Origin of the sequence: Herbaspirillum sp. C9C3 (assembly GCF_013359625.1) — a bacterium.
Lineage (GTDB): Bacteria > Pseudomonadota > Gammaproteobacteria > Burkholderiales > Burkholderiaceae_D > Herbaspirillum.
In genome coordinates, this window is record NZ_JABFMQ010000029.1 from 1 (window position 1) to 46,656 (window position 46,656).

General features: G+C 63.4%; 43 protein-coding genes and 1 riboswitch. Of the genes, 23 read left to right on the forward strand and 20 right to left on the reverse strand.

Features of this window, described 5'->3' with window-relative positions; all coding sequences use genetic code 11:
• Positions 1-50: 50 nt before the first annotated feature.
• Entirely contained in the window at positions 51-329 is a 279-nt protein-coding gene (locus tag HNO82_RS19630; protein WP_175344827.1) for a type II toxin-antitoxin system RelE/ParE family toxin, read from the reverse strand.
• A gap of 240 nt (positions 330-569) precedes the next feature.
• Between HNO82_RS19630 and minC the strand changes: the two genes are divergently transcribed.
• The 8 genes from minC to prmC all read left to right on the forward strand — a co-directional run bounded on the left by minC (position 570) and on the right by prmC (position 7,590).
• A complete protein-coding gene (minC, locus tag HNO82_RS19635) occupies positions 570-1,346 on the forward strand; it encodes a septum site-determining protein MinC (RefSeq protein WP_175344828.1) in 777 nt (258 codons plus the stop codon).
• A gap of 72 nt (positions 1,347-1,418) precedes the next feature.
• The gene (minD, locus tag HNO82_RS19640) at positions 1,419-2,234 is read left to right on the forward strand and encodes a septum site-determining protein MinD (RefSeq protein WP_008332778.1); all 816 of its coding nucleotides are present in this window, start codon (positions 1,419-1,421) and stop codon (positions 2,232-2,234) included.
• Position 2,235: 1 nt separating this feature from the next.
• Complete coding sequence (gene minE / locus HNO82_RS19645; RefSeq protein ID WP_008332780.1) at positions 2,236-2,505, forward strand: cell division topological specificity factor MinE; 270 nt, start codon at positions 2,236-2,238, stop codon at positions 2,503-2,505.
• A 122-nt stretch (positions 2,506-2,627) separates the two neighbouring features.
• Positions 2,628-3,356, forward strand: coding sequence for a response regulator transcription factor (locus HNO82_RS19650; RefSeq protein WP_008332783.1), 729 nt, complete (start codon positions 2,628-2,630; stop codon positions 3,354-3,356).
• A gap of 269 nt (positions 3,357-3,625) precedes the next feature.
• Positions 3,626-4,918 carry a glutamyl-tRNA reductase gene (hemA, locus tag HNO82_RS19655; RefSeq protein ID WP_175344829.1) on the forward strand — a complete coding sequence of 431 codons (1,293 nt, stop codon included), beginning with the start codon at positions 3,626-3,628 and terminating at the stop codon, positions 4,916-4,918.
• Between the two features lie 105 nt (positions 4,919-5,023).
• A complete protein-coding gene (prfA, locus tag HNO82_RS19660) occupies positions 5,024-6,103 on the forward strand; it encodes a peptide chain release factor 1 (RefSeq protein ID WP_175344830.1) in 1,080 nt (359 codons plus the stop codon).
• 159 nt (positions 6,104-6,262) lie between these two features.
• The gene (locus HNO82_RS19665) at positions 6,263-6,757 is read left to right on the forward strand and encodes a disulfide bond formation protein B (protein WP_175344831.1); all 495 of its coding nucleotides are present in this window, start codon (positions 6,263-6,265) and stop codon (positions 6,755-6,757) included.
• Positions 6,757-7,590, forward strand: coding sequence for a peptide chain release factor N(5)-glutamine methyltransferase (prmC, locus tag HNO82_RS19670; protein ID WP_175344832.1), 834 nt, complete (start codon positions 6,757-6,759; stop codon positions 7,588-7,590). The genes HNO82_RS19665 and prmC overlap by 1 nt, the downstream gene beginning before the upstream one ends.
• A gap of 34 nt (positions 7,591-7,624) precedes the next feature.
• Here the strand turns inward: prmC and HNO82_RS19675 are convergent, their stop codons facing one another.
• The 7 genes from HNO82_RS19675 to HNO82_RS19705 form a co-directional block, all read right to left on the reverse strand.
• Positions 7,625-11,218 (reverse strand): indolepyruvate ferredoxin oxidoreductase family protein, encoded by a 3,594-nt coding sequence (locus HNO82_RS19675; RefSeq protein WP_175344833.1) that lies wholly within the window; start codon positions 11,216-11,218, stop codon positions 7,625-7,627.
• A 594-nt stretch (positions 11,219-11,812) separates the two neighbouring features.
• Positions 11,813-12,694 carry a phenylalanine 4-monooxygenase gene (phhA, locus tag HNO82_RS19680; RefSeq protein ID WP_008332802.1) on the reverse strand — a complete coding sequence of 294 codons (882 nt, stop codon included), beginning with the start codon at positions 12,692-12,694 and terminating at the stop codon, positions 11,813-11,815.
• A gap of 80 nt (positions 12,695-12,774) precedes the next feature.
• Positions 12,775-13,512, reverse strand: coding sequence for a GNAT family N-acetyltransferase (locus tag HNO82_RS19685; RefSeq protein ID WP_175344834.1), 738 nt, complete (start codon positions 13,510-13,512; stop codon positions 12,775-12,777).
• A 13-nt stretch (positions 13,513-13,525) separates the two neighbouring features.
• Positions 13,526-14,758, reverse strand: a complete 1,233-nt coding sequence (locus tag HNO82_RS19690) for a multifunctional CCA addition/repair protein (RefSeq protein WP_175344835.1) — start codon at positions 14,756-14,758, stop codon at positions 13,526-13,528.
• A gap of 10 nt (positions 14,759-14,768) precedes the next feature.
• Entirely contained in the window at positions 14,769-15,470 is a 702-nt protein-coding gene (locus HNO82_RS19695; protein WP_008332809.1) for a glutathione S-transferase family protein, read from the reverse strand.
• Between the two features lie 44 nt (positions 15,471-15,514).
• Entirely contained in the window at positions 15,515-16,483 is a 969-nt protein-coding gene (locus HNO82_RS19700; protein WP_175344836.1) for a complex I NDUFA9 subunit family protein, read from the reverse strand.
• A 70-nt stretch (positions 16,484-16,553) separates the two neighbouring features.
• Complete coding sequence (locus HNO82_RS19705; RefSeq protein ID WP_175344837.1) at positions 16,554-18,554, reverse strand: lytic transglycosylase domain-containing protein; 2,001 nt, start codon at positions 18,552-18,554, stop codon at positions 16,554-16,556.
• A gap of 34 nt (positions 18,555-18,588) precedes the next feature.
• Between HNO82_RS19705 and HNO82_RS19710 the strand changes: the two genes are divergently transcribed.
• Positions 18,589-19,206, forward strand: a complete 618-nt coding sequence (locus HNO82_RS19710; RefSeq protein WP_249777052.1) for a 5-formyltetrahydrofolate cyclo-ligase — start codon at positions 18,589-18,591, stop codon at positions 19,204-19,206.
• Positions 19,207-19,755: 549 nt separating this feature from the next.
• Positions 19,756-20,925: a porin gene (locus HNO82_RS19715; protein WP_175344839.1), complete on the forward strand. Its 1,170-nt coding sequence runs from the start codon at positions 19,756-19,758 to the stop codon at positions 20,923-20,925.
• 83 nt (positions 20,926-21,008) lie between these two features.
• Here HNO82_RS19715 and metF read toward each other — a convergent pair whose 3' ends face one another.
• From metF to metK, 4 genes are all read right to left on the reverse strand, one after another.
• A complete protein-coding gene (metF, locus tag HNO82_RS19720) occupies positions 21,009-21,851 on the reverse strand; it encodes a methylenetetrahydrofolate reductase [NAD(P)H] (protein WP_175344840.1) in 843 nt (280 codons plus the stop codon).
• Entirely contained in the window at positions 21,848-22,201 is a 354-nt protein-coding gene (locus tag HNO82_RS19725) for a phage holin family protein (RefSeq protein WP_008332818.1), read from the reverse strand. Before HNO82_RS19725 ends, metF begins: the two co-directional genes overlap by 4 nt.
• Positions 22,202-22,345: 144 nt before the next feature.
• A complete protein-coding gene (gene ahcY, locus HNO82_RS19730) occupies positions 22,346-23,755 on the reverse strand; it encodes an adenosylhomocysteinase (protein ID WP_217509980.1) in 1,410 nt (469 codons plus the stop codon).
• Positions 23,756-23,804: 49 nt separating this feature from the next.
• Positions 23,805-23,894: riboswitch (S-adenosyl-L-homocysteine riboswitch) on the reverse strand.
• A 198-nt stretch (positions 23,895-24,092) separates the two neighbouring features.
• Complete coding sequence (gene metK / locus HNO82_RS19735; RefSeq protein ID WP_008332820.1) at positions 24,093-25,256, reverse strand: methionine adenosyltransferase; 1,164 nt, start codon at positions 25,254-25,256, stop codon at positions 24,093-24,095.
• A 189-nt stretch (positions 25,257-25,445) separates the two neighbouring features.
• Here metK and HNO82_RS19740 point away from each other — a divergent pair, with 189 nt between their 5' ends.
• The 3 genes from HNO82_RS19740 to dapF are packed head-to-tail and all read left to right on the forward strand — an operon-like array spanning position 25,446 to position 28,090.
• Positions 25,446-26,291, forward strand: a complete 846-nt coding sequence (locus HNO82_RS19740; RefSeq protein WP_175344841.1) for a lysophospholipid acyltransferase family protein — start codon at positions 25,446-25,448, stop codon at positions 26,289-26,291.
• A complete protein-coding gene (locus HNO82_RS19745) occupies positions 26,288-27,172 on the forward strand; it encodes an LpxL/LpxP family acyltransferase (protein WP_008332822.1) in 885 nt (294 codons plus the stop codon). Before HNO82_RS19740 ends, HNO82_RS19745 begins: the two co-directional genes overlap by 4 nt.
• A gap of 54 nt (positions 27,173-27,226) precedes the next feature.
• The gene (gene dapF / locus HNO82_RS19750; RefSeq protein ID WP_175344842.1) at positions 27,227-28,090 is read left to right on the forward strand and encodes a diaminopimelate epimerase; all 864 of its coding nucleotides are present in this window, start codon (positions 27,227-27,229) and stop codon (positions 28,088-28,090) included.
• A gap of 84 nt (positions 28,091-28,174) precedes the next feature.
• Here dapF and HNO82_RS19755 read toward each other — a convergent pair whose 3' ends face one another.
• Complete coding sequence (locus HNO82_RS19755) at positions 28,175-29,755, reverse strand: tetratricopeptide repeat protein (protein ID WP_175344843.1); 1,581 nt, start codon at positions 29,753-29,755, stop codon at positions 28,175-28,177.
• Between the two features lie 367 nt (positions 29,756-30,122).
• Here HNO82_RS19755 and HNO82_RS19760 point away from each other — a divergent pair, with 367 nt between their 5' ends.
• The 4 genes from HNO82_RS19760 to HNO82_RS19775 all read left to right on the forward strand — a co-directional run bounded on the left by HNO82_RS19760 (position 30,123) and on the right by HNO82_RS19775 (position 33,918).
• On the forward strand, positions 30,123-31,283 hold the full coding sequence (locus HNO82_RS19760; protein ID WP_175344844.1) for a porin: 1,161 nt from the start codon (positions 30,123-30,125) through the stop codon (positions 31,281-31,283).
• A gap of 251 nt (positions 31,284-31,534) precedes the next feature.
• The gene (locus HNO82_RS19765; protein WP_008332829.1) at positions 31,535-32,203 is read left to right on the forward strand and encodes a DUF484 family protein; all 669 of its coding nucleotides are present in this window, start codon (positions 31,535-31,537) and stop codon (positions 32,201-32,203) included.
• A 27-nt stretch (positions 32,204-32,230) separates the two neighbouring features.
• Positions 32,231-33,226: a tyrosine recombinase XerC gene (locus HNO82_RS19770; protein WP_175344845.1), complete on the forward strand. Its 996-nt coding sequence runs from the start codon at positions 32,231-32,233 to the stop codon at positions 33,224-33,226.
• A gap of 119 nt (positions 33,227-33,345) precedes the next feature.
• Positions 33,346-33,918: a Fur family transcriptional regulator gene (locus tag HNO82_RS19775; RefSeq protein ID WP_175344846.1), complete on the forward strand. Its 573-nt coding sequence runs from the start codon at positions 33,346-33,348 to the stop codon at positions 33,916-33,918.
• Positions 33,919-33,939: 21 nt separating this feature from the next.
• On the opposite strand, the gene HNO82_RS19780 is transcribed toward HNO82_RS19775, so the two are convergent.
• Positions 33,940-34,677 (reverse strand): HAD-IA family hydrolase, encoded by a 738-nt coding sequence (locus tag HNO82_RS19780; protein WP_008332836.1) that lies wholly within the window; start codon positions 34,675-34,677, stop codon positions 33,940-33,942.
• A gap of 95 nt (positions 34,678-34,772) precedes the next feature.
• Between HNO82_RS19780 and HNO82_RS19785 the strand changes: the two genes are divergently transcribed.
• The gene (locus HNO82_RS19785) at positions 34,773-35,675 is read left to right on the forward strand and encodes a TraB/GumN family protein (protein WP_241821256.1); all 903 of its coding nucleotides are present in this window, start codon (positions 34,773-34,775) and stop codon (positions 35,673-35,675) included.
• A 91-nt stretch (positions 35,676-35,766) separates the two neighbouring features.
• On the opposite strand, the gene argB is transcribed toward HNO82_RS19785, so the two are convergent.
• From argB to HNO82_RS19805, 4 genes are all read right to left on the reverse strand, one after another.
• Positions 35,767-36,660 carry an acetylglutamate kinase gene (gene argB / locus HNO82_RS19790; protein ID WP_008332843.1) on the reverse strand — a complete coding sequence of 298 codons (894 nt, stop codon included), beginning with the start codon at positions 36,658-36,660 and terminating at the stop codon, positions 35,767-35,769.
• A gap of 138 nt (positions 36,661-36,798) precedes the next feature.
• Complete coding sequence (locus HNO82_RS19795) at positions 36,799-37,620, reverse strand: BRCT domain-containing protein (protein ID WP_175344848.1); 822 nt, start codon at positions 37,618-37,620, stop codon at positions 36,799-36,801.
• Positions 37,621-37,674: 54 nt separating this feature from the next.
• Complete coding sequence (locus HNO82_RS19800; protein WP_175344849.1) at positions 37,675-38,478, reverse strand: type III pantothenate kinase; 804 nt, start codon at positions 38,476-38,478, stop codon at positions 37,675-37,677.
• Positions 38,475-39,317 carry a biotin--[acetyl-CoA-carboxylase] ligase gene (locus HNO82_RS19805; protein ID WP_175344850.1) on the reverse strand — a complete coding sequence of 281 codons (843 nt, stop codon included), beginning with the start codon at positions 39,315-39,317 and terminating at the stop codon, positions 38,475-38,477. Before HNO82_RS19805 ends, HNO82_RS19800 begins: the two co-directional genes overlap by 4 nt.
• A 117-nt stretch (positions 39,318-39,434) precedes the next feature.
• Here HNO82_RS19805 and HNO82_RS19810 point away from each other — a divergent pair, with 117 nt between their 5' ends.
• The 4 genes from HNO82_RS19810 (at position 39,435) to HNO82_RS19825 (ending at position 43,164) form a co-directional block, all read left to right on the forward strand.
• Complete coding sequence (locus HNO82_RS19810; protein ID WP_175344851.1) at positions 39,435-40,586, forward strand: VanZ family protein; 1,152 nt, start codon at positions 39,435-39,437, stop codon at positions 40,584-40,586.
• A gap of 67 nt (positions 40,587-40,653) precedes the next feature.
• A complete protein-coding gene (locus HNO82_RS19815) occupies positions 40,654-40,980 on the forward strand; it encodes a (2Fe-2S) ferredoxin domain-containing protein (protein ID WP_175344852.1) in 327 nt (108 codons plus the stop codon).
• A gap of 77 nt (positions 40,981-41,057) precedes the next feature.
• Positions 41,058-41,720, forward strand: coding sequence for an alpha/beta hydrolase (locus tag HNO82_RS19820; RefSeq protein ID WP_175344853.1), 663 nt, complete (start codon positions 41,058-41,060; stop codon positions 41,718-41,720).
• Positions 41,721-42,009: 289 nt separating this feature from the next.
• Positions 42,010-43,164 (forward strand): D-alanyl-D-alanine carboxypeptidase family protein, encoded by a 1,155-nt coding sequence (locus tag HNO82_RS19825; RefSeq protein WP_175344854.1) that lies wholly within the window; start codon positions 42,010-42,012, stop codon positions 43,162-43,164.
• Between the two features lie 149 nt (positions 43,165-43,313).
• Here HNO82_RS19825 and ahpF read toward each other — a convergent pair whose 3' ends face one another.
• Together ahpF and ahpC are read right to left on the reverse strand one after the other, a co-directional pair.
• Positions 43,314-44,915 carry an alkyl hydroperoxide reductase subunit F gene (gene ahpF, locus HNO82_RS19830; protein ID WP_175344855.1) on the reverse strand — a complete coding sequence of 534 codons (1,602 nt, stop codon included), beginning with the start codon at positions 44,913-44,915 and terminating at the stop codon, positions 43,314-43,316.
• A 171-nt stretch (positions 44,916-45,086) separates the two neighbouring features.
• Positions 45,087-45,650, reverse strand: a complete 564-nt coding sequence (ahpC, locus tag HNO82_RS19835; protein WP_008332872.1) for an alkyl hydroperoxide reductase subunit C — start codon at positions 45,648-45,650, stop codon at positions 45,087-45,089.
• A gap of 357 nt (positions 45,651-46,007) precedes the next feature.
• On the opposite strand from ahpC, the gene HNO82_RS19840 reads away from it, so the two are divergent.
• Positions 46,008-46,460: an acyl-CoA thioesterase gene (locus HNO82_RS19840; RefSeq protein WP_175344856.1), complete on the forward strand. Its 453-nt coding sequence runs from the start codon at positions 46,008-46,010 to the stop codon at positions 46,458-46,460.
• Positions 46,461-46,656 lie beyond the last annotated feature (196 nt).

Consider the following 46,656-nt stretch of genomic DNA (forward strand, 5'->3'; position numbering starts at 1 on the left):
ACCACGCCTTCTGGGGGCAACGCATCTCACAGATTGAATGTGAACAGGCCCTAGTGATAGTCGCAGTAATCCACCAGCACCGCGTCCTTCCCCTCGAAAGCGAAAATCAACCGCCAATTGCCATTGACGGTGATCGCCCATTGCCCCTTCAGAGCCCCTTTGAGTGGATGCAGCGCCCATGCAGGCGCTGAGAAATCTTCCGGCCGGATGGCCTGTTCCAGCGCAGCCAGCTGCAACCGCAGCCTGCCCGCATGGGCGGCCTGAATGCCTGCCTTGCTGCCCGTCTCAAAGAAACGTTGCAGCCCTTTGTGTCGGGAACTCTTGATCATGGCGATCGATGTATCTTGTAGCGATACAACTTACAAGACTGGCGTTGCGTGTTCCGGGGCACTGGCTTTTTGCCACAAATATTTGGCAAATCGTCGACACCCACTGCGCCCCATCCTTGCCTGCCGAAAAGCCCCGCTCCACCGCTATCGCAGCCGCATCCAGCCTGTATAATGCACAGCCATCCCGGCTGGGAGGTCTGTATTTTTCTTCACTTTCCGCTGCATTGAACTACTGGATTTATGCAAAAAGCGCGCAAACCGATCGAAATCAAAATTTCCACTGTAGTTGCTATTTCAGCAATCCTGCATGAAACCGATCCGACTTCGCTGGAAAAAGCCCTGAAGGAGATGACTGGCGGCGTCGCCGATTTCTTCGAAGACGAATTCGCGGTGCTCGATATCGGCACCCTGGAGGCGACCGCCGCGGCGGCCATTGACTGGACTGCCGTGGTGGCGCTGTTCAAGCGCTTCCGCTTGAATACGGTGGCCGTGCGCAACGCGCCGGAAGAGTTGCACGGCGGCATCGTTGCCCATGGCCTGGCCATCGACAACTCAGCCGTGGCCGGTGCCGGTGCAGCCAACGCCCGTGCCCATGAAGCGGCCGCGCAGGAAGCCGCGCCGCCGCCCGCACCGGTGACCGCTGCCGCGCCGGCTGCGCCCTCTCAGCCCGCTGCGGTGGCCAACACCATCGTCATCGATACCCCGGTACGCGCCGGCCAGCGCATCTACGCGCGCGGAGCCGACCTGGTGGTGCTGGCCGTGGTCAACAATGGCGCCGAGCTCATCGCCGATGGCTGCATCCACGTCTACGCGCCGCTGCGCGGGCGGGCGCTGGCCGGTGCGTCGGGCAATACGGCTGCGCGCATCTTCGCCGCTTCACTGGAAGCGGAACTGGTTTCCATTGCGGGGGTCTATCGAACCTTCGAGAACGGTCATGCACCGGAGCTGGCCGGCAAGCAGGTGCAGGTGCGCCTGCAGGGCGAACGGATCGACGTGCTGCCGATGTCGGCCGCGTAAGGCGACGGTGTAAATCATATAAACGAATCCAGCCGGAACCGCCGGCGTACTGTTCTTCTTAAGGAGTTTTTCGTGGCAAAAATCATCGTTGTGACTTCGGGTAAGGGCGGCGTCGGCAAAACGACGTCCAGCGCCAGTTTCGCATCGGGCCTGGCCATGCGCGGCCACAAGACGGCCGTGATCGACTTCGACGTCGGTCTGCGCAACCTGGACCTGATCATGGGCTGCGAACGCCGGGTGGTCTACGACCTGATCAACGTGATCAACAAGGAAGCCACGCTGAACCAGGCCCTGATCAAGGACAAGCACTGCGACAACCTGTTCATCCTGCCGGCCTCGCAGACCCGCGACAAGGACGCCCTGACCGAAGAAGGCGTGGAGCGCGTGCTGACCGACCTGGCCAAGATGGACTTCGACTACATCATCTGCGACTCCCCCGCCGGGATCGAGCACGGTGCGGTGATGGCGCTGACCTTCGCCGACGAAGCCATCGTGGTCTCCAACCCGGAAGTGTCCTCGGTGCGCGACTCGGACCGCATCCTCGGCATCATCCAGGCCAAGTCGCGCCGCGCCTCCTCGGGCGGCGAGCCGGTCAAGGAGCACCTGCTCATCACCCGCTACGCGCCCAAGCGCGTGGAAGACGGCGAGATGCTGTCCTATACCGACGTGCAGGAAATCCTGCGCATCCCCTTGATCGGTATCATCCCCGAATCGGAAACCGTGCTGCAGGCTTCCAACCAGGGCTCCCCGGCCATCCACATGAAGGATAGCGACGTAGCCCAGGCCTATCAGGACGTGGTGTCGCGCTTCCTCGGCGAGACCGTCGAGCTGCGTTTCACCAACTATGAAAAGCCGGGCCTCCTGCAGCGCATCTTCGGAGGTAAGTGACATGTCCCTGCTTTCTTTCCTGTTCCCCAGCAAGCCCAAAAGTGCGGTGGCGGCGAAGGAGCGGCTGCAGATCATCATCGCCCGCGAACGTTCCAACGGTCGCCAGGGTCCAGACTTCCTGCCGGCGCTGCACAAGGAACTCATCGAGGTGATTTCCAAGTACACCAAGGTCGACGCCGACGACATCAAGATCTCGCTGGACCGCCAGGGCAACCTGGAAGTGCTGGACGTGAACGTGGTGCTGCCCGACAGCGACGTACCGGCTGCCTGAGCAGGCAGGTGCGCCATCCATGCTGGAAAAGGGCAGCCGCGGCTGCCCTTTTTGCCAATGCGGTCCACCCATCCGGGGCGCTGCGCGTTGACTGCCTTTGACTGCTGCCCCGAACTGATGCGATGAAAATCGGAATTCTTTCCAGAGACGCCGATACCGTGACCCTGGTCACGCAACTGGCCGATCGCCATGACTGCCAGGTCTACAGCGGCGTGGAGGGCTTCGCAGCCGCCTGTGCCGAGCGCGCCAATCTGGTCGTGCTGGACCTGGACGACCTGCAGCGCCATCAACATGCGGTGACCATGCTGGTCCAGCAGCACCGCCCTCCGGCGGCGTCCAAGGCGCGGCCGGTGGTGTTGCTGCTGTGTACGCCGGCCCACCAGCACTGGCTGCGCAATCTGCGCATGGCCGGAGCCGACGACTTCCTGGTCAAGCCGGTGGAGCGCCAGGAACTGGCCCTGCGGCTGGATCTGCTGTTGCTGGCTGCGCAACCCTATGAAGCCCCGCCCAGCGTGGTCGAAGCCGGTGGCTTCATGGTCGACCTGGCGCGCCTGCGCATCACCCATCCCGAGCGCCCCGGCCTGGACGCCACGCTCACCCGCAAGGAAGTCGAACTGGCACTGCTGTTCATGCAGCACCTGGGCCGCCCGCTGTCGCGCGCCTTCCTGCGCGAACGCATCTGGGGCGCCGAGCCGGATACGCCGACCCGCACCATCGATACCCACGTCTCGCGCATCCGCACCAAACTCAAGCTGCATCCCGGCAACGGCTACCAGCTGGCTACCGTCTATGGCTACGGCTACCAACTGGAACGCCTGGAAGGGATGGAAGAACCGCACCCGTCGGCATAGGCCCCGGCAGGAAAAGCTCGGCCCAAGCTGTTGCCGCCGTGCACAGCCATCTGTGCCAAGCCTGATCCATGTCAGGGACATATACCGATTATCAGGACACGCCCCAACCCCTCAATGGGCAAAGAGTATAATTATTCCCAAAACCGGGGCCGAATCTGTCTGATTGTGTACGAATTGCATGACATCCTACGTTTTTCATTCAGTTTCGCAGCCATAGAAGTGTATTTTCCCAGCTCATCGGCACTGCTGCCTTACTAGTCGATTCTTTCATGAATTTGCTCGCCGTCGGACTCAACCACACTACCGCGCCGGTCTCGCTGCGCGAAAAAGTGGCTTTCCCTGCTGACCAGATCGGTCAGGCAGTGGCGTCCGCACGCGCATGGTTTGGCGGGCATGACAAGATCGTGGCCTCGGGCGAGGCGGCCATCCTTTCCACCTGCAACCGTACCGAGCTCTATGCCGCAGCGGCTGCCGGCCCGGATGGTGTGGAATTCGCCATCGACCGTACCGCGCAGTTCCTGGCCGAGTACCACCAGATTGCCTACGCCGACCTGCGTCCGTATCTCTACTCGCTGCCGCAGGACAATGCCGTGCGCCATGCCTTCCGCGTCGCCTCCGGGCTGGATTCGATGGTGCTGGGCGAACCGCAGATCCTGGGCCAGATGAAAGATGCGGTGCGCCAGGCTGACGCCGCCGGTGGTCTGGGCACTTACCTGCATCAGCTGTTCCAGCGTACCTTCGCGGTAGCCAAGGAAGTGCGCAGTACCACCGAGATCGGCGCACATAGCGTCTCCATGGCGGCAGCGGCGGTGCGCCTGTCGCAACGCATCTTCGACTCGATCTCCGGCCAGAACGTGCTCTTCATCGGCGCGGGCGAGATGATCGAGCTGTGCGCCACGCACTTTGCGGCCCAGAATCCCAAGACCCTGACGGTGGCCAACCGCACCATGGAGCGCGGTGAAACTCTGGCCCATCGGTTCAGCGGCCGCGCCATCCGCCTGGCCGACCTGCCGGCACAACTGGCCAGCTTCGACATCGTGGTCTCCTGTACCGCCTCGCAGCTGCCCATCATCGGCCTGGGCCTGGTGGAACGGGCCGTCAAGGCACGCCGCCACAAGCCCATCTTCATGGTCGACCTGGCCGTGCCGCGCGATATCGAGGCCGAAGTCGGCCGCCTGGATGACGTCTTCCTCTACACGGTGGACGACCTGGCCTCGGTGGTCCAGAGCGGCGTGGAAAACCGCCAGGCGGCGGTGGCCCAGGCCGAAGCCATCATCGAAACCCGGGTGCAATCCTTCATGCACTGGATCGACAGCCGCGCCATGGTGCCGCTGATCCAGGACCTGCACGAAACCGGCGAGGCCCTGCGCCTGGCCGAACTGGAGCGCGCACGCCGCATGCTGGCCAAGGGCGAGGATGTGGAAGCGGTGCTCGACGCCCTCTCCAAGGGCCTGACCGCCAAGTTCCTGCACGGCCCGCAACAGGCCCTGCATCACGCCCAGGGCGAACAGCGCAGCCAGCTGGTCTCGCTGCTGCCGCAACTGTTCCGCTCCAAGCGTTAGCGCCTTCCGCCCGGCTGGCCGCTGTCTGCGGCTGGCACCCTCGCGCCGTCGCCGACGGCTGCCGTCGTCCCCCTCATTGCTGACCGATACTGACTTCCCGACCTCATGAAACCCTCAATGCTCGCCAAACTCGACCAGCTCGCCGAACGGCTGGAAGAGCTCAACAGCCTGCTGGCCCAGGAAGATGCCACGTCCAGCATGGACAACTTCCGCAAGATGACCCGCGAACACGCCGAACTGGGCCCGCTGGTGGCGCTGTACCACGACTATGTGCAGGCCAGTGAAGATATCCGCACCGCTGGCGAGCTGCTGTCGGACCCCGATATGAAGGCTTTCGCGCAGGAAGAAATCGATGCCGCCAAGGCGCGCATGGAGGCGCTGGAGCTGGATCTGCAGAAGATGCTGCTGCCCAAGGATCCCAATGATGAACGAAACATCTTCCTGGAAATCCGCGCCGGAACGGGAGGTGACGAATCTGCCCTGTTTGCCGGCGACCTGCTGCGCATGTACACCCGCTATGCCGAACGCCAGCGCTGGCAGGTGGAAATCGTCTCGGCCTCCGAATCGGAACTGGGCGGTTACAAGGAAGTGATTGCCCGCATCGCCGGCTTCGGGGCCTATTCACGCCTGAAGTTCGAATCCGGCGGCCACCGCGTGCAGCGCGTGCCGGCCACCGAGACCCAGGGTCGCATCCACACCTCCGCCTGCACGGTGGCGGTCATGCCCGAGGCCGACGAAGTCGAAGATGTGGACATCAACCCGGCCGACCTGCGCATCGATACCTATCGTGCCTCCGGTGCCGGCGGGCAACACATCAACAAGACCGATTCGGCCGTACGCATCACCCACTTGCCTACCGGCATCGTGGTGGAATGCCAGGACGACCGCAGCCAGCACAAGAACAAGGCGCAGGCCATGAAGGTGCTGGCCGCCCGGATCAAGGATGTGCAATTGCGCGAGCAGCAATCCAAGGAGGCCGCCACCCGCAAGTCGCTGATCGGCTCGGGCGACCGCAGCGAGCGCATCCGCACCTACAACTTCCCGCAGGGGCGCATGACCGACCACCGCATCAACCTGACGCTCTACAAGCTCGATTTCATCATGGATGGCGATCTGGATGAGCTGACCAACGCCCTCATCACCGAGCATCAGGCCGAACTGCTGGCGCAACTCGGCGACGACTAGGGCCTGCGCTCAAAATTGCCTGCGCGGGTAGCATGCACGCAGGCAAGGACTTCTCTACAATCGCGTCATGGCGAAAAAGCCGGTCAGGTTTCCGCCTGGCTTTGCGCTCCGAAGGTCCCGATGCCGTATCCCCATTAATGAATCACTGAATCCTCAACCATGAAATCATCCAAAGCGGTTTTCCTGCTGGTAGCGCTGGTCTGCGCCGCCCTGCTGGGCGTTGCCATGTACCTGCAGATCGTCGAAGAAATGCAGCCCTGCCCGCTGTGCGTGATCCAGCGCTACATGTTCGTGCTGGTGGGCGCCTTCGCCCTGCTCGGTGCCCTGATGCCGGAAGCGGCCCGCCGCGGCAGCGCCGGTCTGGGCCTGCTGGCCGCACTGGGCGGCGCCGGCACGGCGATCTGGCATCTGTACGTGAAGGCGCATCCGGGAGTCTCCTGCACCACCGATCCGCTGGAAACGGCACTCAACCAGTTGCCCACCGTCAAGCTGTGGCCGCAGATGTTCACCGCCGACGGCTTCTGCTCGGCGCCCTGGCCACCGGTGTGGGGCTTGCAGATTCCGACCTGGTCGCTGATCTGGTTCGGCGTGCTGGCGCTGGTGCTGGCCGTGCAACTGTTCAAGCGCGCACCGCGCACCACGATCTGGAAGTGATGGAGCCGCTCTCCAGCTATGCCGGCTGCACCCTGGCCACCGTACTGAAGACGGCGCCGCTGGATCCGCTGGAGAACCGCATCCTGCTGTGCCACGCGCTGCGCATGACGCGTGTGCAGCTGATCACCCAATCCGAGCGCCGTCTCACCGCCGACGAGTCGGTGCTGCTCACGGCCCTCTACACCCGCCGCCTGCGCGGCGAGCCGATTGCCTACATTGTCGGCCAACGTGAATTCTATGGACTGGATTTGCGCGTCACGCCAGATGTGCTGATCCCCCGCCCCGATACCGAGCTGCTGGTGGAACTGGCGATGGAACGATTGCCGCAGGATGGCGCGCTGCTGGACATGGGCACCGGTTCGGGCGCGATTGCCATCGCCATCGCCCATACGCGGCCCGATGCGGTGGTGACGGCACTGGACGCGAGTGCCGCCGCCCTGGCCATCGCGCGCGAGAACGCCACGGCCAACCAAGTCCGCGTGACGTTGCTGGAAAGCGACTGGTACGCCGCGCTGCCCCGCGATCAGCGCTTTGCGGTGATTGCCTCCAACCCGCCGTATATTGTCGCAGGCGATGTTCATCTCTCGCGCGGTGACCTGCGTTTTGAACCGGTTGATGCGCTGACCGACCACGGCGATGGCTTGAGCGATCTGCGCAGCATCATCGATGGCGCGCCGACGCATCTGCTGCCCGGTGGCTGGCTGCTGATGGAGCATGGCTATGATCAGGCTGCCGCAGTGCGCGGACTGCTCTGCGGCACCGGCTTCGCCGAAGTGCAGAGCTGGCGGGATCTGGCCGGTATCGAACGGGTCAGCGGTGGCCGCCTGGCCTGATCCGCTGACCGTTCCCGACCTCACCACAACTTTCTCAAGCGGCCCGCTTGCCGCCTCCTTGCGGCGAATGCGGCTGCTCAGACGATCCCTCTTCCAGCTGTGCCAGCAAGGCGGCCTGTTTCTGCAGGGCCGCTTTCAGATGGCGTTCCTTGACGTGACCGTAGCCGCGAATGTCTTCCGGAATCCGGGCCACGGCAATCACCTGCTCCAGGTTCTCGGGCGTGAGCCGCGCCAGCAGGCGTGAGAGCGTGGCACGATAGTCGGTGATCAGGGCCCGCTCCTGCTTGCGTTCGTCGGTGTAGCCGAAGGGATCGAAGGCCGTGCCGCGCAAGAAGCGTAATTTCGCCAGTACGCCAAAGGCCGGCATCATCCAGCTGCCGAAAGCCTGCTTGCGCAGATGCCCCTTGTCATCGCGCCTGGCCAGCAGCGGCGGCGCAAGATGGAAGCGCAGCTTGTAATCGCCCTCGAACATGCCGGCGATCTTGGCGCGGAAGGCGGGCTCGCTGTAGAGGCGCGCAACTTCGTACTCATCCTTGTAGGCCATGAGCTTGAAGAGACCGGTCGCTACTGCGCGGCTCAGTTTGAGGCCGCGTCCGGCCTCACCCAGCGCGGCCTCGCGTGCACGCACTTCTTCCACGGCATCACGATAGCTGCGCGCATAGGCGGCATTCTGGTAGTCGGTCAGGAAGGCCACGCGACGTTCCACCAGTTCCTCCAGACTCGGCGTGCGCTTGAATTCGATCACCTGCGCCGTCATGCCGTTGCGGCCCGCAGCGGCCAGCACGAAGTCGACGTCGTGCGCGGCCACGCGGCCCCAGGCGAAGGCCTGCTGGTTGAACTCCACCTGCAACGCATTGAGCTCGATGGCGCGCAACAGCGCCGCTTCGGACAAGGGCACCCAGCCCTTTTGCCAGGCATAGCCGAGCATGAACATGTTGGTCGCGATGGCATCGCCCATGAGCGCCGTGGCGATGCGGCCCGCATCGATCAGGGACAGATTGTCACGACCACAGGCTCTGGCGATCTCGCCTTCGCTGGAGGCGGTGGGGAATTGCCAGTCCGGATTGCGCACGAAGGCAGCAGTCGGCATCTGCGTCGAATTGACCGCTGCATGGGTACGTCCCTCACCCATCCGAGAGAGCGCATCGCGCCCGGCGGTGACGATGACGTCGCAGCCAATCACCAGATCGGCCATGCCGGTGCCCACGCGGGTGGACTGGATGTGGTCCGGGTCTTCGGCCACGCGCACGTGCGACATCACCGGCCCGCCCTTCTGGGCCAGTCCGCTCATGTCCAGCACGGAACAGGCACGGCCTTCGACATGGGCGGCCATGGCGATGATCTGGCCGATGGTGATCACGCCCGTGCCGCCCACGCCGGTGACCACAATGCCGTAAGGCTGGGCCAGACCCGGCAGCACCGGCTCGGGCAGCGTCGGCAAGGCCGGACCGGATTGTGCCTTGGCGCGCGCGGGCTTCTTCAACTGGCCGCCTTCCACCGTCACGAAGCTGGGGCAGAAACCGTTTACGCAGGAATAGTCCTTGTTGCAGGACGACTGATTGATCTGGCGCTTGCGGCCGAACTCGGTTTCCAGCGGCTCCACTGAAAGGCAGTTGGACTGCACGCTGCAATCGCCGCAACCTTCGCACACTGCCTCATTGATGACGGCACGCCTGGCCGGGTCGGGATAGGCATTGCGTTTGCGACGACGGCGCTTCTCCGATGCGCAGGTCTGGTCATAGATCATGGCCGACACACCCGGCTGCTCGCGCAGTTCGCGCTGTACCGCATCGAGTTCGCTACGGTGACGGATGGTCACGCCCTCGGCCCATTGGGTGCCGGCCGGATACTTGTCGGGCTCGTCGGTGACCACGATGATGGGCCGAACGTTTTCGGCCGCCAGCTGGCGCGAGATCATGGCCGGATCGAGCGGACCATCGAACTCCTGGCCACCGGTCATGGCCACCGCATCGTTATAGAGGATCTTGTAGGTGATGTTGACCTTGGCCGCAACCGAGGCGCGCACCGCCAGCAGACCGGAATGGAAATAGGTGCCATCCCCCAGGTTGGCGAAGACGTGTTTCTCCGTCGTGAACGGCGCCTGCCCGACCCAGGTCACGCCCTCGCCGCCCATGTGGGTGAAAAGCTGAGTCTCGCGGTCCATCCAGGTGACCATGTAGTGGCATCCGATACCGGCCAGGCCACGGCTGCCCTCGGGCAGTTTGGTGGAGGTATTGTGCGGGCAGCCCGAGCAGAAATGCGGTATGCGGTCCTTGTCGGGATCGGGCTTGCTGCTGATATTGAGGGCGGCTTCCTTGGCTTCGAGATAGGCCACGCGGGTGCGCACGCGCTGCTCCACCGGATGACCGGCGAAATAGCGCGAGATGCGCGTGGCAATCGCGCGTGCGATCTGCGCCGGATTGAGTTCATAGGTGGCCGGCAGCAGCCAGTTGCCATGGCCCTCGCGCTGCGAACCGCTCCACTCGCCGGTGTCATCGAATTTGCCGACCACACGCGGACGGACATCGTCGCGCCAGTTGTAGAGTTCTTCCTTTAACTGGTATTCAAGAATCTGACGCTTCTCCTCGACCACCAAAATCTCATCCAGACCCTGCGCGAATTCACGCACACCTTCGGCTTCCAGCGGCCAGGTCATGCCGACCTTGTAGAGGCGAATACCGATGTCGGCCGCGACCTGTTCATCGATGCCCAGATCTTCCAGCGCCTGTCGCGTATCGAGATAGGACTTGCCGGCGGTGATGATGCCGATGCGCGCACGCGGGCTGTCCCAGATGATGCGGTTCAACTTGTTCACGCGCGCATAGGCCAGCGCGGCATACCACTTGTAGTTGATCATCCGCGCTTCCTGGCCCAGCACGGTGTCGGGCACGCGGATATTGAGGCCATCGGGCGGAAGTTCGAAGTCCGGTAACTGGATCTTCACGCGCTCCGGATCGATCATCACCGACATGCCCGATTCGACCAGGTCGGTCACGCATTTCATCGCCACCCACAAGCCGGTATAGCGGCTCATGGCCCAGCCATGCAGGCCGTAGTCGAGATACTCCTGCACCGAGGACGGATAGAGCACCGGAATGCCGCAAGCCTTGAGGATATGCTCGCTCTGATGTGCAGCGGTGGAGGACTTGGCGGCGTGGTCATCGCCGGCAATCACCAGCACACCACCATGCTTTGACGTGCCGGCCATGTTGGCGTGCTTGAAGACGTCACCGCAGCGATCCACCCCCGGGCCCTTGCCATACCACAGCGAGAACACGCCATCGTATTGCGCACCCTTGAAGAGATTGACCTGCTGCGTGCCCCACACGCTGGTGGCGGCCAGGTCTTCGTTCATGCCGGGATGGAACCTGATCTGCCTGGCTTGCAGGTATTTGCGCGCCTTCTCGGCGGTCTGGTCCACCGAACCCAAGGGGGAACCGCGATAGCCGGTGATGAAGCCGGCGGTATTCAGTCCGGCGCGTTCATCGTATTGCCGCTGCAGCATCGGCAGGCGGATCAGCGCCTGGATACCGGTCATGAAGACGCGGCCGCGCTCCAGCGCATATTTGTCATCCAGGGATACATCGTCCAGCAGCAGGCGTTGCCCGGCGGGTAGGGGTGCGTTCATGTGGTCTCCGTGCCAAAAATCTTGTTTTTGCCTTGCACATGCCCCCGTCAGTGACGCGCCATGCAGTGTCGCCGCAGGACTACGCCGGTCTGTCGGGAATCGGGAACACCTCGGTCTTGTGGATCGGGTGTCTTCAAGTTGTAGTGTCAAGTTAGCACAAGGGTGACCGGCCCGCTACGCGCGCCGCAGCAGGGTTTCCGGGCCGTTTTGGCATGCAGGAAACACTTTCCGCAAGTCCTGCGGCGTTTGGCAGGATGCAGAGAAGAAAATGCCGGAAAGCTGAAAACAACAATATTTCCGGCTGAAAAAAAAGGGCGGCAAGCGGCCCAAGTGTTACAAGCAAGACGCGAATGTAACAGCCCGTAAAAGCCATTGGAACGGCCCGGTGGCTGGCGTTTAATAGACCTCACTTGAACAGCGATTGATTGGTATCCGTTACTGTGCAAGGTTCCTCCCCTCTAGTGTTGAAAGCACCACTAGCTCGCGGATCCGGCCTCCCCTGTCGGATCCGCTTTTTTTATGTGTGATTGTTCCGGCCACGAAAAAGCCGGGCGCATGGCCCGGCTGTGCTGGAGGTGTGCTGCACTGTCGTCGTCAGCGGTTGGGGGCGAAGCTGGTCTCGCCCGGCAACAGCGTATTGGCCGGCAAAGCTTCCTGCTGCTTGAGCCTTTCATAGAGCGGCGTGAAGTCCGGCGCGGTATCGTTGAAGAGCTGCTCGAAATCCTTGATGACGAAATAGGTCTCCTGATAGGTATCGATCTTGTAGAGCGTGCGCATGATGCGCTCCACTTCAAACGGCACGCGGCGCGGCTGGTCGCTGGAGAGGCAATACTCGACCTCGCCCCCCGAGGACAGGATGCCGGCGCCATAGATGCGCAAACCCTCCTTGCTCTGGATCAGACCGAACTCGATGGTGTACCAGTACAGGCGCGCCAGGTAGGCCAGGCCGTCGAGCTTGAGGGCCTTCAAGCCGCCCTTGCCGTATTCCTGCAGGTGATTGGCGAAGACGGGATTGAACAGCAGCGGCACGTGACCGAAGAAATCATGAAACAGGTCGGGCTCGACGATGTAATCGAACTCGTGCTCTTCACGCAGCCACACCGTGACCGGGAAGCGGCGATTGGCCAGGTGCTCGAAGAAGGTGTGATCCGGCACCAGACCGGGCACAGCCACCAGTTGCCAGCCAGTGGCCTTGTAGAGCGCTTCGGTAGTGCGATCAAAGCGCGGGATGCCTTGCGAGACATCGAGGGCCTTGAGGCTGTCGATGAAGACATCACAGGCGCGGCCGGGAATGAGCCGGGCCTGGCGTTCATAGAGACGACGCCACAGCGCATGCTGGGCCGGCGTGTAGCTGTCCCAGTTCTGGGCCACGACGTAGTTGGCGTCGGCCTGGCTGTAGTCGCCGCGCAAGGCGCCGCTATCGGACTTGGTGGCGACGGTGGCGAAGAAATCATCGGTGTTGGGATTGGTGCTCATGGCATACCCGTTATCAAAGTGAGGCGCATATTATGCGCTCCCTGCACGGGATGGTCATGTGCGCTTGCGCAAGAAGCGCGTCAGGCAGAAGGCGGTGGCGCGCCGTCGCCTTTCTTCTTCGCGCCGATACCGGTAACGCGCGCCCCCCATTTCAACAGGGCCTTGAAGTTGGCCTTGACGATGTAGTCCAGCATGGCGACCTGCTCTTCCAGCGCTTCCTGAAACACGGTGGCCGAATTGGCGGGCTTGATCTTGAGATAGGCATCGGCCTCGCCATAGTCGCGGTGGATTTCCATGCCGGCCTTCTTGGCGATGTGCATCATCACCTTGTTCGACGAGAGACAGTGCATGTACAGCGTATCGACGTCGGCATTGCGACAGTGCATCGACGCCCGCATGAACAGGCGCGTGCCCACACCGAGCCCGCGCGCGGCCGCCGTTACCGACACCCCGAACTCGGCCACCACCGGCTTGATGGTGGCACCGCTGATGCGCGTACTCTCCTTGGGCGCAAAGGCCAGGTGGCCCACACCCAGAAGACGCAGGCGGCGATCATACACACCGAAGACGGTATCGCGTTCGAAGTTGATGCCTTCCACGTAGCGCGTGACCATCTCGTCGGAAAGCTTGGAACCGAAACGCAGCAGGCGGTCCTTCTCTTCCAGCGCGAGGAAGTGGCGCAGCAAGTGGCGACGCGCGCGCGGCGAGAGTTCCTTGACGAAGACATTGGGCTTGTCCGGCTTCTCCTCATGCGCTTGCGGTGGCGCCCCATGCCGGCCACGCAGGCGCTGCAGAAACCGGGACAGGGGATGGCTCATGGTGCAGTCTCCCTCAAGGCTGTGCCGGACGATGCTGCTCGACATAAGCCGCCACCTGCGCCGTACGCGCCGCCAGGATGGCATCGGCAATGCGCTGCGGCTGGGTCTGCTGCTGCGCGATGGCACCGGCATCGATGGTGCTGGCGGCTTGCAACGCGCCTTCCAGATAGGCCGCCTGCGGGAAGGGCTGCAACTCAAGTCCGGTGCGGCCACGATGATCGCATTCCGACGCGCGCAGCATGTCGAGGAAGCGCTGCGGTTTGCGGAAGGCGTCACAGCGGGCGAAGAACTTGACCAGGGTATCGGGACGCATCTCGAAGCAGCGTCCCACATTGCCATGTTCGCGTGCGGTCATGAGTGCCAGATCGCGGCACTCGCCGGGGACTTTCAGGCGCGCACAGACCTGCTCGACAAGCCGCTCGCTGCGCGCTTCATGACCATGATGGCGCGGCCAGATCTCGGGCGGCGTGGTGCCTTTGCCGAGGTCGTGCAACAGCGCGGCAAAACGGATCGGCAATGAAAAATCCTGCGCGGCGGCCCAGTCGACCACCAGCATCACATGCACACCGGTATCGATTTCCGGATGCCACTTCTCCGGTTGCGGCACACCCCACAAGGCATCGAGTTCGGGCAGGATGCGCTGCAAGGCACCGCAGACGCGCAAGACCTCGAACATGCGCGACGGCTTGTGCTCCATCAATCCACGCGACAGTTCCTGCCAGACGCGTTCCGGCACCAGCGCATCGACTTCGCCCTCATCGACCATGCGCTGCATGAGCGCATTGGTTTGCGGCGCCACCGTGAAATCGGCGAAGCGCGCCGCAAAGCGCGCCACACGCAGGATGCGCACCGGGTCTTCGACGAAGGCGTCAGAGACATGGCGAAATACGCGCGCCTCAAGGTCGGCACGACCGTGATACGGATCGACCAGGGTACCATCCTCATCCTGCGCAATCGCATTGATGGTGAGGTCACGGCGCGCAAGATCATCTTCCAGCGTCACATCGGGCGCGGCGTGGAAATCAAAGCCCTTGTAACCGGGCGCGGTCTTGCGCTCGGTGCGGGCCAGGGCATATTCCTCGTGGGTCTCGGGATGGAGGAACACCGGGAAGTCCTTGCCCACCGGGCGGAAACCCAGTGCAAGCAACTGCTGCGGCGTGGCGCCCACGACCACGTGGTCGCGGTCCTTCACCGGCAGGCCCAGCAAGCCGTCGCGCACTGCGCCGCCGACGGTGTAGGTCTTCATCGGCTGCGCCTCACTGGTGATCCGGAAGAATTTCCTTCTCGGCCAGCGCCTCGGCGATCCAGCGCGCCACCGCCGGGTGCTCGCGCACGCGGTCGGCATAGGCTTGCAGGGCCGGTGCCAGCGGCACCTGGTAGCTGACGAAGCGCATCACCACCGGCGCATAGAAGGCGTCGGCAATGGAGAAGTCACCGAAGAGGAATTGATGATGACCGAATTGCGAGAGGCACTCTTCCCAGATCTCGCATACCCGCGCGATATCAGCCTGCGCCTCGGCGGTACGTCCCTTGCCCGGATGGCGGCCACGAATATCCATGCTCATGGCAGTACGCAGGCCGGTGAAACCGGAGTGCATCTCGGCACAGATGCTGCGCGCGATGGCGCGCGCGTCGGTGCGCGCCGGCCACAGGTGGCGGTCGGGGAATTGCTCGGCCAGGTATTCGCAGATCGAGAGCGAATCCCAGATCGCGATGTCGCCATCGAGCAGCACCGGCACGCGGCCCGAGCCGGTGTAGCGGGCGATTTCGTTGGCGGTCTCGGGCTGGTCCAGCAGCACGCGCACTTCCTTGAAGGGGATGTCGAAGGCCACGGCAGCAACCCAGGGGCGCATCGACCAGGACGAATAATTCTTGTTGGCGATCACCAACGTGGGCATGTGGCGTCCGGCTTTTTGCAGCGTTTCGGACAGGACAGGATCCAGTTCTGTATCTTGCATGAGGGCTCGTTTCTCGAAGATCAAAGGCGCAGCGACTGAACCATTCAGCGCCGCGCGGTGCTACGGAAGAAGTCGAATTGCTGTTGCGGGCTGCGCGGCAGGAGATAGCCGGGGACGATATCTTCCAGCGCGCGTGGCGTGAGCTGCAGTTCGGGGGCAACAGGTCCGTGCAGGACGTTGTCCACCTTCATCGAGGCCACATTGTCGCGGCTCATCAGTTTGCCCGGCAGGTGTTCCAGCGCGAAGGCCTGCAGCCAGCCGGCCGCATCGGGCAAGCCGATCACCGGGCGCGGATGACCGCTGTACCAGCCCGACAGGCGCACCAGCTCGCGCAGCGTATATTGCTTGGGTCCGCCCAGTTCAAACACCTTGCCGCCCAGCCGCGGCAGCGCCAGCGCATTGACGAAGGCCTGTGCCACATCGCCCACGTAGACCGGCTGGAAGCGCGCATCAGGACTGCCCAGCGGGATCACCGGGAACATGCGGTTCAACCTGGCGAACATGTTGATGAAATTGTCGCCCTCGCCAAACACCACCGAGGGACGGAAGATCGCCACGTCCAGCGCGGGCGAGGCCAGGGCCTCCTGCTCGCCGGCCGCCTTGGAACGCAGATACATCGACGGCGCTTGGGCATCGGCGCACAGTGCGCTCATGTGCAGGTAGCGCGCCACGCCCTGCTGCGCGCAAGCGGCGACGATACGGCGTGGCAGCACCACGTGCTGGCGCTCGAAATCCGGACCGTAGGACGCACCGCCCCGGGCCGGGCGCGACTGCAGGATGCCGACCAGGTTGATGACCACATCGGCCTCGGCCACCAGGCGCGCCAGCACGGCATCGTCATGGATATCGGCCTGGACCACGCTGACCACGGGCGAGACCAGCAGATGCTTGGCGCGCTCGTAGCGGCGCGTGGGTACCATGACGCGATAGCCGGTGGTGCTGCCCAGCAGTTCGATCAAGCGGGTGCCGATGAAGCCGGAACCACCGATGACGAGGATCTTCTTGACTGCCATTTATCACTCTCCGATTTCCAGGAACCGCTGGCGGCCACCTCCGCCGGGGACGTCGGCCGGCGCGATGGGATCAGGGCAGGTCGGTGGCGACGTTGGCATTGGGTGCCACCGTTCCCAGGCGCTGCTTCAGGGATTGCGGGCGGTTCTCGAACATGGCCGCATAGTAGGTCGCATTGGACATCACGTTCTTGACATAGCCCCGGGTTTCATTGAAAGGAATGATCTCGGCAAAGATGGCCCCTTCCACCGGACGCGGCAAGGTCGCGCGCCAGCTGCGCGGACGACCGGGGCCGGCATTGTAGCCGGCGGTGGCCAGGATCTCCGAACCTTCCAGGTTGTTGAGCACCATGTCCAGATAGCTGGTGCCCAGCAGCAGGTTGGTGTTGATGTCGTTGACCTGATCGGCGGTGAACTCGGTCATGCCGATCTTCTTGGCGACGAACCTGGCGGTGGCGGGCATGAGCTGCATGAGGCCGGAGGCCCCCACGTGCGAACGGGCCGACTTGATGAAGCGCGACTCCTGTCGGATCAGTCCATAGACCCAGGCGTTTTCCATCCCCAACGGGCGCGTGGCCGCATTCATCTCGGGCAGGTGCGGGGCCGGGAAACGCTGGGTGAAATCGAACTCGCTCCTGGTGCGATCGGACGTATTGACCATGCGGTCCAGCACGTCGTTCTGGCGCGCGTATTCGGCCGCGGCCAGCAACTGGCGGTCATTCATGTTGCGCAGTTCCCAGTTCCATTCGCGGATGGCTTCGAAACGCAGGTTCAACTGATAGAACTTGAGCGAACGCTTGAAGCCGGCATTCTGCGAATACAGCGCCACCTCGCCCGCGCCCGGCGGCGTCGGGCCCGGCGGGATGGTAATCTGCTGGCCCAGTTCCTCCTGCGCCAGCTGACCATAGAAACTGAAGTTGGGCGCGATCGATTCGAACAGGCGGCGGGCTGCCTCGTTCTGGCCTTCGGCCTTGAGCGCCCGGCCCAGCCAGTAGACCCAGGTGGTATCGCTGCGCAGCGGGGCCGGCATGGCTTCGATGGTCTTGCGCACGGTCTTCCAGTCGCCGTCGCGCAGGGCCATGCGCACCTTCCATTGCATCGCGTCCTGGGTCAGGGGCGCATCCTTGGCTTTGCGCCAGTACTCCGAGGCTTCCGGCGCCAGCTTGTAGGAGGCCGACAGGGCGATCTGCGCCCAGCCCTGCGCGACTTCCTGCGGGCTCAGGGTGCGCGCGGCATCGCTGAGGTAGGTGGCAGCCTGGGACGGATTGCTCCTGGCGATGCGGCCCAGGGCAATGATGTAGAGCTGGTGGTTGGCGGCGCCCCGGCCAGGCCCCTTGGCCAGCATCAGTGCCGGGCGTTCCATCACCCGGGTCACGCTGACATCGCCATTGTCGACCAGCACGGCCGCGCGGCGGGCCACGGTGGCATTGCCATTCTCGGCGGCCTGGCGGATCTGGAACCAGACGTCGGCATCGCTGAACTGGCCATTCTGCGCCAGCGTGGCGATGAGGTCGCTGCAACCCTGGCCGTAGTCCTTGGGATTGGTCAGCAGAGCCCGCGCCTCCTCGGCGACGTTGGCACCCTTGAGCGCGCGCGAGTTCAGGGCGAAGCACTTGACCTGGGTATCGTCGTTGAGCACGAACAGGGGATACTGCTCATCGAAAACGGTCCAGTTGCCGGTCTTGCCCAGGGCCAGCAACCAGTCGTTGCGCAGGCGATCGACGATGGCCTGGCCATCCCAGCGAGCCAGGAAATCGCGGATCTCCTGTTCGCTGGCGCTGTAGTCGCGCACACGGGGCTTGAGGCGATAGTAGTCGACATAGGATGCCAGCTCGTAGCCCGAGAGCCGTGAGGCCAGGTCTTGCGCCAGCGCGGCATTGTCGCTGGCGGCGGCCTGGCGCAGGGCCAGGAAGAGATCGTCAGGGGAGGCGTCCGGCGCCACACGCTTCTGGGCGTGGGCATCAGGCGCAACACCAAGCATGGCAGCGCTGGCCAGCGCCAGGGGGAGCGCCAGGGAGGCGGCCAGCGCACGCAGGCGCTGGTTGAACGGATGATTCTTCGGACGCATACTCATGCAGGCTTCTTCTTGCAGATTGGTGAAACAGAAAATGAACCCAAGCATAGCACGCGACACGCCGCCTCCACAGACGCAAGAGGAGGCTACCGCCCTTCACAAACAACGGCTGCGCGCCGAACTGCTGGCGCGCCGCAAGGCACTGCCCGAGGAGGACAAGGCCGCCGCCGATGCGCTCATCGGGCAGCGCGTGCTGCACTGGTGCGCCGCACAGGCGATCCACAGCCTGGCGGTCTACCAACCGATCCGGCGTGAACCGGATCTGTCTGCGGCCTATAACGCACTGGCCGCGCGCGGCGTGCACCTGTGCCTGCCGGTGGTGGTGGACAAGCAGGCGGCGCTGGAATTTCGTGCCTGGCAGCCAGGCGACATGCTGGAAAAGGACGGAATGGGCACGCTTGTGCCGCCGCCCGGGACCGCGGTCGTGCGGCCGCAGGCCTTGCTGATTCCTTGCGTGGGATTCAATGAAAAGAATTACCGGCTAGGCTACGGCGGCGGTTTCTATGACCGCACCCTGGCGGGCGAGTCGCCGCCACTGTCCGTGGGCGTCTGCTATCACTTCGGGCGGGCGGACTTTGCCGCACAAGCGCATGACATGCCGCTGGATGCCTTGCTCACCGACGGCGCGGTCGATGCCAAGTCACTCCCATGAACGCGTCCTTGATCAACTTGACGTAAGACATCACACCTCGCCTGCACATTCGACCCGGTCAAGCGCCTTTCCGGCTGCTTGACTGAATTTCCTTTCATATCGCCTTTTTACCACGGCTTAACCGCATCGCAACACGGAAGCTGCTTGACAGTGGGCAGTCCGAATGAGAGCATTTTGATGTTAGACGTCTGATGACCAACAACTTGACCGCAAGTCAGACTACCTGAGACGTCCAACGACCGCATTTGCCGCCAGAGCAAAGCCCATTCGATCCGGAGACCCGCCATGCCCATTTCATCCCGCCTCACTCAGCGGCCTGCCGCGCTGCGCCGTCCGCGTCCTTGTCCGAGACGATGGCCGTGATCCGCGCCTGAGCATCACCCACAGACTCACTACAGACTCACCAGCATTTCCCGCCACGTCCGCTGCGGACGCGGTGGCAAGCCGAGGTGCGCCCTGCCCTGCGGGTGCGGCCCACCAAACGGGGCGGCGACGCCGCCCTTCACCGCGCCCGGTCAGCCGGGCGCATGACAGTCCAACGAGGAACCCATGAAAAGAAACACTTCCCGGATCGCCGCTACCCTGCTGCTGGCCGCCACGCCGCTGGCTGCGCTGGCCCAGAGCAGCGTGACCATTTACGGTGTGGTCGACAACGCCCTGGTCTACAGCAGCAGCCAGAACGGCGCGCACAACGTCTACATGCGCTCGGGCAATCTCTCGGCCAGCAAGATCGGTTTCAAGGGCAGCGAAGACCTGGGTGGCGGCCTGCAAGCCTTCTTCCAGCTGGAGAACGGTTTTGATGCCGATACCGGAGCCATGAGCTCGGCCAATACCCTGTTCAATCGCCAGTCCTTCGTGGGCCTCTCCAGCAAGAGCGCCGGCGCGCTGACCATCGGCCGCCAGTACACGCCCTATTACCTCTATGTCGGCGCCATCGGGTCGACCACCGTGCTGACCGGGGCCACAGGCGCGCATCCGGGGGACGTCGATGCGTTGGACACCTCGGTACGCAGCAGCAATGCCATCAGCTACAGCTCGCCGGTCATCGGTGGTGCGCAGGTGAGTGCCCTCTACGGCATGGGCGAGACCGCAGGATCCACCGCCACCGGCAATGCCTGGAGCATGGCGCTGAAATACAACGTCAATGCCTGGAATTTCGCCGTGGGCTTCCAGCACCTGAACCGCGGCACCGGCAGCGCCACCTGGGGCTCCTCCACGGCCACCGCCAACATTCCCAACTCGGCCATCAACGCTGGTTACCAGACCGCCAACAGCGCGCAGATGGTCGCCGCCGCCGCGCGCTACACCATCGACAAGCTGATGCTGGGGGCCGGCTACAGCGTGGCGCAATACAAACCCGGCAGCGGCTCCCTGTTCACGCAGGCCGTGAAGTTCCAGACGGCGGGGGCCTTCTCGACCTATCAATTGAGCCCGGCCCTGACCCTGGCGGCTGGCTACAGCTATACCTTTGCCAACAAGGGCAATGGCATCAGCACCGCCGCCAACTATCATCAGCTGGCCCTGCAGGAGACCTATGCGTTCTCGCCGCGCACTGCCCTGTACTTCCTGCAGGCCTATCAGCTGGCCGGCGGCAGCACTTTGGCGTCCAACGGCAGCATCATCCACGCCCTGGCAGCCGTGGGCGATTCGCAGAACAGCACGGCGTCTTCCGGCAAGAGCCAGACGGTGGTGATGGCAGGCATTCGCCACTCGTTCTGAGCGCGACCCGCCCTCGGAAAATGGCGATATGAACGAAAAAACCGGACTTGGCGTCCGGTTTTTTCATAGGGGCGTGCAGTTGCTTATTTCACCAACGTTTTCCAGATGGCCTCGGTCGGCCCCGCCTGGTTCAGTGAATAGAAATGCAAACCGGGCGCACCGCCTGCCAGCAAACGCTGGCACAGCTGCGTCACCACATCTTGGCCGAAGGCGCGGATCGATTCGGTATCGTCGCCATAGCTGGCCAGCTTGAGTCGGATCCAGCGTGGAATCTCGGTGCCGCACATGTCCGAGAAACGCATCAGCTGGGTGTAGTTGGTGATGGGCATGATGCCCGCGATCACCGGCACGCTCGCACCCAGTTTGGCGGCCTCGTCCACGAAGCGGAAATAGGCATCGGCATTGTAGAAATACTGGGTGATGGCCGAATTGGCGCCGGCCTTGACCTTGCGCACGAAATTCTGCACGTCGTCCTGCGGCGAGCGCGCCTGCGGGTGCATCTCCGGGTAGGCGGCCACCTCGATGTGGAACCAGTCGCCGGTCTCGGCGCGGACGAACTCGACCAGTTCGTTGGCATGGCGGAACTCGCTGGAGGCCTGGTCCATGGCGCCATAGCCGCTGGGCAGGTCGCCGCGCAGGGCGACCAGGCGCTTGATGCCGTGGGCGCGATAGTCCTCCAGGATGGCGCGCAGGCTGGCGCGCGAGCTGCCGATGCAGGACAGGTGCGGCGCGGCGTCATGGCCTTCAGCGATGATTTCCAGCACGGTGTCGCGCGTGCCTTGTTGCGTCGAACCGCCCGCACCGAAGGTCACCGAGAAATACTTCGGTGCCAGCGCGGCCAGCCGGGCGCGGGTGGCGCGCAGCTTTTCGGTGCCTTCGGCGGTCTTGGGCGGGAAAAATTCGATACTGAAATTATGTGTACTCATTGATTCGAACCCGATTTCAGCAACAGTGTGGACAGGGCCCAGGACACGATGCTGTAGAGCAGTGCGCCGCCCACGGCGGACCAGAAGCCGGCCACGTGGAAGCCACCGACCAGTTGCGCCACGACCCAGAACATGAGGCCATTGATGACCAGGATGAACAGGCCCAGGGTGAGCATGGTCACCGGCAGGGTCAGCACGACCAGCACCGGACGCACGATGGTATTGACGAACCCAAGGATGAGCGCGGCCAGCAGGGCCGAGCCGAAGCTGTCGACCTGCACCGAGTGCATCAGGTAAGGAACGGCCAGCAAGGCCAGGGCATTGATGAGCCAGGTCAGCAGCAGGCGCATGGATAAACCTTTCGACCCCGTCAGGGAGTCATGAAGATACCCGTGAAGCTTGCATCACCGACAGCAGCGATGCAAGGGTCCGCAGGCGGGAGACGATGCTGGCACTGCCAGGCCGGCCCGCGATGGAGCCAGCCCGGGCAGGGATCAGTAGCGGTAGTGCTCGGGCTTGTAGGGGCCGTCGACCTTCACGCCGATGTAGGCAGCCTGTTCGGCAGTGAGCTCGCTCAGTTGCGCATTGAGCTTCTTCAACTGCAGGCGGGCGACCTTCTCGTCCAGATGCTTGGGCAGCGTGTAGACGCCGACCGGGTAGTCCTTGGTGTTGACGAACAGTTCGATCTGGGCAATGGTCTGGTTGGCGAAGGACGAGCTCATCACGTAGGACGGGTGACCGGTGGCGCAACCCAGGTTGACCAGGCGGCCTTCGGCCAGCAGGATGAGGCGCTTGCCGTCCGGGAAGATCACGTGGTCGACCTGCGGCTTGATGTTTTCCCAGGTGTACTGCTTCAGGGCGGCGACCTCGATTTCATTGTCGAAGTGGCCGATGTTGCAGACGATGGCCTGGTCCTTCATCTTCTTCATGTGCTCATGGGTGATCACATGGTAGTTGCCGGTGGCGGTCACGAAGATGTCGCCGTGTTCGGCGGCGTAGTCCATGGTGACCACGCGGTAGCCTTCCATGGCGGCCTGCAGGGCGCAGATCGGGTCGATCTCGGTGACCCACACCTGGGCCGACAGGGCACGCAGCGCCTGGGCCGAGCCCTTGCCGACGTCACCGTAACCGGCCACGATGGCGACCTTGCCGGCGATCATCACGTCGGTGGCACGCTTGATGCCGTCCACCAGCGATTCGCGGCAACCGTAGAGGTTGTCGAACTTGGACTTGGTGACCGAGTCGTTGACGTTGATGGCCGGGAAGGCCAGCTTGCCTTCCTTGAACATCTGATACAGACGGTGCACGCCGGTGGTGGTCTCTTCGGTGACGCCCTTGATTTCCTTGATGCGCTTGGAATACCACTGCGGGTCCTTGGCCAGGGTGCGCTTGATGGCGTTGAACAGGCACACGGCTTCTTCCGAATCCGGCTTGTCCAGCACCGAGATGTCGGCTTCGGCACGGGTGCCCAGGTGCAGCAGCACGGTGGCGTCGCCGCCGTCGTCGAGGATCATGTTGGAATAGCCACCGTCGGCCCATTCGAAGATGCGGTGGGTGTATTCCCAGTATTCATCCAGGGTTTCGCCCTTGACGGCGAACACCGGGGTGCCGTTGGCGGCGATGGCGGCGGCAGCGTGATCCTGGGTCGAGTAGATGTTGCAGGAAGCCCAACGCACCTTGGCGCCCAGTGCCTCCAGGGTCTGGATCAGCACGGCGGTCTGGATGGTCATGTGCAGCGAACCGGTGATGCGTGCGCCCTTCAGGGGCTGGGATGCGGCGAATTCCTCGCGGATTGCCATCAGGCCCGGCATTTCGGTTTCGGCGATCTTGATTTCCTTGTGACCCCAGTCGGCCAGCTTGATGTCGGCGACGATGTAGTCTTGCTGATTGGTTTGAGTAGTCATGGCAATGGCGCTGTTCACGCCCTCCTTTCATGAAAAAGCCAGAAAAAAAGTAACGTGAGCGCGGTTGCCAGGCGACATGCGCCTGTTCATCGCTTCAAGCCTGGCAGGGGATGTCCCTGTCGCAACGCTCCTTGCAGCGGTGAGGCATTGTGAGATTTGACTTTCCAGACGCAATGCCGACATCGGAAAAATGGCGCGAATCTTCATTCGCGAGGAACAGCATTGTAGCGCGGGGCCGCCGTTAGTCAATCCTTGGAACAGGCGGGTGAATTGATCTTCACCCGCCCGTTTTCCGGCTTCATTCGCGCCTCACCCGGCCCGCGCCGGGTAGGCTTTCTTACAGACCAGCCGAAGCGCGCAGGGCAGCCACCTTGTCGGTGCGCTCCCAGGTGAATTCCGGCTCTTCACGGCCGAAGTGGCCGTAGGCGGCAGTCTTGGCGTAGATCGGACGCAGCAGGTCCAGCATCTGCACGATGCCCTTGGGGCGCAGGTCGAAGTGTTCCTGCACCAGTTGCGCCAGCTTTTCATCGCTGATCTTGCCGGTACCGAAGGTGGTCACCATCACCGAGGTCGGTTTGGCGATGCCGATGGCATAGGACACCTGGATCTGGCAACGCTCGGCCAGGCCGGCGGCGACGATGTTCTTGGCCACGTAGCGGCCGGCGTAGGCGGCCGAACGGTCGACCTTGGACGGGTCCTTGCCGGAGAAGGCGCCACCACCATGGGGTGCGGCACCGCCGTAGGTATCGACGATGATCTTGCGGCCGGTCAGGCCGCAGTCGCCTTGCGGGCCACCGATGACGAAGCGGCCGGTCGGGTTGATCAGGTAGCGGGTGTTCTTGAGCCACTCGGCCGGGAGTACCGGCTTGATGATTTCCTCGATGGCGGCTTCGTGAATGTCCTTCTGCTCCATCTCGGGCGCATGCTGGGTCGACAGCACGACGGTGTCGATGGCCACCGGCTTGCCATCCACGTACTTCAGCGTGACCTGCGACTTGGCGTCCGGACGCAGCCAGGGCAGGCGGCCATCCTTGCGCAGCTGCGACTGGCGCTCGACGATGCGGTGCGCATAATAGATCGCCGCCGGCATCAGTTCCGGGGTTTCGTTGCAGGCGTAGCCGAACATCAGGCCCTGGTCGCCGGCACCTTGCTCCAGGTCAACGCCGCGACCTTCGTCGACGCCCTGGGCGATGTCGGGGGATTGCTTGTCGTAGGCGACCAGCACGGCGCAGCTCTTGTAGTCAATGCCAAAGTCGGCGTTGTCGTAGCCGATGCGCTTGATGGTTTCGCGGGCCACATCGATGTAGTCGACGTTGGCGCGAGTGGTGATTTCACCGGCCAGCACCACCAGACCGGTGTTGCACAGGGTCTCGGCGGCAACGCGGGAATATGGGTCCTGGGTGAAGATCGCGTCCAGGATGGCATCCGAGATCTGGTCGGCGACCTTGTCGGGATGGCCTTCAGAAACGGATTCGGAAGTGAAGAGATATTCTGTGGTCATGCAAGCCTCTGACTGAAAACGATTTACCAATGTCGCGGCCCATCGTTAGTCGTGCCTGCGACGCTTTAGCGAAATTTGTACCCCGTCTCGCAAGTTGTCATTAACTCGACGGCATGTGCTATTTTACGCCTCTTGCATTTTTCTGCAATGTAACGGCGGAGCAACTCCGCCTTTCTGTTATCGGCAAGTATGCTCGTTTCTTTATTCCGCCTGCTCTCTTTCCTGCCGTTACCGGCCTTGCATGCCCTCGGCGTGGGGGTGGGATGGCTGGTGTTCCTGCTCTCGCCGTCCTATCGCCGCCGCCTGACCGACAACATCACCCTGGCAGGTCATCGCGGCAGTCTCTGGAAATCCGTCGGCGAAGCCGGCAAGGGCATGTTCGAGCTGCCCTTCATCTGGTGCGCGAGCCCCAAGCGGGTACTGCGTACGGCGCGCATCGTCAACTGGGAGCTGGTCCAGCAAGCGCTGGATGCCAAGGCCGGCGCCGTCTTCCTGACCCCGCACCTGGGCTGTTTCGAGATTTCGGCGCAGTCGGTAGCGCGCCATGACAGCCTGAGCGTACTGTACCGCCCGCCGCGCAAGGCCGCGCTCAAGCCGCTCATCGAAGGTGCCCGTGCCCGCGCCAACCTGCATCTGGCGCCGGCCAACCTGTCCGGCGTGCGTATCCTGCTCAAGGCCTTGAAGAATGGCCAGGCCATCGGCCTGCTGCCGGACCAGGTGCCGCAGAACGGCGAAGGCGTGTGGGCCGACTTCTTCGGCAAGCCGGCCTACACCATGACCCTGCCGGCCAAGCTGCAGCAGATGAGCGGTGCCCCCATCATCCTGGCCTATGCCGAGCGTTTGTCCTGGGGACGGGGTTATGCCATCCACTTCGTGCCCTTCGAGGGTGAACTGGGCCAGACACCCGAACAGCAAGCCCGCGCCATCAACGCGGCCATGGAAAAGCTGATCGCCCGCTGCCCGGCGCAATACATCTGGAGCTACAACCGCTACAAGACGCCCCCTGGCGTCAACCCGCCGGGAGCTGCGCAATGAGGCTCCTGATCGGGCTGATGTGGCTGCTGCACTGGTTGCCGCTGCCCATCCTCGGGCGGCTGGGCGAGGCGCTGGGCTGGCTGCTCTATCTCTATATGCGACCGCGCCGCCGTATCACGCTCATCAACCTGCGCCTGTGCTTCCCCGAGAAGACCGAGCAGGAGCGTCGCCTGATCGCCCGCCGCCACTTCCAGGCCTACGCCCGCAGCGCCCTGGAACGCGGCATCCTGTGGTGGGCGCCAGAGTCACGCTTGAAGCGCCTCATCCAGGTCGAGCCCGGCATTCCTTTCGAGACGCTGAACAAGGGTCCCACCATCCTGCTGTGTCCGCACTTCGTCTGCCTGGAAATTCCCGGTATCGCGCTGGTGCTCAATTCGGATTATTCGGTCTGCACCATCTACGCCCGCCAGCAGAACGAGGTGGTGGATCAGGCCCTGTTAAAGGGCCGCTCGCGCTTTCGACCAGTCACGCTGCTGGCGCGCGAGAAGGGGGTCAAGCCCATCATTAGGGCCATGCGCGAAGGGCTGCCCTTCATCATGCTGCCCGACATGGATTTCGGCACCCGTGATGCCGAATTCGTCCCCTTCTTCGGTGTGCCCGCCGCCACCCTGACGGCCACTGCCCGCATCGCCGCAGCCACCGGGGCCTCGGTGGTACCGGTGATCACGACTTTCCTGCCCGGCTATCGCGGCTGGAAGACCACCTTCCATCCGGCCTGGGAAAACTATCCGGGCGACGATATCGTGGCCGCCACGCGGCGCATGAATGCCTTCATCGAAGAACGCGTATTGGAAGCCCCGGCTGAATATTTCTGGGCGCACAAGCGTTTCAAGAACCGCCCGCCGGGTGAACCAGACCTCTACCGCAAGGGCCAGCACTGACACCGGCCATCCTGCAGCCCTTTGAAAAGGGCTGCACGTACTTATAATGATGTGATGAAAATCAAATTTACCAAGATGCACGGTGCCGGCAACGATTTCGTCGTGCTTGATGCCGTGAACCAGGCCATTTCGCTCACGCCCGCCCAGTGGCAGTTCATCGCCGACCGTCGCTTCGGCATCGGTGCCGACCAGATGCTGGTGGTGGAAAAGGCGCAAGGCGCCGGTGTGGATTTCCGTTATCGTATCTACAACGCTGATGGCGGCGAGGTCGAGCAATGCGGCAATGGTGCGCGGGCTTTCGTGCGCTTCGTCACCGAAAAGGGGCTCACCGACAAGCGCGCCATCCGCGTGGAAACCATGTCCGGCGTGATTGAGCCGCGCCTGGAAGAAGATGGCCAGATTACCGTGGACATGGGCGCCCCCATCCTCACGCCCGCTGACGTGCCCTTCGACAGCCGCAACCTGCAGTACCGGACTGAAGCCGACGATACGCTGTGGCCACTGGAAGTGGCCGGCAAGACGACGTGGATCTCGGTGGTATCGATGGGCAATCCGCACGCCGTGCAAGTGGTGGAAGACAGCGAAGCCGCCCCGGTGCTGCTGGACGGCCCGCTGATCGAACACCATGAACGCTTCCCCAAGCGCGTCAATGCCGGCTTCATGCAGGTCGTGGACCGCCACCACATCAACCTGCGCGTCTACGAACGCGGCGCGGGCGAAACCCTGGCCTGCGGCACCGGTGCCTGTGCGGCGGTGGTGGCGGGTGTGCGCCGTGGCCTGCTGGATTCGCCGGTGGCGGTCCAGACGCATGGCGGCGTGCTCAACATCGCCTGGGCCGGCCCGGGCGAACCGGTGATGATGACCGGGCCGGCGGTGACCGTCTTTGAAGGCGAGATCGAACTGCCCGATTCGCTCTGATCCTGCAGCGACCGCAGGGTGCGGCCATGAGAAAACGGCTTGCCGAGCGGCAAGCCGTTTTTCGTTGACCGGGCAGCATCGGATTCAGGCAGCCAGATCCTGCGCCTCGGTTTCCTCGTCTTCCTGCGACTGAGGCAAGAGGGTCTTGAGGCGATACAGCCGCTGGCGGTAGTTGCCTTCAGGGCCGCTAGGCCCGCAGTCCATGTCTTCGAAGAGTCGTCCGATACGGTTGAGCGCACCGCGCTGCTCGCCGGTCTCCACCATGATGAGCCGCCGCTTGCTGCGTGCGTACTGGCTGCGGATGTCGATCATCAGACAGTGGCCGCAATCGGCCTGTTTCAGGTCGACCAGCAGAGCTTCCGGGCGGGTCAGGCCGAACAGCATGGCCAACTCGATGCGCGCGGCCAGGAAAGGATGGGCGTTGACCTGCTCGCGGCTCATCTGCGCGCGCGCCTGTACGGCCCAGCCGGCGGCCTGCGGGCGATCGGCCACCTTGTCCAGCAGGACCTGGGCTTCTTGCGCGCCTTGGGTGGCGGCCTTTTGCAGCCAGTACAAGGCGCGTACATCGTTGGCAGGATCATCGCGCCGGTTGCGCCAGGCGCCCACGCCACATTCCAGCTGGGCGTCCACATGGCCCATCTCGGCGGCGCGCTCCAGGTAATGCTGCACGTCGGCAAGATTGCGCTGCGAAAATTCGGGCTTCAGATAAATACGCGAGAGCACATACCATGCCGCAGCCATCCCCTGCTCCCCTGCCAGGGTCAGCCAGCGGATCGCCTTCTTGTAATTGGCCGAACCCTGCCCGGCGAAACGCCGCGCGCCGGATTCGTCGACCCGGCCATACAGCAGGCCCAGGGCCAGCTGCGCATCGCGATCACAGGCCAGCGCAGCCAGTTCCAGCAATTGCTGCGCCCGCGGCAGGTCGGGACGCTTGTCCTCCAGATGAACCTGCGCCAGGCGACGCAGCAGAAGGATGTTCTGCTGGCCCAAGGCAGCGGCCAGCGCCTCGGACGGTGCATTGAGCTGGGCCATGCCGGATTCGTGTTGACGCAACAAGGCATCGGCCAGCGGTTGGGCGCGCTGCTGGAAGGCGGCCGCGTCAGACTGACGCCAGGCACTGTCAGCCAGCGCATGCTGGGCCTGCTCGATGCCGGCATCGGCGGCCTTTTGCGTCCACTGCTGCAATTGTTCAGGTTTGAGCGCGACGGCTGCCGCCTCCGGGGCCGGCATGCGCTCGCCCTGGCGCGCCAGCAGCCACTGGGCATCGGCATTGCCCTCGCCGGCCACCACTTCCAGCGCACGCAGGGCATGCGCCTTCTGTTCGGCGCTGGCAGCGGCCGTGCCGGACGGATGCTCCAGCACCAGTCGGGCCAGCACCAGGCCGGCCCGGGTGAAACCATCGTCGAACGCACGTTCATACCACTGTGCCGCTTCGTGCGGCCGGGCAAGCTGGAGCACCACTTCATACGGAATATGTTGGGCTATGAGCATCCAGGCATCGGCCTGCCCCTGCCGTGCGGCCCGCTCCAGCCAGTGGTACGCAGTCCCGGGACTTTGCGGCAAACCATTGCCGCCAAACAGATAACGCTTGCCCAGGGTCAGTTGCGCCGCTGCCTCTCCGGCACGTGCTGCGCGGATGATTGCAAGGTCCTCGCGGTTGGCCATCCACCCTCCACATCAGGTCAGAAAGCCAAAATTATGACCCACAATCGACATTTTTTTAAAATTCCCTCGAAAAGTATCTAAATGAATCGTTTTAACAACAGATCGATTGACGAGACGGGACGGATCAAGTTCTCCCCTGCCATGCCGTTAATGAGTGACAAGGTGCAAGCCAAAATTTGCCTGTCCGGCATTGACGGGCAGGAAAGCGTTTGAAAAAAACAACACTCCTCCAGTGGATTGACGCTTTCAACCAAAATTCCGCCCTCCACGTGACCAATCTGCGGCCACGCCAAATGAGAACCCTTAATGTCTCACCATCCGACCAGAAGTACGGATCCTCAAGACTATTTTTATAGAAGGATGTCAAATGAAAAAATCTCTGCTGGCACTGGCCGTCCTCGGCGCGTTCGCAGGTGCTGCTCAAGCACAAAGCTCCGTTACTATCTACGGTATCGTTGATACCGGTCTCGCTTACACCAGCAAGGCTGTCAACACTGCCGGCACCGGCAGCACCGGCAGCAAGTTCGGCGTGAACTCCGGCGTCATCCAAGGTTCGCGTATCGGCTTCAAGGGCGTGGAAGATCTGGGCGGCGGTCTGTCGGCCCTGTTCCAACTGGAAACCGGCTTCAACAATGACAACGGCGCTCTGAACGGTCAAGATGGCACCACCGGTACCACCAACCTGTTCCGCCGCAAGTCGATCGTCGGTCTGTCGGGTGGCTTCGGCTCCGTGACCCTGGGCCGTCAAACCGACTTCGCTGACACCATCTCCGCTTACACCTCCGTGAACGACTTCGGTAGCGTGGTTGGCGCCGTCGGCCACAACTTGGATCGCCTGGAAGGCACCCGTACCAACAACTCGATTGCCTACACCACCGCCAACCTGAGCGGCTTCACCGGCAACCTGATCTACGGCTTCGGCGAAACCGCTGGCAAGACCACCGCTGGTCAGTCCTTCGGCATCGGCGGCAAGTACGACAATGGTCCCCTGGGTCTGGGCATCAACTACTACCAGTCCAAGCAAGGTGCAACTCCTTCGGATACCTCCCTGCTGTCGACCGCTAGCGCCACTCAAGCTGGCAACAGCGCCCTGAAGGCCCTGAACGTCGTGGCTTCCTACCAGTTCGGCCCGGCCCGCGTGTACGGTAACTACTCGCGCGTCAAGCAAGACCTGAACACCACTTCGCCGACCGCTCTGGCTTCGAAGACCCTGGGCGTGGCCAGCAAGGCCGATATCTATGAACTGGGTACCGCCTACTCCCTGAGCCCGTCGCTGAAGCTGCTGGGCGCAGTGACCCACACCCGTGCTGACTTCAACTCGTCCTCCAAGGGCAAGCTGACCCAAGTTAGCCTGGGCGCTGACTACTGGCTGTCCAAGCGTACCGACCTGTACGCATTCGTCGCCAACATCCACGCCAAGGACATGGCCAACACCGGCGTGTTCGGTGATGCAACTGGCACTGCCACCATCGGCAGCGCCGACAACAGCCAAACCGCTGTTGCCGTTGGTATCCGTCACAAGTTCTAATTCATGGAGCTGAGACCGGTGTGAATACATCGGTTTCAACCTGATCTGAACCTGAGTCGTACCGGAAGAGGCCTGCATGAGCAATCATGCAGGCCTCTTTCTTTTTGCTCCCATCCGGCACGATCGCCCCGTGCTTCTGCGGAGAACGGCGCCGATGATTGTCAGTGTGTCCGATAGCGAGGATAATCTCGCGATATTTCCGGCGCACCCTCCCCGCGCGCAGCCGGCACCCCAACACAGACCCCGCGAAGATGACCACCGAACTGGATTCCAGCCTGATTGCCGACTACCTGCTCGACCACCCGCACTTCTTCGAGGAGCATGCGGAACTGCTTTCGACGGTCAAGCTGACCAGCCCGGTCATGGGCCGTGCCGTCTCGCTGCAGGAACGCCAGATGGAAATCCTGCGCGAAAAGATCCGGGTACAGGAACTGCGCATGGCCGACCTGATGCGCATCGCCCAGGAAAACGACGAGATCACCAGCAAGTTCCAGGCATGGAGCCGCGCACTGCTGTTGACGCGCGATGCCGCCGACCTGCCGCGCGTGCTGGTGGACCGGCTGCAGGAAATCTTCCACGTGCCGCAAGTGACGGTACGCCTGTGGAACCTGGGCCCCACCCACGCCGACAACTGGGCCACACAGGAAGTCTCGGAGGACGCGCGCATCTTCGCCAATGGCCTGGCTGCGCCCTTCTGCGGCCCCAACAAGGATTTCGAAGCCGCCACCTGGCTGGACGATGCGAGCTCCGTCAAATCGCTCGCCATGCTGCCCCTGCGCGTGGGCGCGGCCCCCGAAGCCTTCGGCCTGCTGGTCCTGGGCTCGCCCGATCCGAATCGCTTCACGGCCGACATGGGGACCGACTTCCTGACCCGCATCGGCGAAACCGGCAGCGCCGCCCTGGCCTGCCTGCTGCGCTGAGCGCTCTCACCCAGGGGGAGTCACGGCATGGATGGCGGCACTTCCCCGGCTTCTTCCCTGATCACACAGTATCTTTCTTTCCTGCGCAGCCAGCGCAAGCTGTCGCCGCATACGCTGGATGGCTATGCGCGCGACCTGCAGGAGTTGCGCGCCCTGCTGGCGCCTGCGGATGCGCCTCCGGATGCCCCTGAACCTGCGCTGCAGCGCGTGACCCAGGTCCAGATCCGCAAATGCGCCGCGCGCCTGCATGCGCGCGGACTCAATGCGCGCTCCATCTCGCGCAAGCTGTCGGCATGGCGTGGCCTGTTCGCCTGGCTGGCGCTGCAACAGGCGATGCCGGCCAACCCGGTCGATGGCGTCAAGCCTCCCAAGAAAAGCAAACCCCTACCCAAGGCCCTGCCGGCCGATGACGCCATCCGCCTGGTATCGCAGGCCGATCCGGCGCGCGATCCCGATTCCACCCTGGCCGCCTGCAACCGGGCCATGTTCGAGTTGCTCTATTCGAGCGGATTGCGTGTCTCGGAGCTGGTCGGCATCGATGTGGCCGACCTCCGCGAAGGCAGCTATGAATCCGCTGGCTGGATCGACCTGGACGAGGCCGAGGTCACGGTCACAGGCAAGGGCGGCAAGAAGCGCAAGGTCCCGGTGGGCCAGGCTGCCCTGCAGGCAATCCGCGACTGGCTGCCCTTGCGCGCCGCTCTGGTCAAGGCCGATGGCGGCACGGATGTGCATGCGTTATTTATCAATGAACGCGGCGCCCGCATGTCGCCCCGAGTCACGCAGCTGCGCCTGAAGGCCCATGGCAAAGGGGTGGACATGCCTGCCGACGTGCATCCGCACATGCTGCGCCACTCCTTCGCCTCGCACGTCCTGCAAAGTTCGGGCGACCTGCGGGCGGTGCAGGAAATGCTGGGCCACGCCTCCATCACCGCGACCCAGGTCTATACCGCACTGGACTTCCAGCGCCTGGCCCAGGTCTATGACCAGGCCCATCCGCGTGCCCGCAAAGGCGGCGGGAAATAGCCACCGACCGATACCGAACGAGCGCCGGGCCGGCATCGGCTAGAATGGAGGCTTGCGCGTGTCGCGCGCCTCGTTTCTTTAGCTTCTTTCGCCAGTCCCCTGGCCCAGCCCAACCGACCATGCCGACCATGAAAGCCAAAGCCGCCGTTTCCGCTCCCGCCAGCACCGCCATCCAGGCCGCGACGGTGACTGCGCTCGCCGAGGCACAGTTGCGCGAGGCCGGGGTGCGCGTGACGCAAGCCCGCGTCAACGTGCTGGGCGCCCTGCTGGAAACCCGCAGCGCTGCCTCTCATCAAGATATCCAGGATCGCTTCGCCGACATGGACCGGGTCACGCTCTACCGTGCCCTCGATTGCCTGACCGAAGCCGGTCTGGCGCACAAGATCTCCAGCGACGACCGCATCTTCCGCTACAGCGCCGGCGCCGATCATCCTGAGCACGGCCTGCACGACCATCCGCAAGGCAAGCAGCACCAGCACGGCCATTTCAAATGCACCCGCTGCAATCGCGTGTTCTGCCTGGATGCCAGCGATGGCACCGACTTCCTGGCCACCGTCCTGCCCGACGCCGACCGCCACCGCTCCACCGCCGCGCAACTGCAATCGGCCTTGCGCAAGACCCTGGGCAAAGGCTTCCAGAGTCACGAAGTGGAACTGACCATCAAGGGTTGGTGCGCCGATTGCGCTGACTGACTTTTGACAAATCCCTTCACGTCAGCGAGCAGCCCCCAGCGCCGCCAGCCGTCGCGGCAACTGCCGCACTGAACGAACCTTCACATCGACAAAACCCGGCAAGCGACTCAGCGCGCGCTGCCCGCCCATGTGCCCCAGCAGGGCCTGACTGCCGCGCAGATACTGGGTCACCCACGCCGTGCGCACACCCAGCTCGCGGGCGCTCTTCAGGTTATCTACCGTATCTTCCACCAGGATGCAGCGATGCGGGGCCACCTTGTGGCGCGCCAGCAGCTTGCGCAGCATGATGCGCGAGGGCTTGGGCCGCAGCTGGCGATGCACGTGCATGGATTCGATGGAGATGTGATGCGAGAAATGCCGGTGCAGTCCCAAATGGCGCACCAGCTCCCGAGAATAACGGCGCGGTGCATTGGTCAGCAGGATCTTCTGCCCCGGCAACTGCGCGAGCCAGCGCCCGATGCCACGCTCGGCACGGACCATGCCGGGCAGGTCATCGAAGAGATGGGCTTCGTGCAGAAACTCATCCACGCCCAGGCCATGGTGGCGCACCAGACCCAGGAGGGTAGCGCCGTAGAGCTTCCAGTAATGCCGCCGCAGGTAATTGACCGCCGCCTCGTCGCTGGGCTGCCCATCGTTGTCCAGCACGCGCTTGATGATGCGGTTCATGTTGGTATTGATGGCGGGGAAGATCGCGTGCGAGGCGTTGTGCAGGGTGTTGTCGAGATCGAACAACCAGAGCGGTGTAGTATTGGACGCCATAAAAAGACCGGCGCGCCGCCATGACGGGGGCGCACCTTCAGCAAGCTAGGAAAGAAAGGCCAGCAGTGACCGGATTGATGCAACGCTTGATTATAGTGAGTTTGACCTGGCTGTCCTGCCTGAACTTGCTCTGCCCTGCCCGCGCGGCCACGCCTGCGGAGACCTCCCCACCCGCCCCGCCGCGCGGCGCGCTCTACCAGGTCTCGGATGGCCGCCACACGCTGCTGCTGTTTGGCACCATCCACGTCGGCGCCCCTGATTTCTACCCGCTCGAACCGACGCTGCAACAGGCTTTGACCACCACCCCCGTGCTGGCGCTGGAGCTGGACCCGCAGAACGCCGCTGCCATGCAGAGCGCGGTGCAGCGTCATGCGCTCTATCCCGCCGGACAGCACCTGCTGGATCAGCTCGACCCGGCGCTGCGTCAGCGCACCGAGACCACGCTGCAGCGTTTCGGTCTATCCCCCGAGAGCGTACAGCAGATGCGCCCATGGATGCTGGCCATGGCCCTGACGGTGCAGGAATATGTGCGCCATGGCTATCGTACCGACCTGGCTGTGGACAGCCACCTGGCCGCGACCGTGCGCGCCCATGGTGGCAAGATCGTGGAACTGGAAAGCGCCGAGCGCCAGATGAGTCTGTTGAGCCAGTTGACCCCGGCCCAGCAGGGGCAATTCCTGGCCGACACCCTGCAGGAACTGGACGATGCCGACCTCACCCGCAAGCTGGACCGCCTGGTCGGCGCCTGGCGTCGCGCCGACAGTGCCGGCTTTGCTGCCGCCTTGCAGGAGATGCAGCAGGATGACAGCTTCACCAGCCGCTTTGCGGTGGACACGCTGCTGCGCAAACGCAATCCGGGCCTGGCCGCAGGCATTGCCGAACTGCTCAGTGAGCACGATCATGCGGTCGCGGCCATCGGTATCCTGCATCTGGTCGGACCTGACAGCGTGCCGGCCTTGCTCGCCAAGAAGGGATTGCAGGTAACACAACTCTATTAACTCTATTGAAAGCGCTGTGGATAAATAAAAAGGGATGAGCGCAAACTCATCCCTTTTTCGTCACCTCTGCGCTGCAGGGCGATCGATGCGATCAGTGCGAACGGATCATGGTCCCGAAAGCCTGTTCGGTCAGCACTTCCAGCAGCAGCGAGTGTTCGATGCGGCCGTCGATGATGTGCACCGTGTTCACGCCCGACTTGGCCGCATCCAGGGCCGAGGAAATCTTGGGCAGCATGCCGCCGGAGATGGTGCCGTCGGCAAACATCTCGTCGATCTCGCGCGCCGACAGGTCGGTCAGCAGGTTGCCGGCCTTGTCTTGCACGCCGGCGATGTTGGTCATCATGATCAGCTTTTCGGCATGCAGGATCTCGGCGATCTTGCCGGCCACCACATCGGCATTGATGTTGTAGGCCTGGCCATCGTCACCAAACCCGATGGGCGAGATGATGGGGATGAAGGCATCATCCTGCAGCGCCTTGACCACCGCCGGGTTGATCGCCTCGATCTCGCCCACGTAGCCGATGTCCAGGAAGGCACCGGGATGCTCCTTGTCCGGCATCTGCATCTTGCGCGCGCGGATCAGGCCGCCATCCTTGCCGGTCAGGCCCACCGCCTGGCCGCCGTAGTGATTGATCAGCATCACGATGTCCTGCTGCACTTCACCGCCCAGCACCCACTCCACCACTTCCATGGTTTCTTCATCGGTAATGCGCATGCCCTGCACGAAAGTACCCTGCTTGCCGATCTTCTTGAGCGCTGCATCGATCTGCGGGCCACCGCCGTGGACCACCACCGGGTTCATGCCCACCAGCTTCAACAGGATCACGTCGCGGGCGAAGCCGTGCTTCAGGCTTTCTTCCGTCATCGCATTGCCGCCGTACTTGACCACGATGGTCTTGCCGTGGAATTTGCGGATATACGGCAGCGCCTCGGCCAGGATTTCGGCTTTGATCTGGGGTGCTACGTGGGTGAGGTCGGTGGTCATGGCAATGTCCTGTCGATGCGATGAGGAAAAAGTGATGGGTGATGGGGTGATGCGGTTAGGGACGCGATTTTACATGGAAAGCCGCCCGGCTTCGCACTGCAACACGGGACGTGTGCGATCCAGACAACGCCGCCGCGCTCAGGCGCCGCAGGCGCGGATTTCCTGATCCGGGAAGGCGCTCTTGATATTGTCCAGCGCGGTGCGGGCTTCCGGGCTCAGATCACGCAGCTGGAACACCTGTTTGCCGGCCCCCGAACGACGCGCGATGATGCGCGCGCTGCGCACGCCGCGCGAGATCAGCTGACCGACATACGCCTTGGCCGCCTCTTCGGTACGGAAGATGCCCAGCGAGACGCCGTTACGCAGCGCCGGATTGGGGAAGCTGTCCGGAATGACATAGAAATCGCCGATCCCCAGGCGCCGCAGCTCGGCAATACGCCGCTCGGCACCGTCGCGACCATCCTGAGGCGGGATGAAGACCATATGGCTGGTGACGTCCTGGGTCAGTTTCTGGACCACCTTGTCGCCCAGCTTGAGGCTGGCCAGTTGTTCCGAGAAGCGGCGGGCATCGGCGGCAGTGAAGTTGCCGACTTCGGTACAGGAAGGGGTGACCGCAGCAAGCTGCGGGGTCGCCGCTGTCGATGCTGTCGATGCTGTCGGTGCCGTCGTTGCCCCCGTCGCGGCTGTCGCGGCCGGCGTCGGTGCATCGGGGGCCACAGGCGTGGCCGTCGCAGCGGCATCGGTACCGGCGGCGGGCGCCGGCGCAGCTTGCGCGCGCAGTTGCGAAGCCAGCTTCTCGCTATTGGCCGGCAGCAGGCTCAACAGCTCGGGCCGCAATTGTTGGGTCAGGCGCTGCGGTTCACGCCGTTCGGTCGCGCTGGCACCAAAATAACCGCGTGAGAGCCCGAACAGGACCACGTTACCCACCAGCAACAGCCAAAAAAGCAGTTTCAGCTTCATCCGCGCCCAGTCTTCCTTGCCCTGATTGATTTGTCTGCCTGCATGGACAGGCGTTCAGCGTCCATGGTTCATGGCCGTATAGAGGCCAATGAGCACCAGATTATCCACCTTTTCCAGCGGCGTATCGCCCAGCGCCAGGTAAGGCGCCAGCAGTATCCCCGCGCCACCGGCCAGCAGGCAGCGCAAGGCTGCGCCGGGATGCCGGCGGCGGCGCTCGGCCAGCGCGTGCTCGATGGCCCCGACCTGGGCTGCGATGCAGCCGGCGACGATGGCATCGACCGTATTGTCGGCAAACATCCGCTCGGGTGGCGCCGCGCCATCGATGCGGGGCAACTGGGCCGTATTGAGCGCCAGCGAGGTGGCCATGGTGCCAAAGCCCGGCAGGATCATGCCGCCTTCGAACACGCCCTCGGCGCTGATGACGTCGATGGTCGTGGCCGTACCGCATGTGGCTACCAGCAACTGCTCATCGGGAAACAGCGAGCGCGCACCGATGGCTGCGGCAAAGCGGTCACAGCCCAGCTGGCCGGGATGGCGGTAGCCATTGCGTATGCCGGCCCGCTCGGGCGTGGAGGCAAACCATTCGATGATCACACGCGGCCCGAAGACGGCGTACAAGATGACCTGCAGGCGATCCCGCAAGGCCGGTCCGGCAACATTGGAGACGGCGACCTGCAGGTCCGCATCGCTGGCAATCAGGCCGGTGAGCCCCGCCCAGTCCTGCGCCAGCGCCTCGACCCCGGCACGCTCCACCGCGCCTTGCTGCCGCCACGGCAAGGGCGGGGCGGCGCCACGGTCCGCATCGGCCACCAGCGCCCACTTGATGCGGGTATTGCCGGCATCGACCAGCAGCATCATGCGTCTTGCAGCCGCAACGAGACATCCCCGGCCAGGATCTCGACCTGTCCGCTCTCGGTCTCGATGAGGAAGCGGCCCATCATGTCCACGCCCATCGCGGTGCCTTCCTGCAGGACGCGGCCATTCTCGACGATCTTGACGGCCTGCCCGGCATAGGCGTGGAAGGCTTCCCAGCGCTTGACGAAGGCCCCGAAGCCGCGCGCCTCGAACTCCTCCAGAACGCCGGCGAGGGCGCTGGCGATGATGGCCAGCACGGTCTCGCGCGGCGGCTTCTTCAGTTCGGGCGCAGCCCCGACCGCGCGCTGCAGTTCATCTTCCAGGCCTGGTGGTACCGCCAGGTTCAGGCCGATGCCGATGACGGCCCAGGTGGCCGCCCCCTGGCGGCCATCGGCGGCGGTCTCGATCAGGATACCGGCCAGCTTGGCGCCATCGCGCAGGACGTCATTGGGCCATTTCAATTGCGGGCGGATACCGAACACTTCCAGCGCCTCGGCCAGGGCCACACCGACGGCCAGCGGCAAGCCCAGCAGCGCGTGCGTGGGCCGCTGCAGGCGCCAGGCCAGTGAGAAGGTCAGCGAATCTTCCGCCGCGGCACGCCAGGGGCGTCCCGCGCGGCCACGACCGGCGCTCTGGCGATCGGCCACCAGCAGCAGCGGGCGCTGCAGGGTGGACAGGCGCTGCATCAGGTCGACATTGGTGGAGCCGGTCACGGCCACGGCTTCGACATCGATACGTTGCTGGCCCTGGGGGTCGGAACCGGCCAGGAGCATGCCGATGCGCTCTGGACGCACCAGCGGCGCCGAGTCAGGCTCGGCGGGCATGGGAAAAGTCAGTGTCATGCGCGCATTGTAACGGCAGAGCGGGCTGACGCGGGATGCCGGATGCCAGACAAAGGCAAAGGTAAAGACGATGGCCGGCAGCGACCACCTCTTGCGAAATCGGTTACCCTCTGGCCCATGCCCGTTCCACCCGACTCCCGCTGCGAGCCTCCTGCTGCCCCGGCCAGTGCGCCGGCGGCCTCCTCGTTCGCGCGCGTGAGCCTGCTGGTCTATACGCTGCTGATCGTCTATGCCAGCTGGTATCCCTTCTCCGGCTGGCGTGACATGGGGCTCATGCCCTTTGATTATCTGGGCGCGCGCCTGCCCTACTACTGGACCGTGTTCGATGTCTGGACCAACGTCGCCGGTTACGTGCCGGTGGGCCTGCTGCTGGTACTGGCCCTGCATCCGCACCTGCGTCCCTGGTGGGCGGTGTGGCCGGCCATACTGGCCGGCACGCTCCTGTCGGCCTGCATGGAGGCGGTCCAGACCTATCTGCCGACCCGTGTACCCTCCAACCTCGACCTGTTGACCAACGCGCTGGGCGTGGCCTTGGGCGCCCTGCTGGGAGCAGCCTGCAGCCGTTATTTCCTGCACGAGAGCCGCTTCCTGCTGCTGCGCCGCCGCTGGTTCTCCAGCGAAGCCAGCCGGGGCCTGGTGGTGGCCGGCCTGTGGCCGCTGGCGCTGATCTTTCCACAGAATCACCTGTTCGGTCTGGGCCACCTGGTGCCGCCGCTGTCGGCCTTGTTCTCCGATCTGTTCGATACCCCCATCGACCTGGCCACCACCTGGCTCAACAGCGTGCAGCCGAGTGCCGAACAATACTGGCTGGCCGACGTCATCGTCACCGCCTGCGGCCTGACCGGCGCGGCCCTGCTGGTGCTGCTGCTGATGCGGCGTCAGGCTCCGCGTCGCCGGCTGGTGGCGCTGTACCTGCTGGCCTGCATCGCCACCAAGTCACTGGCCTGCGCCCTCTTCTTCGCACCGCAGAACGCCTTCGTGTGGATCTCGCCCAGCGCTGTGGGTGGCATCATGCTGGGGACCATGATGATCGTCGGGCTGGCCTGGGCGCCGCCCACGGCACAGCGTCGGGTGGCCGCACTGGCGCTGATTCTGAGCCTGATGGTGACCAATGCGGTCCCGGCCAATCCCTATTACATCTCCACGCTGGAAACCTGGGTGCAGGGCAAATTCCTCAACTTCGACGGCGCCGCGCAGTTCCTCTCGGTGCTGTGGCCCTTCCTGGCGATCTGGTTCCTGCTCCATCCGGTGCACCGCAGGCCGGCTTGAGCGAGGTGTATCATTGACGCTTTGCCGGCCCGCACCGGCACCGTCGCCACTCTCCACAGGTCATCCCATGAGCGATCAAGAGCAACCCTTCTACGAACATCACGTCTTCTTCTGCCTGAACCAGCGCCAGCCGGGCGAACGTACCTGCTGTGCCGACAAGGGCGCGCAGGCGGCCCAGGAACATGCCAAGAAGCGCATCAAGCAACTGGGCCTGTCCGCGCCCGGCAAGGTCCGCATCAACAAGGCCGGATGCCTGGAGCGCTGCGAGGAAGGCCCGGTCGTGGTGATCTACCCGCAAGGCACCTGGTACACCTACGTCGACAATGAAGACATCGACGAGATCATCGACAGCCACATCGTCGGCGGCAAGGTCGTGGATCGCCTGAAAATCTGACGATATGAAACTTTGAGCATGCTGCGGCCCGCCATGCCCGTCGCAGCAAGCTTCCCTCATCCGTTTTCCCGCACGCCATGAACGTACATACCCAACACTTCCAGATCGCCGGTGCCGTCGGCCAGCTCGAATGCGCGCTTGATCTGCCGGACCCCGAGCAATTTGCCGCGCCGGTCGGCCTGGCCCTGGTGGCCCATCCGCATCCGCTCTACGGCGGCACCATGGACAACAAGGTCGCGCAAACCCTGGCCCGTACCTTCCTGGCGCTGGGCTACGTAGCGGTGCGCATGAATTTCCGCGGCGTGGGCGAGTCCGAAGGCGTGCATGACCATGGCGCCGGCGAGACCGATGACATGGCCCTGCTGCTGCAGCACATGCGCACCCAATATCCCGAGCTGCCGTTGGCGCTGGGAGGATTCTCCTTCGGCACCTTCGTCCAGGCGCAATTGCAGCAGCGCCTGTTGCAGCAGGATGCGGCCAGCGCCGCCGAGCGACTGGTACTGGTGGGCACGGCGGCCGGAAAGTGGCCCATGCCACCGGCACCGGCCAATACCATCCTGATCCACGGCGAGCAGGACGACACCATTCCCCTGTCCGCCGTGCTGGACTGGGCGCGCCCTCAGGAGCTGCCGGTCGTAGTGATTCCGGGCTCGGATCACTTTTTTCACCGCAAGCTGCAACATATCAAAAATGTCGTGGTCGAAAGCTGGCATCGCCGCCCGGCGCAGCTTCAGGCCTGAACGTTTCCGACAAGTCCGACGTCCATCCCGAAGCCATGGCGGCGCTGCGCGAGGCGAGCCCAGGGCGCCATGCCGGTATCGTGAGGGGATTTTCGGGGATGAAGATTCATTCAATTGGGAACGATGCCGCATGACGTTTTATAATTCAGTGCGACCAGCCAGTCAGAAGCAGCGAGCCTTTGCCGGGCTGTTCGCACTGATTGAACCCGACTGATCCGTCCTGCCTCACCCTCTTTTCAAACCAACAGCTACGATGTCCCCCCGTGCTGGCAATTTTTCTTAGGCACCGATGAAAAAGCTTCTCGCGGCATTCGCCGCAACCGTCCTTTCCCTTTCCGCCGTCACCGCCTCCGCCCAAAGCCTGCCGCCGCCGACCGTGGCGGCCAAGAGCTGGCTGCTGCTCGATGCCTCGGCCAACCAGGTGATCGCCTCCAGTGAGGCCGACACCCGCGTGGAACCGGCCTCGCTGACCAAGCTGATGACCGCCTATCTGGCCTTCGCCGCGCTGCGCGACAAGCGCCTGAGCCTGGAGCAGGAAGTCAACGTCTCGGTCAATGCCTGGAAGGTTGATCCGAGCAGCTCCAAGATGTTCATCGAGCCCAACAAGCCGGTCTCCATCGACAATCTGCTCTATGGCCTGATCTCGGTGTCGGGCAACGATGCCGCCGTGGCCGTGGCCGAAGCGGTCTCCGGCACCGAAGATGCCTTTGTGCAGCTGATGAACCGTGAAGCCCAGCGCCAGGGCCTGACCAACACCCATTTCAGCAACCCGCATGGTCTGCCCAGCCCGGAGACCTATACCACGGCGCGCGACCTGTCGATTCTGTGCCGCAACCTGATCAACGACTTCCCCGACTATTACAAGCGCTACTACTCGGTCAAGAAGTTCACCTACAACAACATCACCCAGCCCAACCGCAACCGTCTGCTGTGGCTGGACCCGACGGTGGACGGCATGAAGACCGGTCACACTTCCAGCGCCGGTTATTCGCTGATCACCTCGGCCCATCGCCCGGTGCCCAACGGCGAGCGTCGCCTGATCTCGGTGGTGATCGGTACCGTCTCCGACGCGGTCCGCACTCAGGAGAGCCAGAAGCTGCTCAACTGGGGCTTCCAGAACTTCGATGCCGTCAAGCTCTACGCCAAGGGCCAGGCCGTCGACACGCCTGACGTGTGGAAGGGTTCGCAGAGCAAGATCAAGGTCGGCTTCAAGAACGACGTCTACATCACCATCCCCAAGGGCACGGCCGACAAGGTCAAGACCAAGCTGGAGCGCAATGATCCGCTGATCGCCCCGATCTCGGAAAACGCCAAGGTCGGCACCCTGAAGGTGACCATCGACGACAAGACCGTGGCCGAACTGCCGGTGATCGCACTGGAATCGGTGGGCCCGGCGGGCTTCATCGGTCGTGCCTGGGATTCGCTGCGTCTGATGTTCAAGTAATCGAGCCACAGGCAGTTGCACCATGCAAAACGCCATCGGGAAACCGATGGCGTTTTTTCATGCCCTCGTGCGAGCTTCGTCCGCGCAAAAAAAAACGCCACCGTCTCAGCGGTGGCGTTTCAACTTGCGGACTTCCAGACTGAGCTGGCTCAGGCAGCCACGGCTTCCTTGGCCACTGCCGGGGCCACGTCATCGGCCGACGAACGGATCAGGTGATCGAAGGCCGACAGGGCTGCCGTCGCACCTGCACCCACGGCGATGACGATCTGCTTGTACGGCACGGTGGTCACGTCGCCTGCGGCGAAGACGCCCGGAATCGAGGTCTGTCCCTTGGCATCGATCTCGATCTCGCCGTGTTTGGACAAGGCCAGGGTTCCCTTGAGCCATTCGGTGTTGGGCACCAGGCCGATCTGGACGAACACGCCTTCCAGTTCCACATGCCTGATCTCGCCGCTCTCGCGCTCCTTGTAGCTGATGCCGTTGACGCGCTGGCCATCGCCGGTGATCTCGGTGGTCTGCGCCGAGGTCACGATGGTCACATTGGGCAGGCTCTTCAACTTGCGTACCAGCACGGCATCAGCCTTGAGTTCAGCTGCGAACTCGATCAGGGTCACATGGGCGACGATACCCGCCAGGTCGATGGCTGCTTCCACGCCCGAGTTGCCGCCGCCGATCACCGACACGCGCTTGCCCTTGAACAGCGGACCATCGCAGTGCGGGCAATAGGCCACGCCCTTGTTCTTGTATTCCTGCTCGCCCGGCACGTTGACGTTGCGCCAGCGCGCACCGGTGGAGAGGATCACGGTCTTGCCCTTCAACACGCCGCCATTGGCCAGCTTCACTTCGATCAGCTTGTCGCCCGGCACCAATGCCTCAGCGCGTTGCACGTTCATGATGTCGACGTCATAGGCCCGCACGTGCTGTTCCAGCGCGGTCGCGAATTGCGGACCTTCGGTTTCCTGCACCGAGATGAAGTTCTCGATGGCCAGCGTATCGAGCACCTGCCCACCGAAACGCTCGGCCACCACGCCGGTACGGATGCCCTTGCGCGCTGCATAGATGGCAGCGGCTGCACCGGCGGGGCCACCGCCGACGATGAGCACGTCGTACGGCTCCTTGGCGCTCAGTTCTTCACCCTTGCGGGCAGCGGCACCAGTGTCGAGCTTGGCGAGGATCTCTTCCACGCCGGTACGGCCCTGGCCGAAGACTTCACCGTTCATGTAGACGGTCGGCACGGCCATGATCTGGCGCTGCTCGACTTCTCCCTGGAACAGTGCGCCATCGATGGTCACCGACTGGATGCGCGGATTGATGATGGACATCACGTTGAGCGCCTGCACGACTTCCGGGCAGTTCTGGCAGGTCAGCGAGACGTAGGTTTCGAAGCGATAGTCGCCGTCCAGGTTCTTGATCTGCTCGATGACCTTGTCGTCGAGCTTGACCGGGTGCCCGCCGACTTGCAGCAGGGCCAGCACCAGGGAGGTAAATTCGTGGCCCATGGGGATCGCGGCGAATTCGACGCTGATGTGGGTCCCGGGGCGGTTCAGTTTGAAGGACGGGGTACGCGCGTCCTTGCTGGTGCCGCGATGCTCGACCAGGCTGATGCGGTCCGAGAGCAGCACGATGTCTTGCAGGAGTTCCTGCATCTCACGGGACTTGGCGCCATCATCGAGCGACGCGACGATCTCGATCGGGTGGCTGACCTTTTCCAGATAGGCCTTCAATTGGGTCTTGAGATTGGCATCAAGCATGATGATTACTTCCTCGTTGAGAGATTCTAGGGTCGCCCTGACCACGGCCTCGCCCTTGTGGGGGTCGGCCGCTTGCCCGGGGGGAGCGGGTCAGGACGGATACTGCGGGATATTCAGTGCAGCGCCAGCCGGAGAACAGCGCTTGGCTGGCGCGATACGGCGGGATGTTGCTTAGATCTTGCCGACCAGGTCCAGCGAAGGCTTCAGAGTGGCGGCGCCTTCTTCCCACTTGGCGGGGCAGACTTCACCCGGGTGCGATGCGACGTACTGGGCGGCCTTGACCTTGCGCAGCAGTTCCGAAGCGTCACGGCCGATGCCGTTGTCATGCACTTCCATGACCTTGATTTCACCTTCCGGATTGATCACGAAGGTGCCGCGCAGTGCCAGGCCTTCTTCTTCGATCAGCACTTCGAAATTGCGTGCCAGGGTCGCGGTCGGGTCGCCCACCAGCGGGTACTGGACCTTCTTGATGGCTTCCGAGGTGTCGTGCCATGCCTTGTGAGCGAAGTGGGTGTCGGTGGACACGCCGTAGATTTCAACGCCCAGCTTCTTGAATTCAGCGTAGTTGTCGGCCAGATCTTCCAGCTCGGTCGGGCACACGAAAGTGAAGTCGGCCGGGTAGAACACGAACACGGACCACTTGCCCTTCAGGGTGGCTTCGGTGATGTCGACGAACTTGCCATCGTGGTAAGCGGTTGCCTTGAACGGCTTGATAGTGGTGTTGATCAGGGACATTGTCGATTTCCTTTTAAAGGGGGGTTGAGTGAAGCGATGGGATGAATAGTAGAACGCCAAGCAAAATAGATCAATTTTATTTAATCAATACTTTTGATTGGATTTAACTATCAGTCTTGAGGATCGGGCTATCGGCAGTGCCGGCGAGCGCAAAACGAGGGCGATCACCGAAAATACATGGCGTCGGCCTGCGCAGATGCAAGCACGGCACTGGCCAATCTCTGGCCGTGATCGCTTAAGATGAAACACTCCCGGCCGCGCCATGAGCAGGTGCGAGCGGAAGTGGGAGCAATGTTACTGCAAGCACGCCGTTCTTGTGCAGGCGCACAAGCTGACCAATCCTGACCCGATGAACCGATGAGCGAGCACCGTCCCCAACCCGGCCAACGCGCCGATTTCCTGCATTTTCACGCCATCCCGACCCGCTGGATGGACAACGATGTCTACGGCCACGTCAACAATGTCGTCTACTACAGCTGGTTCGACACCGCCGTGAACCATTACTTGGTCCAGCGGGGTGTGCTGGATATCGAGCGGGGAGAAGTGATCGGGCTGGTCATTGAAACGCAGTGCAACTATTTCGCTTCGGTCGCCTTTCCGGACCTGATCGAAGTAGGCGTACGCGTGGCGCATCTGGGTCGCAGCAGCGTGCGTTACGAGCTCGGCATCTTCAAGGCGGGGGAAGAGACTGCCGCTGCGCAAGGCCATTTCGTGCATGTGTACGTGGATCGCGCCAGCCGCAGGCCGGTGGCGTTGCCGGAGGCATTGCGGGCGGCGCTCATGCCGCTGACCTTGCTGATGCCTGGCTGAAAACCCGTCCGCCAGATCCGCCACGCAAAAAGAAAACGCCCGCCGCATCACTGCGGCAGGCGCTTCCTGTCTTCTCCGAACCGGTCAGCTTCGGGCCTGTTCCCACTGAATCTGCGAGTGCGAGAGGTCGCCAAGCGTTGACTGCCTAGGCGCGGCGACGCGCCGTAGTGGTGCTACGGCAAGGAGCTGCAACAAC

Bases quoted from the DNA above. Each gene is read 5' to 3' on its own strand.
- HNO82_RS19630 (WP_175344827.1), bottom strand. From the start codon at position 329: ATGATCAAGAGTTCCCGACACAAAGGGCTGCAACGTTTCTTTGAGACG.
- minC (WP_175344828.1), top strand. From the start codon at position 570: ATGCAAAAAGCGCGCAAACCGATCGAAATCAAAATTTCCACTGTAGTT.
- minE (WP_008332780.1), top strand. From the start codon at position 2,236: ATGTCCCTGCTTTCTTTCCTGTTCCCCAGCAAGCCCAAAAGTGCGGTG.
- HNO82_RS19650 (WP_008332783.1), top strand. From the start codon at position 2,628: ATGAAAATCGGAATTCTTTCCAGAGACGCCGATACCGTGACCCTGGTC.
- hemA (WP_175344829.1), top strand. From the start codon at position 3,626: ATGAATTTGCTCGCCGTCGGACTCAACCACACTACCGCGCCGGTCTCG.
- prfA (WP_175344830.1), top strand. From the start codon at position 5,024: ATGAAACCCTCAATGCTCGCCAAACTCGACCAGCTCGCCGAACGGCTG.
- HNO82_RS19665 (WP_175344831.1), top strand. From the start codon at position 6,263: ATGAAATCATCCAAAGCGGTTTTCCTGCTGGTAGCGCTGGTCTGCGCC.
- prmC (WP_175344832.1), top strand. From the start codon at position 6,757: ATGGAGCCGCTCTCCAGCTATGCCGGCTGCACCCTGGCCACCGTACTG.
- HNO82_RS19675 (WP_175344833.1), bottom strand. From the start codon at position 11,218: ATGAACGCACCCCTACCCGCCGGGCAACGCCTGCTGCTGGACGATGTA.
- phhA (WP_008332802.1), bottom strand. From the start codon at position 12,694: ATGAGCACCAATCCCAACACCGATGATTTCTTCGCCACCGTCGCCACC.
- HNO82_RS19685 (WP_175344834.1), bottom strand. From the start codon at position 13,512: ATGAGCCATCCCCTGTCCCGGTTTCTGCAGCGCCTGCGTGGCCGGCAT.
- HNO82_RS19690 (WP_175344835.1), bottom strand. From the start codon at position 14,758: ATGAAGACCTACACCGTCGGCGGCGCAGTGCGCGACGGCTTGCTGGGC.
- HNO82_RS19695 (WP_008332809.1), bottom strand. From the start codon at position 15,470: ATGCAAGATACAGAACTGGATCCTGTCCTGTCCGAAACGCTGCAAAAA.
- HNO82_RS19700 (WP_175344836.1), bottom strand. From the start codon at position 16,483: ATGGCAGTCAAGAAGATCCTCGTCATCGGTGGTTCCGGCTTCATCGGC.
- HNO82_RS19705 (WP_175344837.1), bottom strand. From the start codon at position 18,554: ATGAGTATGCGTCCGAAGAATCATCCGTTCAACCAGCGCCTGCGTGCG.
- HNO82_RS19710 (WP_249777052.1), top strand. From the start codon at position 18,589: ATGAACCCAAGCATAGCACGCGACACGCCGCCTCCACAGACGCAAGAG.
- HNO82_RS19715 (WP_175344839.1), top strand. From the start codon at position 19,756: ATGAAAAGAAACACTTCCCGGATCGCCGCTACCCTGCTGCTGGCCGCC.
- metF (WP_175344840.1), bottom strand. From the start codon at position 21,851: ATGAGTACACATAATTTCAGTATCGAATTTTTCCCGCCCAAGACCGCC.
- HNO82_RS19725 (WP_008332818.1), bottom strand. From the start codon at position 22,201: ATGCGCCTGCTGCTGACCTGGCTCATCAATGCCCTGGCCTTGCTGGCC.
- ahcY (WP_217509980.1), bottom strand. From the start codon at position 23,755: ATGACTACTCAAACCAATCAGCAAGACTACATCGTCGCCGACATCAAG.
- metK (WP_008332820.1), bottom strand. From the start codon at position 25,256: ATGACCACAGAATATCTCTTCACTTCCGAATCCGTTTCTGAAGGCCAT.
- HNO82_RS19740 (WP_175344841.1), top strand. From the start codon at position 25,446: ATGCTCGTTTCTTTATTCCGCCTGCTCTCTTTCCTGCCGTTACCGGCC.
- HNO82_RS19745 (WP_008332822.1), top strand. From the start codon at position 26,288: ATGAGGCTCCTGATCGGGCTGATGTGGCTGCTGCACTGGTTGCCGCTG.
- dapF (WP_175344842.1), top strand. From the start codon at position 27,227: ATGAAAATCAAATTTACCAAGATGCACGGTGCCGGCAACGATTTCGTC.
- HNO82_RS19755 (WP_175344843.1), bottom strand. From the start codon at position 29,755: ATGGCCAACCGCGAGGACCTTGCAATCATCCGCGCAGCACGTGCCGGA.
- HNO82_RS19760 (WP_175344844.1), top strand. From the start codon at position 30,123: ATGAAAAAATCTCTGCTGGCACTGGCCGTCCTCGGCGCGTTCGCAGGT.
- HNO82_RS19765 (WP_008332829.1), top strand. From the start codon at position 31,535: ATGACCACCGAACTGGATTCCAGCCTGATTGCCGACTACCTGCTCGAC.
- HNO82_RS19770 (WP_175344845.1), top strand. From the start codon at position 32,231: ATGGATGGCGGCACTTCCCCGGCTTCTTCCCTGATCACACAGTATCTT.
- HNO82_RS19775 (WP_175344846.1), top strand. From the start codon at position 33,346: ATGCCGACCATGAAAGCCAAAGCCGCCGTTTCCGCTCCCGCCAGCACC.
- HNO82_RS19780 (WP_008332836.1), bottom strand. From the start codon at position 34,677: ATGGCGTCCAATACTACACCGCTCTGGTTGTTCGATCTCGACAACACC.
- argB (WP_008332843.1), bottom strand. From the start codon at position 36,660: ATGACCACCGACCTCACCCACGTAGCACCCCAGATCAAAGCCGAAATC.
- HNO82_RS19795 (WP_175344848.1), bottom strand. From the start codon at position 37,620: ATGAAGCTGAAACTGCTTTTTTGGCTGTTGCTGGTGGGTAACGTGGTC.
- HNO82_RS19800 (WP_175344849.1), bottom strand. From the start codon at position 38,478: ATGATGCTGCTGGTCGATGCCGGCAATACCCGCATCAAGTGGGCGCTG.
- HNO82_RS19805 (WP_175344850.1), bottom strand. From the start codon at position 39,317: ATGACACTGACTTTTCCCATGCCCGCCGAGCCTGACTCGGCGCCGCTG.
- HNO82_RS19810 (WP_175344851.1), top strand. From the start codon at position 39,435: ATGCCCGTTCCACCCGACTCCCGCTGCGAGCCTCCTGCTGCCCCGGCC.
- HNO82_RS19815 (WP_175344852.1), top strand. From the start codon at position 40,654: ATGAGCGATCAAGAGCAACCCTTCTACGAACATCACGTCTTCTTCTGC.
- HNO82_RS19820 (WP_175344853.1), top strand. From the start codon at position 41,058: ATGAACGTACATACCCAACACTTCCAGATCGCCGGTGCCGTCGGCCAG.
- HNO82_RS19825 (WP_175344854.1), top strand. From the start codon at position 42,010: ATGAAAAAGCTTCTCGCGGCATTCGCCGCAACCGTCCTTTCCCTTTCC.
- ahpF (WP_175344855.1), bottom strand. From the start codon at position 44,915: ATGCTTGATGCCAATCTCAAGACCCAATTGAAGGCCTATCTGGAAAAG.
- ahpC (WP_008332872.1), bottom strand. From the start codon at position 45,650: ATGTCCCTGATCAACACCACTATCAAGCCGTTCAAGGCAACCGCTTAC.
- HNO82_RS19840 (WP_175344856.1), top strand. From the start codon at position 46,008: ATGAGCGAGCACCGTCCCCAACCCGGCCAACGCGCCGATTTCCTGCAT.